We start from the raw sequence: 57,671 nt of genomic DNA on the forward strand, positions 1-57,671 counted from the left end.
TTACCACAATAACATTACCGGTACATTATATTTATGTGAAGTGATGCAGGAGCATGGTGTAAAAAATATTGTGTTCAGCTCTTCTGCGACCGTTTACGGTTTGCCTGAAAGTGTACCAATCTCAGAGTCATTCCCGTTGAGTGCAACAAATCCATATGGGCAAACTAAACTGATGATTGAGCAGATTATGCGCGACCTTCAGGTGGCAGACCCGGATTGGAGCATCTCCTTATTGCGTTACTTCAATCCGATTGGAGCACATGAAAGCGGCCGGATTGGCGAAGACCCAAATGGTATTCCGAACAACTTAATGCCATTTATTACACAAGTAGCAATTGGGAAGCTTCCGCAATTACAGGTATTCGGGAACGATTACGATACCGTAGACGGTACCGGCGTACGAGATTATATCCATGTGGTGGATCTTGCGAAAGGGCACCTAAAAGCACTGGAAAAAGTACTTTCAGACAAGGGTGTAAATGCATATAACCTTGGAACAGGCAATGGATATAGTGTTCTTGAAATGGTAAAAGCGTTTGAAAAAGCTTCTGAAAGAGACGTTCCATATAAAATTGTGGCAAGAAGACCCGGAGATATCGGAGAATGTTTTGCAGATCCTACCAAAGCAAAAGAAGAGTTAGGTTGGCAGGCTGAAAAAGGCCTTGATGAAATGTGCCAAGACTCTTGGAAATGGCAAAAAAATAATCCAAACGGATACAAAGAATAAAACAAGCTCACCTACTAAGTGCCTTCCCTTCTTCGTTCGAAGTGGAGGTACTTTTTTATTTTTCTACAAAATTCCATTTTTTTCGCCAAAACTATAGTAAATATTACCTATTTTATTTTATAATAACTATGAAAGCGTTTTATTTATTGATTTAGGGGTATGGGAGGGAGTTAGATAACGATGGGGAAAGAGTTTCAAGTGATTTACCAATATCAGATTAGCCTTACAACAATGGCGTTGCAAGCACATAGGCATCCTCAGTATCAAACCTACATAAAGGATATTGAAGGAGAATATATGACGGATGACACCGCGAGAGATATTTTGCATAGTGGCTGTTTAGATGACAGCAGTACCTATGACGGTCGTCGAATTGCCACCATTCATTTTACAAATTATATTCAAAAGACGCCGATTCTTATTGACCAGGCTGAAGGGATCATTGCCATTCCTACACATTCACCTGATCAGGACGCTTGTTGCTGGCTATTTCTACACCATTTGTCACATGTTGAAGCCATTTCCTCCACGAGATGTGTGGTAGTGTTTAATAATCATGATCGTTTGATTCTAAATGTATCTGCCATCACTATTTATGAACAGGTAAAAAAAGCTTCTGTCGTGTTAACTCGTTTCTGTTCAAACAAACAGTTCAATTTTTCGTTAAACCCGAAAGTAAAGCGCTCATCAAAAACACGTAAAGTAAAAGACTAAAATTCATCATGAATTAGTAAGATCTTGCTGCAACCTAAACGTGGAGTAAGGTTACACCAATCTGTTACTAATATACAGGAGAGCCGGATTTTCATTTCACTGGATGTGAAATGAAAATCCGGCCTAATATTACCTCCTCTTCAACCACTTTTACCCTCTAAATAAACACCCATATTTTACTATAAAATTACATAAAAAAGTAATTCTCTAAAACGAACTTTGGTAGTATAATCTTTCTGTTGGGTAAATTTCTATATTTTAAACTGGGGGATTGTTTTAGTTGAAAAAGAGTTTTTGGCTAAATGTAATGGTTGTATTTACCTTACTACTTTCATTAGTAAGTCCTGCTGCACATGCCTATTCGGAAGGAACCGAAGAAGGAACGTCAAAGGTATTATTAAAGGAAGCAGTGCCATCTGAGGATGGAAATGTTTTAGTTTGGGAGACTCATAGAGAGGAACCTTCATCAGGCAGCGACGAACAAAGTTTTGTATTAGTGAAAAATGGTAATGCAGTTAAAGTAGCCCCTGTGGAATTATTTGATCAGGCTACAGAATTCACAAAAGTCTATACATATACAGACAAGGTAGATACCCCAACAGCTATCGAGTATGGTGTAGTATGGAGCTTGAATGGACAAGCTTTGGAGAGCAATAAAATGGTAGTGGATTTGGTGGAAAGTACAACCACTACAGAAGAATCTGACTCTACAGATCCTACTGTAGACACAGAAGAGGAAGAAGCAAGCAACAAGGAGAACGGAGAAAACGGGACTGTTTCAAGTGATGAAGAGTCTGTACCTTCCGAAGAACCTACACCTTCCACTGAGGAAGAGGAAAACACCGAATCTACCATAGAAGAGGTAGACGGATCTGAAGTGAATTTTGTTCCTTCAGAAAAAGAGAATCTTTTAATAAACAGCTTAATCGGTGGCGAAGAAGAGGAATCCTATCTGTTCCTTGAAAAAATGTTCGTCAATGAACATTCTTTTGCCGTAATGTGGTTTGGTCACGTAGATAGAAACCTCGGAAGAATTGCCAAGTACGAGCTTTACCTTAATGAGACTTTGATTACTTCAGGTGGTCCTAGATTATCAGATTATGAGTTTACAAATTTAACACCTGATACGCTGTATGAAGTAAAGGTGAAAGCATTAGATAAAAACGATAATTTGTTATTAGAAGAAACATTGGAAATAAATACACTTCCTTCTCCATCAGGTGAAGTGGTGAAATTTGAGGATGCAAACCTCGCGCTTGCCATCCAAACGCAGATGAACCTGGACAGGGAGATCCGCGAAAGTGATATGCATCACTTGACAATGCTTGATGCTAGCTCTCTTGGTCTTACAAGCATTAAAGGGCTTGAAAGAGCAGTTAATTTAGAAATTCTATTCCTTTACGACAACAGCATTGAAGACCTCTCTCCTCTTGCAGGCTTGACAAAGCTTTTCATGCTGGAAGTGGAAGAAAACAATGTGACGAATGTTAATCCACTGAGCAATTTGAGCAATCTATATATTCTTGGTTTAGGGAACAACCCTATTACAAAAATTGATGCATTGGCTGGATTAACCAATCTAGAAGGTCTCTTTTTACACAATACACAGATTTCAGATATCTCTGCATTGACAGATTTATTCAATCTAACATTTATTACGTTAGCAGATACTAACGTCGACTTTTCTCCTGAATCTTCAGCTTGGGATCTATTTAATGCGTGGGCTGACGCCGGTGTATATGTTGACGTTCTAGAAGAGGACTACTTCGAACCATTTGAGTTGGAATTCTACCACACCACGGAACAAAGCATCTCTCTTGGCTGGTGGTACTACACAGAGAACGAAGAAGATTATGAGAAAGAATACCTCTATAAGGTGTATGTAAATGATGTACTTTATGAAGAAACTTATATGAATGAAATGACCATTTTGGGGCTTGAACCGTCAAATGACTACATCATCAAAGTAGAGATGTACGATGAAGATGGAACTACTCTACTTCATGAGAATTTTGATATGGCACAGACCCTTGCACCACCAACGGGTGATATTGTTACTATTCATGACAATGGCTTGAACGAAGCCATCCGTCAACAGCTAGGTCTCCAAGAACTTGATCGTGAAATTTATCAGTCCGATATGGAGAGACTGGAATACTTATACGCTTCCTGGATGGGTATAAAAAAGCTGGATGGCATTGAACATGCAATGAACTTGCTTGACTTGGATGTTAGCGGGAATGAAATAAAAGACCTTTCTCCATTAGCAGGGATGGAATCTTTATATTCCCTAAATTTATCGGATAACCTTATTACAGATATCAGTGCTTTAAAAGACTTATATATTAGTTATCTTGATTTGTCAGTAAACCCTATCTCTGATATTTCAGACTTAAGCGGGTTGCCAGACCTGGAAACCCTGTACTTGCATCACACCAACATCACAGATATCAGCGTCCTGTTGGAACTTGATTATCTGTGGGAAGTAACTCTTTTTGGAATGGAAGGGTTAACGTTTGAAGAGGGCTCTCCGGAACTTGCGATTGTAGAGCAACTCAGAGAACTTGGTGTGACAGTGTATCTGACTGAGGACGAATTCCACGGTCCTTCCCCTTATACCCTTGAAGTAGTAGATGTTACAGACAGTACTATTGAGGTAGAATGGACTTACGAGTGGGCAGACGAAGTCGATCATTATCAAGTCCTTTTAGACGGAGAAATAGTGGATACTACTACTGATATGTCCTACCTTTTCACTGATCTGATGGCTGATACGTTGTACAACATTGCAATTGTCCCGGTTAATGTAGGTGGCTGGGAAATGGATTACTTCGAAATTGACGCTTCTACATTACCAGCTGAAGAACAGCCTGTAGATGAAGAAGAAGATAACGAGGAAAAAGAAGAAGAAAACACCCCACCAGTTGTGGTGAAGCCGGGGGACGGTAAAGATAAAAACCCTACGGTTAAACAGCCCGCTTCCGACACGAAAAAAGGCAATAAGCTTCCTGTAACAGCAACGAACACATTAAACTATATCTTGATTGGATTAGCTATGTTGGTCGTTGGTGCAGCGGGAGTTTGGTTTGCAAGACGTCGAGTGGCAGCATAAGGTACATTTTAATAGTTTGAAAACAGCCGGGCAGAGGATTTGATCCTTTACCCGGCTGTTTTTTATTTATGGAAAACTTTTTTTACCTTTCTATTCCCCGAAATTGGTTTACTGAGCCAGTGCCTCGCCTTTCCAAAGCTCCAGACCCCAGCAACACACCTGCCACAATCAGCACAAGTCCGATAATGTGAAAATAGGTTACTTTTTCACCGAGCAAAAAGACAGATCCGATGAGGGCAAAAAATGGAGTGAAGTTTAGAAAAATGGACGCTTCTGCCGGACCAATCTTACCAATGATAAAGTTATAGGACATATGACCAAGTGCGGTTGCAATAATGGCAGATATGAAGAATGCCAGCCATATCTCTCGTGGTAAAGATGCAAACTCCCTTACCGCTCCCGGTTCTGTAATCGCCCCAATGATTAATAAGATTCCAGCACCAATGACCAGCATGTATCCTGTCAACAGGCGAGGATCCAAAGTTTTTGCAAGTTTACTTATAAGGATGAAGCTGAAGGCTTGGGTTAATATGGATAGGAAAACATAGACATCACCTATGTTGACTTCCGATATTCCATTGCTTCCAACTAAGATGGTAATGGTGACACCAGCTCCGCCTAGGATAAAGCCCGTCCATCTTAGAAGATTTGTTTTCTTTTTAATGAGGACGGTTGCAATCAGGGCAGTTAAGATTGGCCCCGCTCCTAAAATAATTCCTGCATTAGTGCCTGAAGTCCCTTTTAGTCCAAGCGATAAAAAGTAGTGATGACAGACCACATTTAGAAAAGTAGCGAGTAAGATATATTTGGCTTCTCTTTTTGTTGGTAGCCTTACAAGTTTAAAAATTGCCAGAATCATAAATACGGTAAGTCCTGCTGTCATGACACGGAAAGCGGTCATGATAATCGGACTTAAGTTCTCCACAAGAATTTTCACCAGTGGAACGTTCATGCCCCAGAAGATCATGATGAGGAACAGCGCTGAATAGTATTTGGTGTTTTGCATGGTGGGGCTAACTCCTTTTTTGTTTTCACATATCGTAACATAATAGGCGATCCAGTATGAAGACATTTTCTTACTGGGCATTTACTTGAAAGTGTCTTCATATATTTTTCATCCCACCAAAAACATAAAAAGAGTGTGAATCTAGCGTATACTATACACGCCAACCCACACTCTTTTCTAACCACTTACTTACTAAATTTCAGTCTTCTTCTACCCAGATACATCACGCCACCAAACACTACCATCACCGTTCCAAGCATGATGTAATTGAATGAAGATGTTGCTGTTTTGGGTAGCTTGTTACCTTTGCCGGGATTCTCTCCACCTTTTCCTGGTGGTGTTTTCCCATTGCCTTTTCCTTTGCCAGGGTTCTCTCCGCCTTTACCAGGTGGTGTTCCAGGCTTGTTACCATTTCCGTTGCCAGGTGGCGTGTTACCATCGCCGTCCCCGTCACCAGGGTCCGTACCTTCCTGCTCACCTACGCGAACCACAACCGTTGTCAGTGGCTCTAACGTGATGTCTTCTGCAGTCAATTCGAAACCGCTCGGCTCCGAAACCTCAACCACTCCGGCCTCATCCGCATCAACCACTACCACACCGTCCGTCAAATCATCACCCAACGTTAGTGTTCTACTAGAATTATCCGCATTAATAAACGTGTAATACTCGACACCCGCAGTGGACACGCTCTTGAACGCAACAACTAAGTCTTGCTCCTTGATTTCAGGTGCTGTAACCATTGTTACATTGGTATCCACCAACTCACGATCGCCCAGGCGGAATGCATCAGAAGAACGACGCAATTCAATTAAACCTGTCGTGTACTCACGTGTCACATTATTTACTGGATATTTCTCCGCATCTGTTGCCTTCTCCCAATCGATTCGGTTAATGATATCTGAAGAATCATAGGAATCGTGGATGAAATATGGATAAACAAATGGGTTACCTTCAGAGTCTGTCATATAAGTAGACTTGTATGGCGCCTCCGTTGCTTCCGCTCTCCATTGCTTTGTACGACCAAATTCCTGGCCAGCATGCAAGAACGCTGTTCCTTGAGACGTCAGTACCATCGCATTTCCAATACGAATTCGTTTATGAATCTCTAAATTGTTTTCCGGAACATCCGGGTCTTTTTTGATAGATTGCGCAATCACATCATGCAACGTTAAGTTGTCATGAGCGGCAATGTATTGAACCACATCACCCGGATCATCCGCTTCAAAGTTATACGGCTGTCCTTTGATGTTATCAAAAATTTGCTGCACGTTACGCGCGCCGCCTGTAATGAAGCGAGGCTGCCCTTCGCTTCCGAAACCGGATTTCAGCTCGTTACGGAATTCATCAGAGAAACTACCCACTGCTTCCGTGTCTTTCATCCATTGCTGGTCAGCCGCTTGCACCGGCTCCCCTTCGTCACCGGCAAATGTTACCCAGCCTTCGCCGATCATCACGATATTCGGATTCAATTTTTTCGCTTCATCAAAAGCAAGTTGAATACTTTCTGCATCATGGTCACCCATCATATCAAAGCGGAATCCGTCCACTTTGTACTCGTCCACCCAATGTTTGATGGAATCCACCAACACGCGGCGGGACATTTCATGGGTCGTACCAAGACGTCCGCCACCAAAACTTGTTCTAGGCGTTCCGTCCGCATCCATGAAGTGATAGTAATTCGGTACAAGGTCCTCAAAGATGTGAACCTGTGCCGTATGGTTAAACACGACGTCCAATACCACTCCCATGTCGCGTTTATGAATCTCTTTAATTAAATTCTTGAATTCTTTGATTCTCAGTTCTGGGTCCTCCGGGTTCTCCGAATACATACCAGATAAAGAGAAATAACCGTGAGGGTCATAGCCCCAGTTATAGTTCGTATCAGTGGAAGCATACTCTAGCATACGTTCCGCCGACTCAAACTCGTTACTAAAATAGTAGCTCATGACAGGAAGCAATTGAATGTGTGTCACACCAAGTTCCTGAATATAATCCAATTTTTCTACAAAAGAAGCAAATGTACCGAATTGCGCTTTCAAATCTTCCCCAATGTTCGGGTCAGAAGTGAAGTCACGGACATGCACCTCGTAAATGATCGTGTCTTCGCGTTTTTCAAAGCCAGGGATGTCAGCATAATCAAGTTCAGGTCCGATGGAACCAACGTCGACAATCGCCGCTTTGCCTACCTTCTCTCCTGCTTCATTGTTCCAAGCTGCCATGGACTTTGCATAAGGATCCAGGGCAAGATTCGTTACATCACCATGTGTAATTTCATAGTGGTAATAGTAACCTTTCAAACTATCAAGTCCCGTGTTATCTTCTGCTAGTTTCACAGACCAGACGCCACGGTCCCCTTTAACCATTTCAATCGTATCAACGACTTCGTTTTGGTCATCCTTGTCATAAAGAACTACAGATACTTTTTCCGCTTTTGGCGACCATACTTTTAACGTAGCTGTTCCGTCTTCATGTAATTCCGCTCCAAGCTTGCCGTCATAAGCATACATTTCATCAATCAGTTTCCAGCCTGATTTTGCTGAAACCGTCACATCACCATAAGTGACATCGAATGGAAGCTTCTCTAAGTCAAACTCTCCGTGAACATAGACGGTTTTCGGGCCTTCAATCGTTACATCGTTGAAAGCTACATCGTTACCGTCTACATCCACAATTTTCAACTGTTCTTTCAGTTCTGCTAAATCTAAGCCCTCTGTTTTTGTAAAAGTCAGGGTAATCAGCTTATCGGACAAAACCTCTCCAGACACAAGCGCCAATGGAACTGTTCCATAAGGATTCGTGTAAACCTTATCTTCGCCTTCTTTTACAAAAAGTTGGTTGTATTGTTGTAACATTTCAAACGTCATATCTCCCGTTTGCGCTCCTGATTGTTTGTTCACAAAAAGGAAGCCGATTTTGTTTGCATCTTCTTTTAGCTTGATGTCGTAGTAAGCACCGTATTTACCGATACCTGCTGCATCTGCGGCACCGTTCGGCCAGCCGTCAGATGGGGACTCAACATCTTCCCAATTCCACAATCCCCAACCGTCATAGTCGGCGTTCGTTCTTTCATAATGAATGCGGACCGTGTTTTCAGGCAGGTCAGCCGGTTCATATAAAAATACTTCGTCAGAGCCTTGCTTGATCCATACCTCATTCAAGTCTGGACTAAAGAGGTCAACCGCCTTGTCGCCGCCGTCTTTATCTCCATTTGTCGTGTTCAAAACAAGGAAGCCGATATTTTGCGCGCCTTCTGCAAGCTCTACGTCCACATATGCACCATAGTCTGTTACGTTCTCAGCTTCAAACGGTGTACCGCCTGATGGCCAGTTTTCAGAAGGTGCTGCCACGTCGCCCCACAGCCATAGGCCAAGGTTTTCGTAGCTGTTATCTGTGCGCTGATAGTGAATGCGAAGCGTGTTTTCTCCGATTTCACCAGGCTCAGTTGGTTCTTCCTCAACAGGTGGAACTGCTCCATTTTCCACTTCAAGCAAGACCGTTCCCCCGTCTTCCATCGCCGGAATGGAGAAGCTTACTTGGCCTTCTTTATTTGCTTCGTACTCTTGACCAGAATAGTGGTCAGTCACCACTGCTTCTGAGGAACCGAAGTTCAACGTCACATCTTTCGCCGTAGCTTTCGTATTCAATCCTACATATACGGAATTTTCTCCGTACGTACGTGAAAATAATAGATATCCTTCACTGTCAGATCCCGCTACCTTTTTGCGGTCTCCTTTCGCAAATGTGTTCGGATTATCATTACGGAATGCCAGTACTTTTTGGTAATGCTCTAGAATTTCATTGCCTTCCACATCATCCCAAGGCATGTTCTGGCGGTTGTCGTAATAAGGGTAATTATTTTTACCAGGCAAGCCCAGCTCTTCTCCGTAATAGATAACAGGCTGACCTTTTGCCGTCAGCTGAAGGGATGCAGCCACTTGATACTTGCCAAGGTCTCCTCCCACCATTTCATAGAAGCGGTCCTCGTCATGGCTTCCTAAAAATTGACCCAATGTTGCTGTGTTATTTAGTTTGCTGTTACGCGCCTCAAGCTTTTGCTGGACCGCATCCAGCTGTCCGTTTGCAAAATCACGGGCATAATTTTTAAAATCAAAATCCAGTAAAGAGTCCATCATTCCGCTGTTCAGGTAGCCTTGGTCGTCATTGACATTTGCTCCCCATGCTTCCCCAATCAGCTTGTGCTCAGGCATTTCTTTCGTTAACGCATTTTTGAACGCCATCCAAGTAGTGTCTTCCACGTGCTTAACCGTGTCGACACGGAAATAATCAATGGTGTTGCCGTTTGCCGTTCTGGACTTTTCGATCCAGTCTGTCTGCCATTGAACCACCTGCTCACGGACAGCAGCGTTTTCCGTTAGAAAATCCGGAAGGCCAGCCAGCTCACCGCGAACTGTATCTGTTCCGCCATCACGGAGCATTCCGTCAAAGCGTGCGCGGTCCTCATCTGTCGGGAAGTTCGCTACATTGCTGCTGTCACTTGGTTTCAATCCATACCCTGTGTGATTCAGCACCACATCGACCATGATTTTAATGCCGCGTTCATGTGCCGCATCAATCATTTCATGGAAGTCCGCCATGGAACCGAAATGCGGGTTCAATTCCCCGAAATTATCCGCCCAATAGCCGTGGTAAGCATAATATGGAGTATCCGGTCCATCGTTATGTCGAACATCATATTTAATGTTATCAACAACCGGACTGATCCAAATTGTATTGATTCCAAGCTCGTCCAAATAATCAAGTTTCTGCGTGATACCTTTGAAATCCCCGCCCTGGTATGTACCAGACTTGCTTGTGTCGTAGCCAATGTCATGAGGATCATTGTTGGAAGTATCTCCATCAAAGAATCGATCTGTCAGCATAAAATAAACTACAGACTGATCCCAATCAAAATCTGCCTCTTCACCTGTGAAGGTACGTGCCTGAACCTCTAAAGTTACAGATCCCTCGTGGCTATTTCCGAATTCATCAATCGCAGTGACAGGCAAGGTTTTCACACCTGCTGTTACACTTTGCTTGACCGCAACTGTCAATTCATTCAGTGCAGGATCGATGGTCACTTTCTCGCTGCCACCGATTTCTGATAGATTAATAGACATCTCACGGATTTTCGTCTCCGTTTCTGATTCAACGTCCACTGTCACCACAGCGTTCTGGTTATAATCGACCTTAGCCGGAGTAACCGAACCTGTTACTTTTAAATCAGACGCCAAGTACTCGACAACGGATTTCCCATCTACTGTGTTATATGGATCAGATACTTCCTTTGTCTCTCCATCCACTGTCACCAAATAAGTATATTCATGCTCGCCTGTTGGCAGGTCGTTCACTGTATAGGTAAACCGCTCGTTTTCAGTCTCTGCAGTCATTTCATATTTTTCGCCCAGTATGGAAAGCTCGACTTTTTCGACCTTGTCCATTTCACCTGTTGCGTACAGGTCTTTATCACGGAAAAAGAAATCTGCGCTGCCGTCCGCAACAACAGGTGCACTGCCGTCAGGGATTTGAACGAAATTTTCCTGTTGGCTTACTACATCTACCTTGGTGATGTCATCAATTTTGTTAACCGGAATGTAGCGATCCTGATCAAAATCTTTTTGATCCCAGCCATCCCCTTTTCGAATAACAAATCCAACTCTGTCTGCTACATCACCTACCGCGATGTGAGCATACGCCTTTCCATTTTTGAATTCCGTAAAGTCTATCTGGTCATCTTTGACACCAGTCCCCCAGACCCATAAATTCCAGCCCTCATACTCCCCATCAGGCCTTTCATAGCTGAACACAATCCTTTTGTCCCCTGTTTCGGCTACCGCTTTAGTCGGCAGATAGCCCGCAAACATGGAAACAACAAGTAAAACGGAAAGCAGTACAGCCATTCCCCTTTGAAACCTTCTCTTCATATCCCCTGCCCCTTTCATTTTCTTAATCTCGGCATCAAATACCATGATGACTGACTTGCTAATTTGCGGAAGCGTTTGCACATTCAGATAGGATTCACCGAATTGGGAAACCGTTTGCACATAATTGCACAAAAAGCAGCCTCCCAACTATAAACCTACATAATTATGCAAACGCTACCAATATTCTACTTATAAGATACTATGAATTCTGAAAACTTTCAATGGGTTTTTAAGATTTGGGGATAGGCGTGGTAGCCCACCTCTGTCAGCGTGCCTGTCCACTCAACCTAAACACACCTAAAGTCCTATGTCTTTACACCCTCTAAAAGACTACAATTAAAGGGTACTTCTCATAAATCATGGAAAAAGGCAAACCTAGTGAAAGCTAGTGACGCAAAACTATAGGGACTTAAGTATGCTTTTTAAACGGCATAGCAGTTAGCCAGTTACCCGCATCAACCTCCGTTGATTTATGAGTGAAAAGGAGGTCCTGCTATGAAGAGGGTAAAAAACTTACAGTACTTCTGGCACAATATGAGATCGAACTATTACACTGTCATTGCTGAAGATTGTTTGGACAAGAACGTGAAGAAGCAACTGGTGGAAAAAGCTGAATCTCATAAGCTAGTAGCAATTCAATGCAGAACAAAAATCAAGATTTAACTTGTTAGATCTTGATAGACAACTAAGATGAACAGAAAGACGAAAAAGAAGAGGCCTCATGTTACTGGGCCTCTTTGTTTTGAAGGGACAGGCACCGTGACCCATGTGGGTCGAGGTGCCTGTCCCTTCTGCTCATTAAATATGTTGTTCTGTTACTTTCGGCTTTCTTGCAAATGCCATGATTCCTGCAATCAAGTAGAGAATTGCTGGGATGATTCCGAAACCAATCGTTCCGATTCCGATGACAAGTGCTGCTAGAATCAGCATGATTCCTGCAAGTACAGGCTTTTTGTTTCCTTTAATGGCAATAATTCCGATCACTCCAAGAATTAGAGAAATAAGACCGACTGCTATCATTGTTGGACCTGCCGCTGCCAATATATCCATGAATGCCGTCATATCCATTTCTCCCATTGCTGGGTCGGCAGCCATTTCTTCTTCCATTACCTCTGTGAATTCAGGATCCGACATTCCTAAGTTCATTAATACTCCAAAAAGTGCCGTCAATCCGCTGATAATCACTGCGATGACAGTCATTACTATCTCTGCTGTACGTTTCATTCTCATTTCCTCCTCTTATTATGTATCTAACTGTTCTTGCGTTTCCCTTATAGGAGTAATACGAGGATTAACCTATAAAGGTTTCAATTTTTTCAAAAAGATATTCCCATTTTACCACGATAGAAAAGAGGATAAAATAGTAAAATATTATATTATTTTTCCATAATGGTTATTTTCATTCCTCTCCTTAGCCCTAAGATTCGCTAAAAAAACCTTCAAACCGCGTATTTCCATGCGGAAAATGTAGGAATTTTTGTTGTTTATATCAAGTTAATAAAAGGTATTTTTATAGTATAGAAACATAGCAGAAAAAAACGAAAGCGGGGGAAAGTTTATGAAGATTAAAGTGAAGAGCTGGAGAATGTTAACTGCCCAAGATAAATTGTTCATCCTTAAAGCGGTAAGCCGCCAATCCCAATCCAAAGTAAGTGCGTAAATTACTTAGAGAACAGGTCTCTCTTCCAAATACCTCATTATAATTAACTCGATTTTTCAACTATTTACTTCTACAAACCAAGCCTACAAAAGTAGAAACATGACCTGTTCTTTAATTTAAATGCCAGCAATAGACTGCTGGCATTACTAATTTAATTCTCGTACAACTCAATTGGCAAGCCGTCTGGGTCAGAAAAGAAAGTGAATCTCCCTTTGGTAAATTCATCTACTCTTATGGGTTCGACCTCCACACCCTTTCGTTTTAGTTCCTCTACTGCCGCTTCAATATCAGTAGTTTGAAATGCCAGATGGCGAAGTCCTTGTGCTTCCGGGTAGCCTGGTCTGACTGGTGCATTCGGAAATGAGAATAATTCCAACTGTGTGCCGTCTGGAAGAGCCAGATCCAATTTATATGAATCTCTCTCTTTACGGTAAGCCTCACGGATAATGGGAAATCCCATCAGATTAACATAGAACTCTTTTGAAATTTTATAATTGGAGCAGATAATGGCAATATGATGGATACCTGTCAAATTCATTTATGTAATCCTCCCTTTCCTTTTTCCTATCTTACAAAAAATTTATCGCATACACAAAAATAGGACAGTTCTCACTGCCCCTTAAAGTCTTGGAGTCATGTTAGCTCACTTAGCAATGACCCTTCCCGCCGATATTGATGCTGATTCCGAAAATGTTAATGTTGAAGTGGTTCTCACATTTTTTGCAGTGATGCTTTTCTTTGTGTTTTGGTTTGCAATGGGAGTGGTGTTCATTTTTCGAGCTAAGGTAGTAATAGCATTTCATATGTTTTGCACCTCCTTTAAAAAGAAGGGGACGGGTTGTCAGGTGGTTTCGGGCACCCGTCCCTCTATCTTCTCTATTATTCTATGTATTTTCTAATAGGATGCATGGGCTTATGTCTTCTAGGGAGAGTGGAAATTAATAGAGGCCGATAGATTGGAAAAGGCAGAGAGGATTCCTCCCTGCCTTTCGAAATTGTTACCTGAATAGTGCCGCTTCGAAACGAGTACTGAAATCTGGTGTGTTTTCATTAATAAATCCCGGTGTCGTACTTGTTAAAAATACCTCTACTAAATCTCCTGCTTCTAATTGAAGAATAGTATTGACGTTTATTGCGTTCACGTACAAGAATCGGTCATCAATCTCTGCCCAATAATCATTATCTGCTGCAACACTTTCGCCGTTGACACGAATTTCAACACGGACACGGTAAGGAATGGTGCCATCGTCTGCTAGAAACGTTACCGTTCCTGCCACATAATAGACACCGGATCTGCGAGGGACAAATGTGGAGTTATTGGAGTTGTAGATATCGCCATTATCAAACTGTTCTTCCTGGAATAAAACCTTGTAGAAAGTGTCGATTTCCTCAATCGTCTGATTTGATGTATTTACTGCACGGAAGGCGTCTGTTTCACGGTTGCCATCGCCGTTCTCGTCATTGCATTTCACATTAATGTTGACGTTTGTTTTACATTTTGACACTTGAGTGGTTTGTTGGTTGGGGCTGTATTTGTAAAAGCATGCCATACAATTTCACCTCCTTTCAAACTAGGAGGAAGACGATCCCATGTTTCCATATCAGGGCATCTTGTCCTCTATTTACTCTATTATTCTATGATAGAGATGTGAGAATGATTGGGTAGAAGAAGGAGAAAAACGTACATTTTCTCACATATTTCTCTTGAGAATCTCATATATGTAGTCGTGAAACTTATTCACTAGGCGGAGGCTCATATGTGGTTAATTCTATTGGGGATTGTATATTTATATTTTGTAATTCAGGGGAATTTGTGGGTCATTATTCTTCTCATCTTGTGCACTGCAGTTATACTTCCTGGATTTAGGATAACTCCTACTCCCTTACTTGATGAGGATTGTGAAATACACCCAGAAGAATATAAACAAGGGGATATCTATGGACATTACTCTGATCCCCTTGCACTGCTTGAACAAAAAAAAGAACGTGAAAAGTTGGAAAAGGAGGGGAGAAAGGGTATTTAGCATAACTAGACCCCTACCATCACTACAATCTTCCCTTCTTCCAACTTATAACTCTTAAGTTTTCCAACTGGAATTATTCTAACAAGATCCCAACTATTAAAGTCGATTGTAATATGACCGCTTTTGTAGGACAGGTGCGGGGGCTTGTCAAAGATACGTTTATTGAGAATACCAAGGTTCAAAGGTTTCAACTTGACAATTTTAAAGATTAGCTCCCTTCCTTCCATCCTAACCGGTTGAAGGGTAATGGAAAATGAGACATCCTTTTTGGCCACCTTAAGATTCGCTTCCGCTTTACCGGTGACAATAATTACACCATCTGTAATTTCCACCGCAATTTCCTGCAGTTTATCATTCTGTCTAAGCACTTCTTGCAGCATAAAAGCAGTGATGGGTACCGGAATGCCATTGCCTTCTTTGACGCGATTAATTCCGCTCTTTACTTTTTCGTAAAAATCCACAGGAAATCGCCTGCTTTCTTGGAATTTTATATTATCTAACAAGGGGCTTTACCCGTCACCAGCTCGTATTAAAACATTCCATGCTCATTCGGCGTTTCTTCCGGAATTGCCTGGCCGACATCCCACAGCTCTACAATCCTCTCGCCTTCAAAACGGAAAATATGAATCACTGCCGCTCCGAGGTCCTCAGGATTCTGTTTAATATGAGAGTGAACAGCAACGGCATTTCCATCTGCAATTGCATGCTTCACTTCAAGCGTTTTGTTGGGGCTTTGAGTCGCGTTTTCTTCCATTGCTTGCATGAGCGATTCAGCATCCCCACGAAAATAAGGATTGTGGTGACGGAACCCAGGGGCAATGTGGCGTTCGAATGCTTCACGGATTTTTCCAGTAGCCACTAGTTCAAGAAATGAGATGGCTGCCTCTTTGAAAATATTACTAATCATTTTCTCAACCTTTCATGTATGTAGTATTTTGCTTACTTAATATCTACCTCTATTGAACCATGATAATAGATACTCTTCATAAACTTCGTCTTTTGCTAGCGTAAGTCCTTCACCTTCCGAAAATAAAAACAGACCCCTCTGAAAAAATGCAAAGGAGCCTGAGTATAAAAATTATCTCTTTATAGTCATCTTTCTTGGTGCAGATGTTAATGATAGTCCAGTTTCGTCTGTACCAGTTACGGTTACGTAATAGTCCCCTTCTGGATAATCTGCGTCAGGAGTCCAACGTAGGCCGTATATAGAGTGTTCATTGTCAATGTTTGCTTCTTCTAAGGAGTTCCCTTCAGCATCTGTAATGACAAAGTGCCAGTCAAGTCGTTTATAGCCGAAAACTGTGATGGATGCTGGCTTGTTTTCATTAATATTCGTGCCTGATACATGAAGGTAGTTGATAAATGGATCCGCGTGTTTCAATTCTTCTTTGCCGGCATAACCAACCCCTACATTTCGGGCTGCATCAATGGAGGATACCATGACAATCTCAGGCTTAACAGAAGAAATATATTCATATTTGTTGCCTCTAAGGTTTTTATAAGACTCATTCACCCAAAGCATGCTTCCAATATACCCTGTCCCCTCTTCTTCCACATCCCAAGTAATCTTATAGGTCCCATCCTGCTGTTCCGTAACTTTCAAGTTTTTCACTACAGGTGCTACTGTGTCCACCTTTATTGGTATTTTCGTTTCTTGTGGCTCTGCACCTTCGTAATCCAGAGTACTAGTAAAAACATAGTAGTATTGTCCATCTGGAAGTATATTTCCTTCGTTATCGAGAGAGTTCCAGAAAGGATATTCAAAAGAGTAATAGTAATTTCGGTAGCTCATGATATTTTTGCGGAAAGGATATGGATTTCCATCTTCTGTGAACTCTTCAAAACTTCCAATAGTAGATACCGTGTTTCCATTTTCGTCCTGAATGCTAAGGGACATTTCCTTCAAATTTCGCAGAGCTGTAAAAGATGGGTATGCACCTGAACTGATAGATCTTGGGGAGACTCCTATAGCATCAGCATCAAAGGTTCCAGTAGCGCCATCGAATCCTAATGGCAAGTCCAGTAATTCATTCCACAGAACTGTGTAGCCAAGAAAAGCATCACCGGTTACTGGGCTTTCATCCACATTGGAGATGGCACCCCAATCACCATAATAGCCCATGAAAGGAATAGACAAATTGGTTAACTCCTTAACAGAGCTTCCTTTCGGAACAAAACGTACATATCCTTCAACAAAGCGGCCCTCACTAAGTTCTTGTGGCAAGGTAATGGAAATGGTCACCTCGTCATCACGGTTTGGCTTGTATTGGAACTTACTGTCTTCTTTTTCTTGTTTTCCATTAATCTTAATAGAAGCATTTTCTACAGGAATAGAATTTAACGTTAGATACTCTCTTTCTACTCCCTCATAGGTTCTCTTTTCCGTTTCATCTGTCAACACATCGACATAGATTTCATATTGATGTCTTGGGTGAACAAGATCTTTGTTCAACGCTTCGACATTCAACGTGAAGTCAAAGGTACGGTCAATCTCTTTAAGTGCGACAGAAGCAGCTTGTTCAAGTGGCACTCCAACATGCTGAAGCAAGTATGGAGTCGTTAGTGCTTGCTCGATTTTCATCATACCGGATCCTTGTCTGCGTGGTGAATAGAGTGTGTTTTCATGCGTCGGATTGGTTAACAGCATGGATGTATTCATTAGCGCATTCTTAGCTTTTAATACTGTTTCCATCGTTTTAGGTAGTTCCATTTCCTGATAATACTTTTGAAGCAAGAGGGCACCACCGGCAGCAACATGTGGACTCGACATGGAGGTTCCACTCATTGTTTCGTATTGGTTATTAATGACCGTGGAATTGATTTTTCCACCTGGAGCTGTAATCTCCGGTTTGAAACTTAAATCGGTAGGTGAGCCAAAGGAAGAAAAAGAAGACATAGGCTCTGTTGCTGTATTCTGTACCCATAGGCCTTCATCAGATAATTGAACAGTTACCTTTTCCCCACTTAGTAAAAGTTCAACTAGCTTATTCCCTTTTCCCTGCTCAGTGGTGACAGCAGGAATGGAATATGGACTAAAATAAAGGGAAGAATAATCCGACACACCTGGTGGTGGAATGACGATTGCCGCTGCCGCTCCTTTCTTGTTTGCTTCTATTTGTACTGTAGAATAGAAGGCATAGGCCTTTGCTGGTTTGGAAAGGACAATCTTTCCTTCCAAGGATCCCAGTTCTTTAAAATCTGCCGCTAACCCCTCTCCCACATAAACGACCTCATATTCCTTTGTTGGGTCTAGATGATCAATCGGCTTCTTGATGTTGGGTTGAATCTGGTAACCTAGCACACTACCATCATTTAAACCAAAACCATCTACCTTCATTAAGTCATTTTCAGAAGAGGCAACCTGGAGGGCATAAGGCGTTATACCAGGATCTCCAACAAGCCCAATATCAGGGTTCTTTGCCAGTGGTAGCTGAGAACGTTCCAAGAGATTTTGTTTAGTGCTGTACGCTGCATTTCCAGCTGAAGCAACAACCAATACCCCTTGTTCTGTTGCATACTGGATCGCACGTTGAACCGGATCATTCGCATCTACACTGCCTGCATCCGATCCTAAACTTAAGTTGATGACATCTGCACCAAGCTCCACAGCATGGTAGATTCCTGCTGCAATATCATCATCATACGCATAGCCTCTCGTATCCGAGAAAACTTTTTCGGCTAACAACTGCACATCCGGTGCTACCCCTACCGCTTTTTTCTGGGACTCTTCAAATGCTCCAACAATTCCTGCGACATGTGTACCATGAGAGTTCTTTGCTGGGATAACATCATCATCTTTATCTGCCCAGTCATAGCCTGAAGGTACCTTGTCTGTGTACCATTTATCAGCGATTTCCGTGGCATTCAATTTTTCCTGAATAGTATCCTGTGTAAGCTTTGCATGTTCTTTTCCATTCTCAGAAAGCGTCAGCGCCTCATGACGATAATCTATTCCGGAGTCAACGATTGCGACAACCATCCCCTCTCCACGATAGTTATATTTTGTCCATACATTCATCGCTTCGACTAGCTCCTTACTGTTTACAACAGTATGCTCGTAGGTTTTCGCGATACGGACATCCTTTACACCGTTCATGTTCTGGATTTTCTGTGCTTCACCTAGAGTGGCATCCATACTGAACCCGTAAAAACCTTCTGTGTAGGTATGCCTTACTTCTCCCGAAACATTTCTAGCTTTTACAAGGCTAGTTTTCACCTTTTCTACTTGCTGCTCAGTTTGAGAGGCATCTCCCTTATCCTCTACTTCGACTATCAATCTCACTTTTTCATTTGGATTAGATGACTCAACCTTTTCTCCATATAAAAGATCGTTGCTCTCCTGTTCAAACATATTAAAGATGTTTTGCTCTGCTGGCCCTTTCTTCAGCATGTCCAATTTAGCGTCCGTTTCCTTAGAGTACTCAAATCCAGCACTAGCTTGCGATGCAAATCCACTGAACAGTAGTACAAAAATAAATAAAATAGATAGTGCTTGTCGCTTGGTTCGTTTCATCTTTTCACCCTCTTATAGTTAATAGATTTTCATGATTCTAAACTTAATCTTAGAGGGACAAGTTTTGTCTGTAAATTGGGTTAATATTTGGGTTTTTACTGGGTTTTTCGAAATCTATAAATATAGCTCCCGAGAGTAATAGACTATTTTTTATAGCCAAAAAGACTCAGAACGAAAACCAATCAGCTCTATTGGTTTCAAGGAGGAGTATTTAATTTTCCCAAACCTCGTTTTCCGGTTGTGAAAAATAGACATCCAACCACTTCCTACTGCCTATTACCTGCCAAAAAAAAATGCTAAGATAGGGGAAAGTATCGGTGGTGAAAAGGATGAAAGAAGGGTTGATCATTAAGTTATATCGCGAGCGTTCTGGGATGACTCAGACGCAGCTTGGGAAAGGGATATGCTCTGTCACCCACATCAGTAAGATAGAGAGTGGGAACACTAAATATTCTGCTGAAATCACTGACCTTATTTGCGAAAGGCTGAATATTGACCTTGAAAAAGAGTTGGCCGATTATGAACAGTTGGAGAAATTGTTAGATGATTGGCTTCAAATGATGATTCATCAAGAGACCTATGAGCTTGATTATATAAAAGAAGATATAGAGGAGAACACTTTTATACATATCCCTCAATTGCAACAAACCTATCGAATCCTGCTGGCAAGATACTGGCTAACAAAGAGAAATTTAGAACGTGGAAGGAGTCTATTGGAACAGATTCAAACCCGCTCTGAATACCTTGAAAGAAAGAATAAAAATCTGCTTTTTCACACAATGGGCATCTATTGCTTATCAGTAGGGAAAACCAAGAAAGCTGCCCAACATTTAATAGATGTAAATCCATTGGAATACGGTAATCATGAATTTTACTATCATCTTGCCTCCGCCTTGCATGCTATGGGTGCGAAGGTAAAAGCCTATCATTACTGTAATCTTGCACTGTCTTATTTTCAAAAAACAAACAACTTCAAGCGAGTATTAGACACACAGCTATTAATGCTTTCTCAGATGGATTCTGATCCTATTTACTTGAAGGACGATGCCTTAAACAACTACCAAGAACTTATTAAAAGTTGTCGTAGATATAATGAAGGAGCCAAAGAGGTATACATATGGCATAACCTTGGGGTCCACTATACATCCAGAGGACTTTACTTGGAAGCAATAAAAGCCTATCGAATGGTCTTAAAACAGTGCGAAAACCCTTTTCTCCCTCACCTCAAGCTAGGAGCCTTAAGGGGTTATATTCACAGTTCACTTATGACCGAAAATTACATAAAAGAAGTACTGGAGGACCACTTACAAACAGGTATTTACTTGGCCGAGAAAATGTCCAACCATACCTACCTTCATGCCTTTCACGCTCTCCAATTGCAGCTCAATAAGAAAGGGGATGAAGAGTACTTCCGCTTCCTCGAAGAAATTTTTCTCCCACAGCTTCAAGCTGAAGGAAATCAGACCATTCTCACTTTATATGAGAGAGAACTCTTTCACTACTATTGCGAGAAAGGTGAATATGAAAAGGCATGTAAAGTGGCTGAGAAGTATGTGGAGACGGGAGATTTTTTAAGAAGGCAGCCTTTTTAACTAAAAATAGCTCCCCACTCTTTTCTGTAAAGAAAATGGGGAGCTTTGCATTATTTATATACTTCTAGATGGGACAACTGCACGCCTTACCCGCCAACTTTTCATTAACGTAAAGGTATACAGCCCAAGCGCCACCCATATACAAACAAACGCAACAAGATGAGCATTGGTAAAAGGCTCATGAAACAAATACACGCCCATTATCAGCTTAATAGTTGGCGCAAAATACTGCAGCAAACCGACCATGGAAAGTGGGATCCTTTTTGCACCACTCGCGAAAAGGAGCAACGGGACAGCCGTAACCACACCGGCAAGTAATAGGAGCAATGTCACAATAAGGTTTCCTCCAAACGCCCCACTCCCAGTTTTAGCATGCACGTAAGTTAAAAAAAGCAGCGCAAATGGCGTAATCAGTAGTGTCTCAATCGCAAGGCCGATTAATGCACCGACCTGGACCATCTTCTTAATCAGCCCATAAAATGCAAAGCTTAAGGCAAGCATGATGGCCACCCACGGAAAGGTACCAAAACTGAAAGTCAGCACGAGCACACCGGCTCCTGCTAGAATGATAGACAATGTCTGAAGAACAGACAATTTTTCTTTTAACACAATAACTGCTAGTAAGATACTGACGAGCGGGTTGATGTAGTAGCCAAGACTCGCTTCGATGACACGGTCCGAATTCACCGCCCATATGTAGAGCCCCCAATTAATGCTGATGAAAATTGAAGCAAGGCTAATTCCAATCAGCCTTTTCCTGTTCCTTACAAGAGCCTTAAGCTCCAATGTAAAGGAAGGAATTTTCCGCAACACAGCCAAAATAATCAGCATAAAGACGAGCGACCAAACAATCCGGTGCGCCAGGATTTCCCCAGCCGGTACATCATCCACCAGCTTCCAAAATAAAGGGAGGATCCCCCATAAGATATATGATAAGCCTGCACAGGCAACTCCTACTCCAAACTCTTTATTTCCTGTTGTTTGATTCATGTGGCTGTACCCTCTTCACTAAGAATATTTGTATTTAGTGTAGGGCCGTTTAAACAGAAAAGCAACGAAAAAGTTTCGAGATGCGAAAAAAATAGAGGCGGCCGGTTACCACCTCCTTTATCATCATTTTCGTCATCTACCCACCGTTCAACACCGACATAAAGGAAAGCAACAAGAACACGGTTAACACTCCAAATAACAATGGCCGCTCCCCTCTTAAAGTAAATGAGACTGCTACTAAAACAAGAGCGACACTTGTTGTAATGTCTAATATAGGATTATCTATCAAGAGACCAAGTATAAAACAAAAGCCTGCGAGAAATACGGACAACCTTTTCAACAAGAAGGTTACTCTCCTAAAGCCGGTCTCCTTCACCTTCCACTCACCAAGGTAACTTCTATTATTTATTTTTGAATCTCCCTCCAGGTTTTTTTCATCAAACCTTATGTAGGCTGGTTGCATATAAGGGGCGGCACCATTAATAGCTTCGTAGCCCCAATGGAATGGCTTTCCTTCTATGTTGAAAAATGAGTTCCTATTAGATGCATTATTTATCTCTACATCTATATATATTGGTTCAAGAGGAATTTCCCCATCCGTTGAAAAGACTATCCGCTGACCCTCTGTAGTACCAAAATACTTTTTCCATGGGAGTGTGCGAACATCACTAAAGAGGAACTGCAATTTCTTCTTTTTTTGGATATAGGCCATGCTGCAATCAACTGGAATCCATCCAGTTTCCTCTATATATACTTCATTCCACACATGTGCCTGCATCTTACCGACTGCCCAGCTTCCGACAATCGTTCGGCAGGGAATGTTCAGCGCCCTGCATAACGCGGTATAAAGAAAGGAGTATTCACCACAATCCCCTTTTTTCTCTTTCAAAAAAGCAGTCGCACCTCGTACTCTTGGAGGATAAACATATTGATAGTTATCTACTAAATAGTGAAAAAGAAGTTCCGCTTTATCTCGTGCTCCTTTTGCTCCGGTAGTTATCTCTAGTGCTAATCCTCTGATTTCTTCTGAGATTGGTGATAGTACAGTCGATCTTAAATAAAAGACTCTCGTTTCATTTGTAATAGTATTTGAAGAGTCTTCTGGATTATATGCTCCACTTTTAAAAGAAAGCCGAATTTTCTCTCCCTCTTTCAATTCGTAATAAGCAATTTCTTGATCCAAACTGGGGGAAAGAAGATTAGGAGGACGAGTGACCTGAGCTTCCTTCACCTTTTTATCATCAGGCCACGCTAACCATAGTTTTGTTAGCCCCTGTTCACGGTTTTTATATTCATATTCATATATGTTTTTTGATTTTCCGCCTTGGAAATTTGTATCTGTTAGAGACATTTTCAAACCTTCTCTCCTTTTCTATAGAAGTGACAATTGGAAACATAGGTCAGAGTTATATCTCTAACATTCGTGGTTATTTTCTATAATCCTCTTATTTTTTCAAGAACATCAATATAGTTACTAACTTCATTTTTCCAAAAATAATGCATTCGCCTTAAATTTATACGCGATATACCCCTTGCCAAAAGGCCACAAAACCTTCATATTAAAGTAAGGAGGTGCGATATGCGAAACGATATACAACCTAATGAACGGGCATATTCGACCAAGGAAGTTGCGGAAGAAGTGGGGATTGCCACTCCAACAGTAAGGAAGTATGGACAGATATTAGAGCGGAATGGATACGAGTTTTTAAAGGATGGGGACAGACGAATTTTTGTGGAATCGGATGTTAAAGCGCTTGTAGCGCTGCGCGATACGGACAAGCCTCTCGACAGCACGGCACGCGATATAGTAGAGCAACAAAAAGATCGCTTGGAAAACACATCGCAAACAGACATAGCGCTACCCGATACGAGCGAAACTTTACCAACCGATCCAAACCAGATTAAAGAAGCCTTTAAATACTTAGTGAATGAACTTGCAGCTGCCCGGGAGATGAATATACAACTTAAAAACGATATGACACATATCAAAACAACTGTCTCCCAGCTTCAACAGGACCATCATTTCATTAGTTCCAGCATCGGAAATACGGCACAAAAAACGAATAACAAGATTGAGAAATTAACAGAGCAACAAAGAGAACACTATGAAACTCTTTTAGAACAAGAAAGAGAGAGAACAGAACTATTACAAGAAGAAATACAAAAGATGCGCGACGAACAGAAAAAAGAATGGGTATCTCAGAATGATTTTAATAAGCGATTAGAAGAAGAGATGCAAAAGCGAGATGGAGGCAATTGGGGTTGGTTGTTTTCGTTGTTTAAGAAATAAACACTCAAAGGAAACGTTTGGTACACTTTATAGCAACGTATCGGTGGGCGATATACCGGTAGTAGAACTTTATAATATCCTTTGGCGCTCATACATATTGAATAAAACTACTATATCGGCGCACGATACAATGGGAGAATTCGATAGAAAAACCGCCTATGATACAATAAATGTTATCATAGGCGGTTTTTTCGATATTTAAGGGTATTTATGTCAAACCTTGATCTTTCCCACTATTATAATTCTACAATTTCCCGAGAAATATCTTTAATTTTCGTATTTTCAACACAGTTTATCGACATTATTTCCCTTAGCATCCTCTTAAATTCAGAGCAAACATGTCACCACAGAATAATCTCCCACTCATCCTCAAACCATTTAGTAACACTTGTGATATCTAGCTGATAGTTAGTTACGCTATTAGGCATGTTTGTCTGGATAATGAAGGTACCTTCATTGGTGACCGTTGTATTTATAACCTCTTTCGTAACCCATTCTTTGTCGCTATCAACTTCCACTAAAAAACTTTCAATATTACTGATGGTTGTTTTACCTGTTATCGAAACCAACTTGGAATTAGCTGTATCCTCCTCGACTGCAACAGATTCAATGGTCCATCCATTCTTATCTGTTTTCTCCATACCGTCAGTCAAATCAAACTGAGTATTTACTGGTTCTTCTAATCGGAAGCCTTTTAATCTTAAAGTCAACACTTCACTGCGAGGCAAATATTCCATAACGTCCAAACCTTTTACTCGATTTGTAAACTCATAATTAAAAGTAAAAGACTCTCCCATATGGGATTCTAGATTTACACCATCAATCAATAACTCCTCACCGACACTATTCACAATACTAAGCTCAGGCATAATTATTGGTGTTATCTCTTCATTATCTCGAGCTTTCATTATTTCTTTAAGCTGATCCTTTTTATCTTCCCTATACTCCGCATGAATTTGCAGGTTGTGTGCATTGGTGGAAAGTTCCCACTCTATTTTACCTGCATAAAATTCATCGAACATAAACTCAGTATTATATGAGTTACTTTTAGTAAGGAGCTTTGCATCCGTAACATTAATCGGAATCTCTAGGCTCCAATCCCCGTCTTGCATAAATAAATCATTAAATTCTATTTGAGCTCGAAACGTATCTGGAAGAGGAAGTTCATCCATTTTAGCAGGTTTAATAACGACTGAGTTTTGTAGCCAACCATTGCTACCTAAAGAAACTTCCCTTTGAGGCAACTCCTGTCCATTTAAGTCCACTATCTTCCCGTTCGGCGGAAAGCTCTCATAGTCATCCCCTACCTGACTCAAATGATTGACATTATGTTTCTTTAAAAAATCTTCTAACACCGATTCTTCAGGTTTTAATCTATAAAAAATTTCAATCTTCAAAGGGCTCGCACTTATATCCGTCACTTCCAGCAGAACCCCTTCATCCTCCACTGAATACAGCGCTTCCTTTTCTTTTTGTACTACAGAAGTCTCCGAATTTCCTGTATCACTTTGCTGGATTTCACTTAGAAAAGAAGCACCTAAACCAAATGCGAGGACAATACTTGCTGCAGTCAACAACTGATAGGGCCAGTTCCATCTTTTCTTTTTTGCCTGATACGGTTCAAGGTTGCTTAACACTTCATCGTCAAATCCAGTGGGCAGCACAGGTGATTGAATGGCTTCTTGTAAAAAAGCGTCCTCTTTTTGCAGTGCTGTCACCACTTGGCGACAGGATGGGCAGAACTCCAAGTGTTTTTCCACATGGCTGTTTTCCTCCTCGGTCAATATTCCATCGACATAAGCAGCCAGCTGATCAAATTTAAAACATTTCATGAAAATAGCCCCCCTTCTCCTGTTGCACCTTTTTCCTCATTTGATTTTTTGCCCTGTGAATTTTGTTGGCAACGGTATGTATGGGAATGTCCAAGATAGCTCCTATTTCCTCATAACTCAGATCGTTTGTGTATTTTAGAAGTACAATGAGGCGATCCTCTTTTTTCAGAGTAGCTAGAAGACTTTCCAGTTGCTTATATTTTTCCTTTTGAAGATAGATTACTTCCGGCGTTAAGGACCCGCCTCCCGTTTCGTCTGAGTATTCCACTGTGTGAAGTTGCTTTTTCCGGAAGGTGTCCATGCAATGATTGACAGAAACTCTGTACAGCCAGCTGGCAAAGCTACCTTTCCGTTCATATTTATCAAGTTGTCCGTACACCTTGATGAAGCACTCCTGCACAAGGTCCTTCGCCTCTTCTGAATTCTTCACCATCCGCAGCACCATGGCATAAAGCCTGTTCTTATACCGATTTATAATAAACGCAAAAGCCTGCTTATTCCCTGCAAGCACTTGCTCCACAAAATAAAAATCATCCTGCTGTTCCAAAAGCTCATCCCCCTTACCTACCCAGTATAACGTAATGAAAGACGAGAAAATTTCAGGATATGCAAAAGAATTTGGTTTTGAGGCAAAAAAAAGTAGCCCACGGTTACCTTGCTTAACCTCGGGCTACCCTAAATCTTCTATTTCTTTTCCAAGATGTTCATTAATGTATTTTTAAAGCTATCATACACATATGTCCATAGAATTTCTTCGCTTACATATCTCTCTCTTAGAGTAGCAATGACTTCTTTTTGCTTTTCTGCAAACGCAGGATCTTCCTTAGGCGGCAGCGCCCCACGGAGTTCATCAACAATCTCTTGTACTTCAGGTGCACGAGGTCCCCATTTGCCTAGAAGTTCACCTTTTTCGTCCAAGATTAAAATCATTGGAATTGCTCGTCCCCCATTTGTCAGATGGCGGTCAATCAGGCTCGTATCTGCATCCCTTAAAGCAACACGGAAATCAATACCTGCAGCTTCAGCCAACTTACGAATCACCGGATTGATCATCATTGCGTCACCGCACCAGTCTTCTGTAATGGTTAGGAAGTGCAGAGACTGCTGTTGTAGCTTTTCTGCCAATCCATCTGCAGGCAATCGGAAGTTTTCGTAGACCGTGAAGCTTTCTTCTTTTAATGTACTCATTTCATCCATGTATGTTTGTATGGATTTTCCCTCTTGGAAAAATTGTTGTTCGGTTTTCATGATTGAATCCTCCTACACTGTTTTTTATATTTCCTCGCATTTTTGTGCTTCTTTAGTAAAATGATTCACAATCCATTCACTTTCCTTTTCCAATATCGTTATTGCTTTGATGCGATCAGCAGGTGCTTTTTCCATCCATTCTTGGAGATTTGTTACCACTTTTTTCTTTTCTGGAAAGTGTGTAAGAAAAATAGCAGCTTGTTCATCTAGCTTTGTAGACCAGATTTGAGAACGAGCCATAACCATGGAATAATATGTTCGAGTCAATTTACGTATTAAACTTTGTATGATTGTATGAAACTCATCCCAAGATGCAACTTGTAGTTTTTTCAAATATCGCTCTGAAACTTCAGCTATATCCCCATTGAAGCATATCGCTATTTCCGGTGTCAGCTTATAAGGTCCGAACCGTCCGCGAAGATCCTCGCCATCTACACAAACACAAAGTTCACGTAAGAACGCCTGTTCGTAATAGTTATTCGGATCCATACAATAATCCAGAGTGGTTTTAGCTATGCCTACATCGCGGACAAGCGAGTGATATTTTTGGGATAAACTCTCTGCTAGCTTCTTCACTCTTTGTTGTTCGTTATAATGCAAGTCTTGGTTGAATATAGCCAGTATGTCCAGATCTGAATTACCCTTTTTCGCATCACCCCTCGCTACACTTCCGTACACATAAACACTATGTAGCAGGTTAGGAAGCTGTAGGTGAAGGGTTACTATTGTTTCTTGGACACATTTCAGATAGACAGGTATTATTTTTTCAAAATCAACGTCCCGGACAATAAATCCATTCTCATCCAATCCATACCCTCTCTGCAAGTAGTTCATTAGAATTCCCCTCTCTAATGTTTCTATCCAATTTTTAAGGTTCATCATTTACTTATTTCAGTTTTTTTCGGTAGTAATGCCAGATCAAAGAAAGATAACCCGAGGGACATCCCAATTGCAATAGAGATAGATTTATAGAGATTTGGTTCATTGAAGTTTATAAGCAAGCTCAAGCCCAAGAAGATAAAAAAATAAAGGACAAATCGGCCCGACCTTCTTTTTAGCTCTTGGCGTGGCAATCTTCTGACTTTCCATAAGGTCACAAGGAGGAAATAAAATAATGAGACGATTAAGAATACTGCGTAACCTATTACCATCGCCGTTGCGAATGGGTGATCTACATCCTTGTAAACTAGGAAAAGTGTAAGGGTAGTGCTGAAAGTAAAAAATATTAGGTACGCGATGGACAGTTTCCGCATAGTTCGGACCCCTTCCCTAGTAATTTCCTACTAAAATTGATTATTTCAGAGAATGAATGGGAGCTCAAGAGAAATTTTGGCGGAATCCTTCCTCTGATAAAATGGGTCACCGTGTCTGTCGCCTCACCCCACCTTCTATCATAGAATATAATGCTAGATTATTTTTTGATAGGAGGAGATAAATTTGATTAGAAAATATAGTTTGAAGAATGATTTAACAGATTTACGAGAACATGCGGCAACGGTTAACAGCATTAGTAGTGGGCGTAGGAAGTGCCCTATAAAGAACTATGTGGAGACGCATAAGTTTCAAGGGTTTGGTGAGAACGAGACAGGTAATATTCCGCTTAGCTTTATTATTAATGCGGGTGATGAGTATGTTTTATTTGAGGATTTCACAGATAGTCATAATAAAACTTACTTTCAGGTCGGGAGTCCTACGTTAGGACCAGAATTCCTTGATAATAATATGCTTGTGAGGGTAACGACCGATTCTTTGGAGACACCTTTTGAATACAACGTCCCACTCTCACAAACGCGGGCATTTCAATTGGAAAATGTACGTCGGATTTCGGTGCAACTTAATAATCTACCAATCTTTTTTCAACGAGAAATCAGTTTTTATCTAGAAAAGACATTTTGTATTTCATGTTCAGAAAGAGGTAATGGCGATGTCTTGTAGGGATAGTCGATTGAAGTATTGCAGGGAAACACTTGGTTCCATAAGTCCGCAAAGAGTCCGTCCTAATGGCCATAAAAAACTAAAATGCAAAGAAATTAGCTGTGAATTGGAAACCCATAAGGTCCGAGGAAACGGCGAAAGCTTAACTGGAAACATTCCTAACAGTATTTTTGTTCCCGCTTTTAGAGAAGAGTTAGTTGTGTTTGAGGATTATACGGAAAACCACAATAAAACCTTCCTTCAGCTTTCGGTAGAACCAGCCCCACCTAATATTACTTTCAGGGTTTTGGATGTAAGAATTTATACTAGGGATTCCGAGGAACCTATCGATATCCGCCTTACTACAAATCCATTTGGACCTGAATTCACCGGTATTCCAAGAGGGATTCAAGTGGAAAATTTTGTCCGACTCACAGTTACCAATACGCTTGAAAGTCCAAGCATTTTACAATTTTATATTGAAAAAACATTCTGCATTTGTTGCAGAGAAAGCGGGGATAAAAAGTGAAAAAGGATAGCCATATTGATAATCATTTTGTCCAAGGCAGCGGGTTTAACCAAGCCGGGAACATCCCCCTCCTCTTCCCCATCCGGCCAAATCAAGCTGAGATCATTTTCTCGGATGAAACCCCAAACCACAATAAAACTCTGATTCAAATTAGATCCGTTGCAGTAGAACCTTTTCCTCCATTTCCACTTCAAGTTCTCATATTTACAAAAGATAGCTTCGTCCCAATTGTTGCAGAAATAGAAGGCTCCTCTCTATTCAGTGAAGGCAACACACGAGCATTTGAAGTAGAGGACTTCTTTTTCCTAGCCATCGTTTTTCAAGACGAAGTTGGCCAACGTCAAGCCGCAGCCGAAGTGTTTATCCAGAAAACGTTTTGTATGGATTGTTAGAGCTGTTTATCCAACAGTCAGTGTTCACTGAAAAGGCAATATTGATAACTAAGCGTAATAGGTTATATAAATCTTTGCGCTTTTTTAGTTTGACTGTTGCAAGGCGCTAGAAATGTGAAACAGAGCTATTTTCCTTATGACTATTTTGTTAGAAAGGATATCCAATACAAGGAAATTCCTTTATAGTTAAAGGGAATAGACTTTACATATTTTCAACCAAAGAAAGAAGGATAGATATGATAAAAGGAAATTCCTATGTTTTAATACTGACTTTAATTATATATATCACTCTAGTTTTCATTTCTAGCACTCCTGTCTATATAAAAAGCGTATTTATCTTCTTCTCAGCTTTACTATTTTTCCCTATTTTCAGAGAAAAGCTTACAGGCTCGTATTTTTATTTCTGGGTTCCTACACATTGGGTTAGGCTTTGCTTCTTATTTTATTGTACCTGAGTACCTGTTTTTAACTGTCGGTGCCTCTGCTATTTTCTTTATGGTAGACGAAATTGCTAAAGGGACATCCCATAACACATGGTTAAAGGGAGAGGTTTCTTAATGGTTCGAAAGAGGAAACCTCCCTAGTTGATCTTTTATGAAACTAACTTTAAACCAATAACACCCACTATAATTAACATCAAACTAAAAACACGTGAGCCGTTTCTTGATTCACCAAAGAAAACCATGTTTATCACTACGGCTCCTGCTGTACCTATACCTATCCAAACAGCATAGGCAATACTCAATTGAAGATAGGAAAATGCCTGATATAGCAAGAAAAACGACATTCCAAAACCACCGAGGAACAACGCTCCCGTTTTTAGGTTTTTCTTTGTACTAAATAACTTCAATCCGATTACACCAACTATTTCACTTATTGCCGCGAACGTAACAAATAACCAACCCATTTTACTGCATCCCTTCCTCTGTCTTATTATCAGACAGCTTCAAACCAATAACCCCTGCCACCAGTACGCCAATAAAAAATAGTTTCAACAAATCTATGCTTCCTTCAAACAGGAAATAATCCATCAATACAGTTCCAATAGAGCCCACTCCGGCAAATACTGCATACACCGTTCCAGTAGGCAGTCCTTCACATGCTTTAGCCAAAAAATAAAAATCGATGATGATTACTAAAATGACAAGCGCCCAATGCCATGCCGATTGCGCTGTACTAAATCCAAAAACCCACACCATTTCCAATGCGCAGGTGATCAGTACATATATCCAATATCTGTTCATAAAGATTCTCCTCTTTATAATTTTATGAATGACATTCATTCATTCTTATTCCAAAATAAAAACACACTTCACGGGCGTAAAGCATGCTCCAAGAATTCAAGTAATTCTGCCTTATGCTTTTGCTCATTTACTGCCTCATACTCATTGAATAAAAATACCTGCTCAGCAGCAGATTCAATTAACCCAAGCAATAATTGTGAGGTTCTGGCAGGATCTACAGAATCCCTAATTAAATGACGCTTTTGATTCTCTTTTAAAATAGAAGCAACCAAATCGTATAGAGGGTAATATATGGTTTCCCACTTGCTAATATGCTCTGTGGTAGAAATCCCTGCATAAACAAGAGCGGAAACATCACGAAACTCCGCGGTTACTTGAAAAATAGCATCCACCAATTGATCAAGTTGTTTCTTTAAAGATGCATCTGTTGAAACATCTTTTTTGATTTGCTCCATGAACTTTAATACTATTTGCTCTGCTATTGCAGGCATCACAGAAAGTTTGGAAGGAAAATACAAGTAAAACGTCCCTTGCGCAATTTCTGCTCTTTTCACAATATCTGAAATCTTGGTTCTTTCAATGCCTTTTTCCTTAAATACTTCAATCGAAGCCTGGACAATCTTTTCTTTTTTATCCAATACAATGCCCTCCAATCGTTAATGACTGAATATCATTCATTTTATCTGGAGGGCAATTGTTTGTCAAGGAAGGCGTTCGTTAGGTAGCCGCATTTATGTATTAGGCTAACCCATCAAGCAAGTATATAATTACCTTCCCTAAAATACTAGAAGGGATACCTAGGTAACCCTTCATTCTCAGTGTTTCTCCCAAGATATATCCTCTTAACGAGACAAGACATGTTCTTCCAAACGATCCCAAGTTTCTTTAATGCCATGCTCCATTCCCATTTCCAACACCGTCTTCAAAGCCTCTGGAGATTCATACTCCGCGCGATTTACTAGCTTTGTCTTGCCTTCATGCTCCTCAAACGACAATGTGGATAATGTTGCAGGCATTTCCGAAGACTCATTGCCTTCTGCATCTGAAAAATAATCGATGTATTCAATTTTTTCATTCGGAACAATTTTTTTGTAAAGTGCTTTTCCCCAAGATTCAAATCCAAAAAAGTCGCCTTGGCTCTCATCCACACATTTCATGCAATAATGCCAAACGCCACCTTCTCTAAAGTCCAGATCGCAAACTGTCAGCTCCCAGCCACGTGGTCCCCACCATTTCCTTAGAAGCTCTGCTTCTGAAAAAGCTTTAAATAAAACGTCTTTAGTGGCATTGAATTCACGCTCTAAAACAAGTACGTTTCCGTCTACTTTTGAGATCATTTTGGTTGTCATATAACGGTCCTCCATCAATTTTGGCATTACGCTACATGAAGAACGGCATATAAGAGGCGGTTTGTCCAAACCTTTCCCCCTCAAATCGTCATTTCTTCTCCCTTACTATTCGGCATCGCAATTTAATATCCTTCTTTTTTTAAACGTTCATATCTCCCTAACACATCAAATATAAACTTCCGATTATAGCCTGCTTTTTGATATATCCGTTCCATCCAATCCTCTACCCTTACCAAAGCTGGATCCTCTATGATTCCTTCTGTTGTACTCAAAAAGCTATTCCAATTGTAAAATTCCCAATGAGCTATTTCCTTGTTGTAAGGAAGTCGACACTCAAGTAGGGGCTTTGGATGAATCGAGTTCTGGCATATTTCGGCTGCCTTTAGAAAATAATCCATTTCCACCGGTTTGGTGTCATAATGTTGGCGAGAGACTTTTCCGTTAGGACGATGATATAGAATCTCGACCTGATCTTTTTTTGGAAAGATCTGAATATCTGCGGCAGGAAAAAAACCACTAAGCTTTTCTGCGGTGTAATTCTCTCCTTCATTAATAAGAATTGGAGAAAGCCATTGGTCACCTAAGTCACATAAGTATCGATTCCCCTCTTCATCCAAAGCCATTACACCAATATGGGCATCATCTGTTCCAAGGTCATGGCCGATTGGATAAGCTGTTATTCCTTCTTTTCTAAATGCATCCAAAAGCCAAATGGCAAGATCATAACAATTCCCAGTGACACCCAGCGCCTCTCTATCCTCCTTCATTTGTGAAACAGAACGTTGTTTCGGCTTGTTTACTTGAGCATGATACACCCACATTTTTGTCAAAGTTTCCATCGGAAAGGTCGAAAATTTGTCCCAGATGGAACGGATATAGATTGGTGGCTGCATGGCTGTACACCTGTCCTTTCTTAAATCAGCTAAGTTCCATTAAAACTAATTTAACAAAAAACAGGCATTATGTGCTTTAATTGGAGGAATTTTGATGAGGAAAAGTAGTGATATTACTTATCCACATTAGGATAGCTATGCTTACTATTATTTAATTTTTCTAATCTGCCTCTAAAAAACGTATCATTAAACTCTTCTATACGGAAGGGGATGATTGGGGTTAAGTATGGTACGCCAACAGAGCGACGGGAAACCATGTATATAATCAAAATGGTTGTTCCAATAATTACGCCAGAGATTCCATAGAAATTTCCAATCCATAAAAATGCAAAACGCAGTGCATTGGTAGGGGCTGCCATCTGCTTGGAGGCGAATAAAAGACTTGTTAAATAAGTTACGGCCACTAATATAAGGCTGAACGGGTGTATTATTTTTGCTGACACTGCAGTTTCTCCAATTGCTATAGTAGCCAACAAAGAAACAAAAATTATCGCACTCTGAGGAATTCGAAAAATCGCATCAGCTAGAACTGTAAGTAAAAAAAATAAAACAATCATACTCCAAAACGGGGAAAGTAGCTCATCCCCTTTAAATAATGTTTCAGCAACATTTTTGGGTATTTGATCAGAGTAGAATTTTGATGCAACAACATAAACGCTTGGGATATAAATTGTCATAATGAAGCTAATCAGCCTTATAAATCGAATACTAAAACGCCCCAGTTTCTGATTATATTCATCTGGAGCCTGGAGGGCAGATACAAATAAACCTGGTAAAATGATTCCATATGGATTCCCATCAACCATCACTACTACTTTTCCATCATATAAAGAGGAAGTAATAACATCAGGACGTTCGGTGTTTTCAGACATAGTAAATAAAAAATCCTTGGTTGGATTCTCCATCGCTTCTTCAATTAGTTTTGCCTCTAATACATAGTTTACTTTCAGGTTATCTATACGACGCCTAATTTCAGCTAACACATCTTGATCTACTACACCTTGGATGTATAGTATAGATATGGCAGTTTGGGAAAGCCTTCCGATATTCATGGAGTCTATGCAAAGATTAGAAGTTTTTATCATGCCGCGCAATAAACCTATATTTGTATCAAGCTTTTCTGTTAAGCCTACCATACCACCCCGCGGAGAACGCTCGCTTACCACCTGCTCCAAACTTCTCTCTTTCATCTGAGCATTCTTGGCAATGATCCCCTTAGAATATCCTTCTATTAGCATGATCGTATTTCCGTTCAGAAGAGCGTCTGTCAGTTCATTCAATGTGCTTGCTATTTTGAGGCCGGCAGTTTTAACGATTTTTTGAGACACATTTTCCACCAAGGAATCGTCCCACTCTAATTCACCATCAAACGCTAAAAGAGGTTCAATAATATTGGTCTCAATTTTATCTGTATCAGCAATTTCCTCCATATACATGAGCGCAACATATAGAGTATTTTCGGTTCCCATTTGCAATTTTCTAATGGAAAGTGATGATGTATGGTGAAAACTTTTTTGAAGATCTTTGATATTCTCTTCAAGATTTGTATGAATGGAATTATTCATGTCAATCAATCACCTTGCATAAATTAGTATGTTTTCCTTTAAAAGGTAAATGTTAGGTCGTTAACTAATATGCACGAAAGAGGTGAAACTATACTAATTGATTGGTCTAACTCTATTCCAGCTTATTTTAATTTCAAAATTTGTATCACATTCAATATAACGTCCAGTTCCTGACTTATGTTGATGGTTGTATCACTATCAAGACCATTTTCTTTGTATGATTGATATAACTTTTCCCTCAAGGTTTCTACTAGATTTTCCAGCTTCTCTTTTGGCATCGTAACTAATTTATTTTGCATAATTACTCGTCTCGTTTCTTTAAATAATATAAGGCTAAAGGTGGGTTTCGGGGCTTATGAATCTTGATCAAATAAAATATATCTTAGAGGTAGCAAAAGAGAAATCTTTAACAAGGGCAGCTAGTAATTTGCACGTGTCCACACCAGCTATAAGTAAATCCATCTCCCAGCTTGAAAAGGAACTCGGAATAACCATTTTCCACCGCTCGCGCCAGGGGACCGTTCCCACGACAGAGGGAAAAAAGATTATTAATAGCGGACTTGAAATATTATCGATTTTGGATGAACTACAAAAGGATCTTGCAACAGGCACTATAACGAAGACATTCAAAATAGGTTGCGGACCATCTTTGACCTACGTGATTTATGATGCCTATCTGCTTTTCAAAGAAGAAAATAGCCATGTTCAAATAGAAATTATAGAGATGGACCAAGATGAAATCTTGAAAGCATTAAAGTACAAAGAAATAGACATAGCATTCTCCCCCTTTGATATAGAAGAGCTAAAAAATGCAAATATGCAGGATTCAATGGTTTTTGACTTAATTTATACAGGGCATGCATGTGTATATGTTAGCAAGCATTCAAGTCTCTATCACAAGGATATAATCTATACAGAAGACATCAAGGATGAAAAAGTGGTCCTCTATAACTCTAAACGAGCACAACTTCTGAACGAAAAATTCTTAAAAAATGTGCAACCTTTCCTTACTTCTAATAACGTCGAGGTTTTAAGGACATCTGTTTTATATGGACACGCTATTTGTATTATTTATGATTTTTCATTCAAAAATAATTCAGATGTAAAGAATGGGAATTTAGCTGCCATTCCATTGGGAAATCCTAACCTAATAAATTTTGATTTCTGGTCAATTCGCCCCAATAATACAGGAATTTCTGTTGAAGTCAGCAATTTTCAGCACAAGGTAATCAAGTTGCTCCGTGCTTGATTGTTTAACTCATATCTGTAAGTACGATTTACATTAATTATCAAACGACTACAATTATAAGCTCTCAACTAATTGATGTAAATTCAACAAAAATAAACATAAGTTAACTTTTAGTTAATCTATAATTGTGCTAAAAACGACTTACTAGGTTTAACCTCCCTCTTCTCAAAAAAAATTCTCCTCATATATATAGAAGTAAATTGATTTTTGAGGAGCGAAGTACATGGCTATTAAACCACTTGCGCTTCAAAGAGGAGATACAATTGGTTTGGTTACTTTGGGGAGTCCTCTTGCTGCGACGACAATAAATACGCGGGTGCAATATCTGAGGAACATGGGGTTTAACGTTGTGTTTGGAAAATACGTGTATTCCATTGATGGCATTGTCTCCGCTCCTGCTGACAAACGGGCCGAGGATCTCATGGATATGTTCAAAAACCCTAACGTGAGAATGATCCTTGCAACACGCGGAGGGACCGGGGTACAAGGGATTCTTCCTTACCTTGATTTTGATGTCATCAGGGAAAACCCAAAGTTGATTTCAGGATACAGTGATATCACCGTCCTTTTGAATAGCCTTTATCAGTTTAGTGATCTCATTACCTTTCACAGTCTGATGCTTATTGATTTTCGAGCGGAAACTCCTTCTTATAGTTTCAATCAATTTTTTGCAGCGACCTCTACGTTTACCTCTCCGCGTGCCATTATCAATCCACCGGAAGTTGTGCGAATGGGGATAAACCCTGGAAATGTGACCGGGCCAATTGTTGGGGGAAATATCACTTCCATCGTTAATGCGATTGGAACGCCGTATGAAATCAATACAAAAGGTAAAATTCTGTTCCTTGAGGACACCCATACACCAGCCAACATGATGCTTCGTTACTTTACCCAACTGTCGATGGCGGGTAAATTTAACGATTGCCTCGGCATTATTATGGGGGAATGTACGAATTGCCCTGTGGCGTATAACACTTCCTATGCAGACCTAATTAATACGGTTCTCGTTCCTACTAGGAAACCATTAATCACCAACTTTGCCACCGGCCACGGGAGATTTAAAGCCGCCATTCCGGTTGGGGCTAGGGTGAATATGAACGCCACGAACAATACCATTACGGTGATGGAGCCTGCGGTGTCGTGGGAACAGGCACGCTGACCCAGTTGTTTGGGGGAAGAGCGTGTTGCGGGGACAGGCACCGTGACCCAGTTAGGATGGAGCAATTTATGGTACTCGAAGAGTTCTTCTGAGAATATATGGATTATCGTTAATTTGAATGGTTTTATTGAATAATTGGGCGGTTTTATTGATTAGTTTATGTCATTTATTGAATAATTCGACTCGTTTATTGTATAATTCAGCTCGGCTTATCTAGCTACGAGATCCCAACCAACCATTCACCACAACTACTCTATAAACACAACATTATCTCAATATACCATGCCAAAATAGTCGATATTTGGCATACTCTCCTCAATCCTAATCTCAAGCCACGAAAAATATATTTATCCAAACGTTTGATTAAATTTTACTATACAAAAATAACGGCAGAACAAGGACAGGCACCGTGACCTTCCATTCCATTCTCCTTACATAAACTAAAATCTCTCTAGTTTGGACACCATAAATCCTAAATGGAGGGATTATCGATGAAAAAGATTACTGTACTTTTATGTATTGCTTGCTTCTTATTGTCGGGCTATCAATCTGCTTCATCAGCAGCTGCCACACAACCATCCACCCAACAAGTTCCAAGTTACGCAAAGTGGGGGCAGCTCGCGATGAAACGGACAAAAGAAGCCTATCCAAAAGCAGATATTGTGGACTACCTACACATAGGCAGACAGGAAGGTCCAGTATTAACAACAGAAAAATTTAGATTGTGGCTAAAAGAAGGGGACAAAGAGTTCGGGGTCAACGTCACGATTAGTTTTTATAAGGAAACGGAAGCGGTTAAAGAGGTTAAGATGGAAGAAATAAAGCGGAAAGCCAAACGTAAAAAGCGTAGCTAATGGTAATCAAGCGCAAGGTTAAAGCAACTAACCTTGCGCTATCGTTCTGTCAAGCAACCCCATTAAAACTTCCTCAACTGCCAATTTACCTCATCTTTATCAAACTCCACGTACCCTTGCATCTCTCCCCACTCTTTTGTCTGGCGGTAATCGGGATGCTTGGAGTCTTTAATGATAGAGAGAAATACCTCATACCCCATCTCTCCTCCTACATCTTCAGGAGGTGGGTTTCCTTCACCGTCCGTACAGATCGGGAAGTTGACGGTGTAATCGTTTATGACGTCTTCTACTTCAATTATGTGCTTCCAATCATCGCCGAAATCATAATTGTACACAATTTTGCTCCCTGTAAAATCCTTCAGTTTATACCCGTCCTCCATTTTCATGGGAACCTCTCCTTGATAGGAAAAGGCTTCCTCATGACAGACCAAGTTTAAGCTGGGTTTTTCCTGCCATCCAGAGCTACCTTTTCTCTTTTCAAAAATTTCAAAGTCATGAATATGGCTGTTCTGCCAAGAGAAAGCAGTCTGTAGTACGTCATGTAGCTTAGAAAATGTAATACCGGCAGGAACAGTAATTCTCCTCCAAACCGAATGCTGAGAAAGGTCCAGCGTCACCTTCAGAACAAGTGCTTCCGTATTGAAAACAGGTTGACTTGAAAACTCCTCTAAATCCTTATACATCTGTTCATTGGGATTAAAATAGTCCTTTTTTCCATCTCCAACCAACATCGAACTAATACACTTGCTCATCTCCACTTGAACGATGGAACTCGGATCCCATAAGTCTTCAGCAAAGTGAACCGCTTCACAAGCCTTATTTAATCTTGCCACTAGCTTCCGGTCCCTGGTTTTGTCATACACCATTGCGGATGTAGCCTGCAGATAGTTTTCGATGACCTCATCCTTGATTGATTCCGCCTGAAATACCTCACGAATCGCTTCCTTTACTAACGTGTCAAAATTCTTTTTATCCTTCGCCTTCAATCCATAAAGCACAATGGCGTATCGGTTTTTATCATTCACTAAGACAATAAATTTGTGTCTACCGATTTTAAGAAAATTCGCGTGCCATGCTAAAAGTAGGTTGGTTTCTTCACCCTCTTGAAGCGCAGGAACAATTTTCAACTCATCAAAAAGCTTTTTCGTGCATTGAATAATCATAAGGTTCTCCTTTTTAATCGTGTTGCCTTGATTTTAACATAGGAGAAGGAGGAAGTAGAATGGGGTGAAAAGTGGGTCGGCGTGCCTGTCCTCTCACCCCCCCAACCCACAAAAAAGAGGCGCCCACCCAAGGACGCCTCTTCACTATTTAATTCTCCTGCACTTCTCTACGATTCTTCTTAAACATTTTCGACAACACCTCATACACTATCGGCACAATGATCAGCGTCAACAGTGTAGAACTTGTCAGTCCACCAATAACAGTAACACCGAGTCCTTTGGAAATCAGGCCTCCCCCACCGTCAATTGCCAGTGGAATTAGTGCTCCGATAGTTGCGATAGCTGTCATCAAGATTGGGCGTAAACGGGTTGCGCCTGCTTCTAGGATGGCTTCACGCATTGTCAAACCGTCGCGTTCCATGTGGATGATCCGGTCGACAAGTACGATCGCGTTCGTTACGACGATACCAATGAGCATGAGTAGTCCCATCATAACTGGTACAGAGATTGTCTCTCCTGCTAGCAGTAGGCCGACAAAGGCACCGATTACGGCAAATGGTAAGGAGAATAGGATTGCAAATGGTGCAACTCCTTCACCAAATGTCACAACTAGGATGAAGTAAACAATCGCAATCGCTGCAAGCATCGCAAGACCGAGCTGTGTGAACGTTTCTTGCATGTCTGCTGTCACGCCGGCAACTTCCATAGTTACGCCGTTTGGCAGTTCCACCTCACTGATGGCTTCATCCACTTCTGCAGTTGCTTTGGAAACGTCATCGCCAATGACCGTACCGCTCACAGAAGCGTAGTATTCGCCTTTTGAGCGAGCCAACGTGTTAAGTGTCGTGCCTTCTTCCACTTCCACTAGCTCTGAAAGTGGCATAGCGGTTCCCATAGCAGTCGGAACTTCTGTTTCTAATAATTCATCAATCGATTTTGGCTGCTCTTGTTGTTCTTGTTTGACAATCACATCAAGGGTTTTGCCGTCTTTTTCTACATTCGTCAGTACTTCTTCAAATTGCGGACTTAGCATCATAACTATTTGACCTGCTGTCAGTCCGTATTGAAGCAGCTCATCCTGGCTTACTTTCAACGTATGCTCAACATACGCTTCCTCGGCAGTGGACGAAACATTTTCTAGTGAATCTGTTCCGCTCATCGCGTCTTCTACCTTTTTCACCGCTTCATTCAAGCTTTCAAGGTTTTCACTGGAAAAAGTATAGCTGATTTCATTGGATGCCATCGCTCCTCCAGTTGCGAAGTTTTGGCTCTTCCATTCACCGGATTGAGCGATATTGAACACATAGTCTTCCACTTCCGTTCTTGCTTCAGGGAAGTTTTCCATGTCTTTATCAAAAATAAGGTACATCAACACACCGTCAGAGCCGCCGCCCATCATGGCCATTTGTTCATTGGCTCCGTCTGTGACAGACAGCTGAACGATATTGATATCGTCCCGTTCCATCATCGCTTTCTCGACTTCTTCTACATTTTCCAGGGTCTCTTCTTGTAGTTCCCCTGCTTCTGGTGTGTACGTTAAGTACATCACTTTTTCTTCTTCGCTTCCTAAAAAGCTGAATCCGATAAGTGGTGTCAGTCCAAGACTTCCTACCAATAATACAACCGCCAGGATAGAAGTAATGATTTTATGGTTTAAGGACCAGTTCAAGGCACCTTTGTACCAGTTTGCGAGTTTGCCAACTTCCTTATGGCCGCTTTCTTTCTTTTCGCTATAAAGCTTTTTCTTGAAAAGGAAATGCGACATCGCAGGTACGATGGTTACCGCCACAATCAGTGACGCTCCAAGAGCGAAGGTCATCGTCAAGGCGAACGGCATGAACAACTCGCCTACCATTCCTCCAACAAAGATCAGCGGTGCGAATACGGCAACCGTTACGAGCGTCGAGGAAAGAATAGGCTTGAACATTTCAAGCGTTGCTTCCCGGACAAGCGCGCGTCCTGTCAGTTTTTCTTCCTTCAGATGCAATCTGCGATATATATTTTCCACAACAACGATGGAGTCATCAATAACACGACCGATTGCGACGGTTACCGCGCCAAGCGTCATGATATTTAACGTAATATCCATCCAGTTTAAAAGTAAAAATGCCATGAAAATCGACACTGGGATGGACACGATGGAAATCAGGGTGGATTTGATATCCCTTAAGAATAAAAGGATAATCAAAATCGCAATCGCGCCACCAAACAATGCTTTTTCCACCATGGTTGTGACGGATTTTTCGATAGGTTCCCCTTGATCGAGTGTGACATCGACCACTAAACCGTCGATACGTTTTGCTTCTTCTTCCATTAATTCTTTAACTTCGTTCACAACATCCACCGTGTTTGCTTGTGGGTGCTTTAATACTTGGATCGCAATGGCGTCTGCTCCGTTCGTTCTGGAGACAGATTCCACTTTCCCGATTACTTCTATTTCAGCTATATCACTTAATTTTACAAAAGGAACTTGAACCGTTTCGGACGGAGTGACAGGAATCAGCATTTCCTCTAGTTCCGCTGCGGTCATGAATTTCCCGTCGACGGAAACCGCTTCCTCTCCCTCTTCAAACTCATAAAGTCCTAAAGAAACATCCATGTTACTCGCTTGGATCATCTGTTTGACGTCGTCTTCGGTTAACCCAAGTTCCGTCATTTTTTCAGTGTCATAGCGAAGCTCGACTTCTTCTATATGCTGTCCGGCAATGGTCGCAGACGCAACGCCTTCAAGCTTTTGGATTTTCGGAAGCAAGGACTCTTCTACAGTTGCCGAAAGTTCCACGATATCCTCTGTTTCACTGCTCGCACTTAACGCAACAACAGGCATCATATTCATGCTGATCGAGGTAACCATTGGCTCCTGGGCACCCTCAGGGAGTTCCACATCATCCAATGCTGAAGCTAATGCTCGCTTCGCTTCATCCATATCTGTTCCATATTCATATTCAATCTGTAAGTTTGCCATGTTGGAATACGAGTTGGAATAAACAGCTTTTACATTGTCTAATCCTTCCGCCACCTGTTCAAGCGGGATCGAGACATCCTCCATCACAGTTTCTGGCGTTGCTCCAGGATAAACATCCATCACCATTAAGAATGGGATCGAGATATCTGGAATCGTTTCCGTTTTCATCTTTGTACCAGAATAGATTCCTGCTACGGTAATAATAATAGTCAGTAACCATACTGCCAGCTTATTTCTAATTACAAAATTGACTAACCCTCTCACGGTTGCACCTACCCTTTTATTGACTTTATAAACTCTATTTCATATACTAATGACTATCCGGTCATATGTCAACGTATTAGATAGGAGAAAATACATGTCTAAAAAACAACTAATCATGGAAAAAGCCACAGAGCTCTTCGCCAATCAAGGCTTTGAAGCAACTTCTATCCAGCAAATAACCGAGCAATGCGGCATTTCAAAGGGGTCTTTCTACCTGTCTTTTAAATCAAAAGACGAGCTAATCATGGAGATGCTCGATCACTTTTTCATGGAGGTCACAACGGAAACTGACCAGTTAGTCAATTCGGGTAAAAATGATCCCAATCTACTTTTTAAATTCTACCAATTGACATTTCACTTCTTTGCAAAGCACGCCGATTTTGCAAAAGTCCTTATAAAAGAAATGCCCCATTCACTCAATCAAGAATTACTCATAAAAACCCGGACCTATGATGTTCAGACTTCTAAAAACATTTTAGAAATGGTGGAGAGTGTATATGGGCAAAGGGTTCAGGCAACCAAGTATGACCTTGTGTACTGCATAAAAGGATTTCTGCGGATTTATTCGGAGTTGTTTCTTTTTTACGAAGTGGACTTGGACATGGATTTGCTATGTCATTCACTTGTGGAAAAAACGGATAGCTTGGCAAAGCATTCTAACATTCCATTTATTACGGAAGAGCTTGAGTTTTATTTGAAGAATGCAGATAAAATTGGGGACTCAGAGGAAGAAGTGCTTGCTTTGGTTGATAAGCAGGCTGGGGAAATGGAAGATCCAGTGGTTAGGGAGTCGTTGGAGATGCTACGAGAGGACATTTTGGATCCTTCGCTGCCGCTTGCGGTTCGGAGAGGGTTGATTGAAAATGTGCGGGTGCATGCTGATGGTAAGTGGCTGGCATTGGTGTTGGATAGGTGGTTTGGGTTTTAGGGTGTAGGTTTTAGGCTGTAGGTTTTAGAGACAGGGCCAGGCACTGCGCCCCAGCTTGGGGTAAGCGTGCCTGGCCCTGCAACTCGAGTGCTTACATCCATCATTCCTGTTACACCATCTCGAATACTGTAACTATATAACTTCTTCCAGTGTTGGAATGGCTGTAATAGCCCCTACTTTTGTACAAACCAAGGCGCCTACTTTATTGCTGAATAAGATAATCTCTTCAAGAAGTTGAAAATCTTCCAGTATCTTTTCAGCGTTATTCCCTTTGGAAAATTGAAAAAGTGCGGCTCCCACAAATGCATCACCTGCTCCAGTCGAATCAATGGATTCTACGGGAATACTAGGTATAGTTTCTTGTTGCTTTCCGTTTGAGATCAATGTGCCTCTTTTCCCCAATGTTATGGCTACTATTTTTGCTCCCAGTGCATGAAGAATTTGCACACCGCTTTCAAGCTCCTCGGTACCTGTAATGATTTTTAATTCTTCTTCACTGACTTTCACAAAATCAGCCAATGAGATTCCTTGTTTCACTAAATCGACAAAAATACTTTCTCTTCCTTTCCAAAGATCCAACCGATAGTTAGGATCAAAGGATATAAACTGTCCCCTTTCTTTTGCCGATCGCAAGGAGTTATAGTAGGTGGTTCTGAAAGGTTCTTCCAATAGAGCGGTTGCCGAACCGAAATGCAGGATGGCAGCTTGCTCCATTTTGTCTTGATCAATTTCCTCCTCCAATAAAAAAGCATCTGCCCCCCGATTAAAGACAAAGTCTCTTTCGCCATTTTTCTTTAATGACACAAAGGCCAATGTTGTCGGGTTGATTTTATCCAATACAAGCATCGACGTATCTACCTTTACCTCGTCCAATGTATTTTTCAGAAAGTGTCCAAATGGATCATTCCCCACCTTTCCACTGAACAGCGCATATCCTCCCAATTTCACAATGGTTGCACATACATTGGCAGGAGCTCCCCCTGCTTGCTTTTCAAAGTTTTTTCCTCTTACTAAATCAATGTCCACGTCTGTACAGAAAAAATCTATCAACAGCTCTCCCATACAAATGACCGAAGTATTTTCATCCATTAAGATTTCCACCTTTCCATCCATAATTGAAAAGCTCTAATCAAAATTTCGATTAGAGCCCTTCTTTACTTTACTCTTCACTCACTCCAGATTGATTTAAGAGGTGTAAGTGCTAATTGACGTATGTTTGCCGTTCCTTCTTTTGAAAATAAGTTCATCTTATCTGCTTTTTCATGAGGAAAAAGCAGGCTGGTAACTGCGATCCTTCCATTGTTTGCAAAGACCTCAATGGATGACGCGTCCAGGAATACTTGAAGATTTATTGTTTTGCCTTCCATGTTCAATGGGGCTTCCTGGATAGTAGCGAATGATTCTGAGAAGCTATTATCACCTGCAGCCGTACGATCTACGATTAACACTTCCTTCACTGCATCATAACTGATCGTTGTCTTTTCCTTCTTGGAATGAAGGATAGATAAACCGAAAGTTTCTGCGGTCTCCTTTTCAAATTCAATTTCTATCTCTGTTAATTCACTGATTTTGTAAGAAATCGGTTCCTTTCCATCAAGAGCTATATTTCTAAATGTCTCCGCTCCCCCGCGAATGCCATTGATTTCCGCCACAGGTAACTGCACGATTCGCAGACCTGTGGACGTGGTGGTTAAAGATAATTCTCTTGGTAATGTCATTGCACTGCGCCATTCTTTTGTGGGCACTTGATTAGCATAGCGCCAGTTGCTCATCCAGCCAATATAGATTCGTCTGCCATCCTCTTGTGGAATATCAGACCAACTGACACCTGCATAGTTATCTCTGCCATAGTCCAGCCAAAGAACAGTTTCTTCAGAATGTTGATTCAGAAAGGTTGTGCCGTCAAAGTCTCCGATAAAATACTGCGTTCTGGATCCTTCTTTGAATTTCGGGTTATCTCCAATACTTACAAGCATGACCCATTTCTTGTTTCCCTGATTTCCATCAATGGGCAATTGGAATAAATCCGGACATTCCCAAACTCCGTCATGTGACCCTTCATTCATTCCAAACAGACTGGCAAATTCCCACTCTTTCAAATTGTGGGATGTGTAAATTGTAACGGTTTGACCTGTTGCAAGCACCATCACCCATTTGTTTGATTCTTCATGCCAGAACACTTTTGGATCTCGGTAGTCTGTAATATCCACATCAGAAAGGACTGGATTCCCTTCGTAAGTTACCCATGTTCTTCCATCATCTTTGCTATATGCCAAGCTCTGACGTTGTCTTGGCCGCTCTGTTCCTGGATAGTTATCTGCATGTGTAAAAATTGCAACCAACCCCGGGGAGTTCTCAAAAAATCCCGTAGTATTGTTCCAATCCACAACCGCGCTTCCGGAGAAGACGGCACCATGCTCATCCGGGTATAATGCAATAGGAAGTTCTTCCCAATGGACCATATCTTTACTTACGGCATGGCCCCAATGCATCGGCCCCCATGTCGTACCATGCGGGTGATATTGATAAAATAAATGATACTCTCCATTGAAAAACACCAATCCGTTCGGATCGTTCATCCATTTTTCCTTGGGGGAAAAATGAAATTGCGGCCGATGTTTCTCTTTATATTGTACTGTCATGAACACTCTCTCCTTTTCGGGGCTTTCTCCAGTTTTCAAGGAAAATGCCGGACACCTCCCAATCTACTGACAAAGACCGTCCGTATTCCGGGAGGTGACAGGCACTTGTATAATGATTACTGTCTATCGAATCCTGCTTGTTTAATTTCAAGCCATTCAGATAAACCTAAGCGCTCTAATTCTTCTAGATATTCCGGCCATTCCGCTTCTATTTGTCCATTGGTAATCCATTCTGCACGCTTTCGGTTTACATATGGAAGCAAGTCCGCTTCGATCTTGGAAAGGCGATCAAGTTCCTCTTTATCGAAAAATACTCTCGGGTAGATATTTTCTGCTTTCATGTGTGGTACCATGACTTCTTTCATCAAGTTCAATCTCCACGCAGCATCGTCAGGCTTGGTTGTAACCGTACCATAGTAGCTGTCTAAAATCGCAAGAGGTCCACCGACAGAGGTTTTTTCACGCAATTCAACAGGTGCAGTACCGTCGAGAGGCAAGTGTCTTAGCATTTCTTCCTCTTCATCCCACTCAAAGATGTTTTGTTGTTCATCATCACCAAATGTGCCCCAGTTGTTTTGTACAGATTGTGCTGGATCATAAAGTTCGTCAATCCATTTTGCTGTCAATTCAAGATTTTTATTGGCACTTGTAATAACCATTCTGGAGCGGTCAAAGCCCATTCCATTGGTTCTTGTGACGTTCTTGTGGCCATCTGGTCCGAATAGAGGAGGCATTAAATCGTATTTGTCGTTCATTCCCGTAATATTTCCTTTATCCCATGTGAAGTACATTCCATAGCGTCCTTCTTGTCCTTTGGCCACATATGCAGGCCATTCATGCTCAAATCCCTCAATATCAAGAAGTCCCTCATCATACAAATCGTTCATGAATTTGATTGCTTCGATATAACCTTCGTCCGCTGCAGTCAATTTTACTTCTCCATCATTCGTCACTACTGTGCGATCCCAGTTATCGCCGAGGCCAAATGCTCCAAATAAGAAGCCTGGATCTTGTCCACCGTCATTGATGATAAATGACATGGGAATTGTTTGACCATCTCCTGCAGGATCGTTATCTCTAAAAGCAATCAATACTTCTTTCAATTCATCAGTCGTAGTCGGCATTTCCAGCCCTAATTGGTCAAGCCACTCTACATTGATCCAAGGAAAATTATCGACAGAATGAATGCTTTCTTTCCCTTCTCCTAATTCTTCAATCCAAGGAAAGGCATAAATATTCCCGTCAGGGGCTGTCATCATCGCTTCATATTGGGGAGCTTTCTCCAATACAGCTTTCAGGTTTGGCATATAATTTTCAATCAAATCGTTAAGTGGAATAATGGCCTCGTCTTCTGCAAGCTTTAACAGTTCATAATCGCTGAATGCAGCATTTTTGATTGCATCCGGCATTTCGCCAGTAGCCATCGCAAGGTTTCTTCTTTCTCCAAACACTTCACCTGTGAAGTTTCTCCACTCAATGTGAACGCCTGTTTTCTCTTCTAATCTTTCATAAATCAATTTTTCGTTCGGATCATTAGGAGCCAGCGGAGAGCTGGAAGTCATAATTTTTAATGAAATATCCTCTTGCTCTAATGGGAATGTAATATCTTCTAACTCATAATTATCTGACCATGTCTGTTCTGCATTTTTAGAGCAGCCAGCGATCAATAATACACTTGCCAGCAAAGAAGCCATCAGTACTTTGTACATTTTTTTCATAACCTAACCCCACTTTTCATTTTATAAGTATTTATTTTAATGACCCAACCATAACTCCTTTTTCAAAATACTTCTGGAAGAACGGATACATAATCAATAAAGGTAAACTTGCCACAACAATGGACGAGTACTTAATCATTTCTGCGATTTTCTGCATCTCCGCACGAGCCAGTTGATCGGCAATCATGCCGGGCTGTACCTCGTTCTGGATGAGTATTTCACGCAATACAAGTTGAAGCGGATAGAGTGAACGGTCATCCAGATAAATCATCGCTTGGAAATAAGCATTCCATTGACCGATAAAAGCGAATAGTGCCAGTACAAAGATAATCGGTTTGGCTAAAGGCAAGACGATTTTCCAGAAAATCATCAAGTCTGATGCACCATCTATCCTTGCGGCCTCTTTCAGCTCAATTGGTATCGCTTTAAAGTAGGTCCTTGCCAATATAAGATTCCAAACTCCCACTGCGCCCGGGAGAATAATGGCCCAAGGTGTATTCAGCAATCCCAATGAACGGACTACTAAATAGGTCGGAATCATTCCACCATTGAAAAACATGGCAACTAGGAAGAAGATAACGAAGAACTTTTTCCCGACCAGATCGTCCACTGATAATGCATAACCGGCAAGAACGGTAAAGCTGATGGCTACAAATGTAAATCCTGATGCATAGAGGACAGAGTTGAAGAAGCCTCTCATAATCGTTCCATCTTGGAAGATTCGAATATATCCGTCAACCGTCCAATGATCAGGGTTGAAGGACAGTCCTTTTGTAGCCAGGATTTGCGGCTGTAAAAACGAGCCAAGTAGGACATATAAGAGAGGGACTGTAACAACCACTACAACCAGACCCAACAAGACTTTATTGACCAGAAGAATTATCCGGTCTGTTTTTGAGCTGTTTAGTAAATGGGTACTTTTAGAACTACTCATCGTTTTCCTCCTTTCCTAATAAAGCGTTTCGCCTTTAAGTTTTTTCACTACTTGATTCGCTGTTGCTAGTAATACAAGACCAATCACGGTATTGAATAATCCTACCGCAGCACCGAAGGACCAATCTCCTGCCAGGAGCCCCCGCTTATACACATACGTATCGATAATTTCAGAAGCTGGCAAGTTCCGATCTGTTTGTAACAAGTAGGCTTTTTCAAACCCGACGCCCATAATTCCTCCAATTGCAAGAATGAAAAGAACCGCCATCACCGGTTTCAGTACTTGCAGATCAATATGCCAAATTCTCTGTAAGAGGGAGGCACCATCGATTGTTGCTGCATCATGCAGCTGTGGATCAGAATTGGATAGTGCCGCAACATAGACAATAGATGCAAAGCCTGCCCCCTGCCATATACCCGATGTAATAAAGATGGTTCTGAAGTAATCAGGTTCCGACATAAATGAAACAGGTCGATTCATAAATAATCCAAGCAATCCATTAATCGGTCCTGCCGGAGATAAGAAGAGAAACAGCATCCCGGCTATAACTACCGTTGAAATGAAATAAGGTGCATAGATAACCAACTGGATGTTCTTTTTGATTCCCGACCTTCTGATCTGATGAAGCATAAGAGCCAATATGACCGGGACAGGAAACCCGATCAGCAATTCATAAGAACTCAGCTTTATCGTATTCAGGAAAATCTGTAGAAAGTTTGGTGAGGTCAGGAAACTGGTGAAATGGGCTAAACCAACCCAGTCGCTTCCCCAAATCCCTTTTGTCACACTAAAGTTCTGAAAAGCAATCAGCACCCCATACATTGGTATATAGTTGAAAATAAAAACAGATAATAAAGCTGGTGCCAAGAACAAATAAAGAACCCAATTTTTCTTTATGTAGGCCATACGGTTCCTCTTCATTTTTTTTGTTTTAGGAATTTTCGTGACCTGACTTGTAATGTCGACCGGCTTGTCCAGAGGTTCTAAGCCCTGACTCATCAATATCACCCCTTTATATATTTTGTAATTTGTTCTCCAACCTGCTTCATACATAAAGCAGATTTAGATAGCGCTTTCTTAGTTCAAATATAGCGTAATTAAAGAAAAGAATAGTTTAATATTTTTGGGTTAAGTGTTTTAATATTTTCGGTAGTTGAAACCGGTTACACCCCTGGCAAGCATAAAAATAAAAACCCTCGCTAAACACGAAAGGTTTTCTCAAAATCTTGAATTATATTAAAGAACTTCAGAGGGAAATCTCTCAGCATGTGAAGCTTTCTCTTTTCTCGGAAAGGAATAGGAAGCCACTTTTGTCATGAAATAGGCTGCAAGACTTATTCCGAAAACCAACATTAAAGCTGGAATTATTATATAGGCGTAAGCAACCACTGCTAGCAGTGCAAGCAGGTAGATGGTATGAAACGGTTTTGCAATAGCAAGAATCACCGCATGTAATGGGTACTGCAAGAGCTTCAATTTAAAATGAACGAAGATCGGGACTATGTACAATAGAGTCAAGAGATAGAGAATACCTATGACAACCGTTGCACTTGCCAAAGCCAATGGAAGAATGCCATTTTCCATCTCCTGCAGCACTCGGATATCCAGATATAAGATAAATCCCATCACCATCAGCAGATACCCAATTATGTTTGACTTGATGAAATCTGATTTAAAATGACCCCAAAAGGATTTAATAATAGCTGGATTCTCATCCTCCATTATCATTTGCTTTAAAACTGCAAACATTGCCGCAGTTGCGGGAAAAATCCCAGCTATCAAAAGACCTGATATAGAAAATAAGATCCATAAAAAGTTGAGTAATACTAGATTAAACGCCCAATTTCCTAATCGAATATACCATTGAGACATATCAAGCATAGGATGTACACCTCCATCACAATGACGGAAAACACTCCGTCTTCACTCTCACTTTATCAAAAATGACCAGGATGATAGTTTAATATTTTTGGTTGCAGACTTTTAATATTTTCGGATATTGTAAACGCATTCAAAAACCCCCAATAGTTTTATTGGAGGTTTATATCTCATTCATTCGTCTGTAAGACATTGTTTATCTTCTCAACCGCTTCATCTGCCGCTGCTTTTACATTCCTACCTTTAATACCCACATCTTCAAATAATACCTTGACTGTATCGCTAATTACAGAATAGTAGGGGGTAACCGGCCGGTTTTTGGAATGATTCTGACCTTGTTGAATAAAGATATTTTTGGGATACTCGTTAAACTGAGGAAGTGCTTCTGCAACTGAATATCTAGCAGGAATTTCCCCCGTGATCTCGGCAAACTTTTTGGAGCCCTCATAACTTGTCAGGAATTTTACGAATTCCCAGGCCTCTTCCGGATACTTCGTTTGGGACGATATCCCTACAGCCCAGCCTCCGCCAGGAGCCACCTGATACTCCCCCCTCGGCAACGGAGCGACTCCAAAATCCTCTTCTAGTGAAAAGTCTTGAATGTTTTCTAACTGTTGCAAATCCCAGGATCCCAAAATGGTCATCGCAAGCTTCCCCGTTTCAAAAGATGCTGGGGGCAATTGCATCGTAGCCACATTATGTTTGAGATAGAGGTCTTGATAGAATTGCAGTGCTTTTAAAGATTCTTCGGAGTTCAAGTAACCTTCTGCTGTGGTTCCGTCGGGACTCAGTACACTCCCGCCGAACTGCCATAGAATAGGCATTTTGAAATAGGCGGGACCCTCGCCATCCGAGAATCCCTGGGCTGGATCTATTCCATATACTTCTTGATCAGGATTATTTATTTTTAGTGCAATCTCCAAAACCTCTTCCCATGTCAAAGGATTATCAGGGTCTTGTGACGGAAAAGGTATACCCGCTTTTCTAAATAAATGCTTATTGTAATACAAGGCAATGCTGGATTCTACAATGGGTGCAAGATAAATTTCCTCTTCAAAGGTTAATCCGGCAATGGTCGGCTTTGAGATGTCATCAATATTGCCTTCCTCTTTCATGTACCGATCCAAGGATAAAAGTGATCCTGCATTGGCATAGAGCCCTAAGTTGGGACTGTCGATTGTCATTATATCCGGGTGGTTTTCGGCAGCCAATTCCGTACGAAGACGTAATTCATATTCCTGTCCCCAATACTGTGCCTGCATATTGATTTTTATATCGGGATGTAGCGCTTCAAAGTCCGCTACTAATTGTTCATACGCAGAATTAAATGACGCATTTCCTAGATTGCGCCAAAAGGTGAGCTCTATTTGTTCTACACTTTCCGCTTCTTCCCCGTTTTCCACCCTTTTATCAGAGAAGCTATTTTCAATCAGGACATACCCTGCTGCTATGACCAAAGCTAACATTACAAGGATAAGGGCTATCTTTTTCATAAGATCACCTTTCTTTCTATTTACCTCAACTGTCACGGTTTATGGATTTACGATAATCTGCAGGTGAATAACCAAATTGCTTTTTGAAAACTGTACTGAAATACCCTGAATTGGAGAAGCCGACAAGGTGCGCAACGTCTATGATCTTAAGCTGTGGATCTTTTAAGAGCTTTTTGGCATTCTCCATTCGCAGGCAATTTAGGAAATCACTAAAATTTTGGCCTACATGATTTTTAAAAATCTCGGATAAATAAGCACTATTAATATGGAATTGTTTTGATAAGCTGGAGAGTGTAATCTCGCTAGCATAATGAGACTCGATGAATCGTCTTACATTTTCCACCAATTCAGAACCACTTGAAGAAGATCGGACTTCCTTTACCTTCTGTACAATGGCTTGGGCCAATTGTTGAAGTTGCTCTTTCACCCTGATTTGAGAATTAAGTTCCCATATGCTTTGCTGGCAATTCCAGATTCTATCTTTCACCTCCACCGTATCCACGTCATATTTTCTGGAAAGTGAGCCTAATAGAAATAGAACCCGGTTGGCCAGAAAGGAAAATGCCATCATGGAGAGATTTCCTCCTAAAACATCTTGAAGAGAATCTTGGAATGCCCTTTGGTCAGCATTTTCAATGGCATTCGTCAGTTTCTTCTCCACATCCAAGGTGAAGTTGAATACCTCGTTTTGAGCCGTCCCTTCCATCACCTGTGAATGACCCCCAACCTGACTTTGACTCCAAGAGAGCAGTGCGGAAATATACCCATTCTTAAATTGCTGAAAACCTTTGACACCCTTCCCGATGCCGATAACCGTTTCTACTTTCAAATATTCTTTTACTTTGGCCTGCAAGTTTCTGATAAAATTCGATGAATGCGTTAAGGGTGCAACAGGCTTTTGATGTATGAAGTGAATCATATTAGAATAACCTGCATCATAGAAGAAGTGTGTACCTTCATTCCTTTCAGCATATTCCTTGCAGAGCATCTTAAATGGTAGCAGCAGCTCCTTCAATTCATCGGGGTTTCCTTTTGCACTTCTCATTTCAACCGTTACGAATTGAACCTCGGTGTTTTCCTGTGCCAAAGTCTCCAGTTGCAACTGCTTTAACCTATCCTTGGCTACATTATATTCCGTAAATTCCTCTTTCACTAAATACAGCAAATACTGTTCGCGCATCTCCTCCAGTTGGTTAAGGACAAAACGGCTTATGCGCTCCGATTCCAGTCGTTTTTTCTTTTCCATATCTGCTTCGCTGCGGATTCGTTGCAGTGCATCCGCCAGTTCATCAGGAGCAACAGGCTTTAGAAGGTAGTCTTTTACTCCAGCCTTCATCGAGGATTTGGCATATTCAAAATCAGAATAGCCCGATAGCACAATCACTTTTATATCCGGGTACTCCACATGGCATCGCTTGACAAATTGCATCCCATCCATGATGGGCATGCGAATATCTGTAATAACGATGTCCACCTCTTTTTCTTTCAGGATCTCAAGGGCTTCCTGGCCATTTGCTGCCTCAGCTACAATTTCAAATCCTGCCTGTGCCCAATCCATTTTCATTCGCAGCCCTTTGCGTATTTGAATTTCATCATCACTAATCAGCACTTTCATCATGTATATCCCCCTTAATTTTTATACATAATGTAATCTTCGTTCCTTTATTTACCTGAGAATCAATATGAAAGCTAAAATCGTCCCCATAATAAAGCTTCAATCTACCCAGGACATTCTTCAACCCGATACTTGTCCCCTTACTTGCCAAAACATTCGTGGAATCATTCATATCTGCATTCATCAAATCTAATTTGACTCCATCTGACATCCCGATGCCATTATCTTCAACCGAGATGAATACCTGGTCCTTTTCTTTAACTGTCTTTATCATTATTTCTGCATGGGTGTTCTCCATAAAGCTGTATTTGGCTGCATTTTCCACAAGCGGCTGTATGATAAATTTGATTATCGGCAACGATTTTGTTTCAGGTTCCTCCACAATACTAATCGAAATAGCATCTTCGTACCTGACTTTGAGAATGTCTGTGAAATTGCGTATATAATTAATCTCCTGACCCAAAGGTACAACATCGGTATGGGTATTCAACGAATAGCTCATCATCCTCCCTAAATAGACACTGACATTGATGACGTCTTTGTTTTTCCCCTGCGCTGCCAATCCTCCAATAATCTCAAGCGTATTATTCATAAAATGGGGATTGATCTGGAGAAGCAATGCTTTATACTCTGCATCTTTTCGTCGAAGATTTGCCTCATACTCAATTTTTATCAGTTTATTCAACCGGTCAACGGTCTGGTTAAATACTTTAATGTGATAGCCAACTTCGTCGTTTGGGGTCTTTATTGTAGGCATATAGTGTGTTGCACCTGTGAAATCTCCCCGCTCGATATATTCCATCGCTTTGGTCATCTTTCCAAGAGGTCGAACGATGTTGGTGGAAAACAAATAGGAAGCGAGAATCGTCAGAATAAAAATGAGTCCAGAAGTATAAAGCAATCGATTTTGTAATTGATCTACTTTGGAAAACAACTCTGATTTGGTGATTTCACTGAAGAGAATCCAATCCCCTACAGAGAGTTTTTGATAGAAAACGAGATATTCCTCCCCATTGTGAGAACTTTCTATCAGGCCCTTACTACTTGCACTATTCACTATTTCTCTTAAACTATCGTCTAGGACAACCTCCGGAGTGCTTACGCTTCCTGTCAGAACATTTTCACCGGTGCTGCTCAATAAATGTACTCGGCCATTTTCCCCTAGTGTAACTTTTTCTAGGGCTGTTTCTAGCAAGGTCGATGGCAGATTCACTTTTATTACTCCGGATTGATGAAGCGTGTAGATATCATATAAAGGGATTACAAAACTATTTACATAGCTTTGTACATAAGTTTGCTGATAGGCGTCTGTATGGGCTTTGATCCATCGCCGGTTTTTCCCTGAGTACTCTTGAAACCACTGGACCTCAGAGAGAAAGGGATGATTTGTCCATATTCCTGTGCCATCATTCAAAAAAACTGAAATGGACATGGTATTGGAATTATTTAAGGCCATGGTGGACAGCCAGTTTTTAAATTCATTTCGAATAAAATGGAGCTCGGCCAAAGAAGCACTGTCGTTCTCTTCCAACTGTAGCCATTGTTGGGTGGTCTGGTTCACTAACACCTGCTTACCAAGATCCTCTGCTTGTACAGTTACAGAATCCAAATATAATGAATATTGATCCATCATATCAAGGGTGTTGTTTTTAGTCTGATCTTCAATAACCGAAGTAAACCAGCTTGGTATAATAATGGATAAAACAATAAATGGAACCGTTAACAAAAGTGTAAAAATAAAAAATAGTCGATTTCGTAAGGAAAAAAACATATTGGCCCCCAGGGAAGATATCATATTAAGTAATAATTCTATTCTAATGGAATAAAGGTCTCATTTATAAGGTAATATTTTGCTATCATACTATTCTTATAAATTAACAGATGAATCGGTGGCTGTCACTGTGGCATTTAAGGTGCAACATTTAGAGGAGTTTGTTTCAGCAGATTTAATCCTAAATCACATATTAAGAATGTCCAAATACCGACAAAAAAAGAACAATATTCTATTAAAAGTACGCGTTTTTCTATAAGACACCACTATTGCTAGTGACAAAGAAGCATTAACAAATAATTGCTCACCTAGATTTTCGGAGAGACGGGTCGGCGTACCTGCCCCCTCAGCCCGCCCCCCTCAAGACACCTTAGCAGTATACTTACAACCAGGATACCCACTACACCCATAAAAAGATCCATATTTGCCTTTTTTGATTGAAAGCTGCCCCCCACATTTCGGGCACAACTCGGTGTTCGCTTCGATAAAAGGTGCTTTTTTTACTACCGGTTTTATAGTCGCCTTCTCCCTCTGCTTATCCCTTATCGCTTCCACATGCTGCTTATGTACAATTCTCTTTTGTTTCCCATCATGGATGACTAATTTCTCCAAGGCTTTATTAATCCCTCGCAGCTCCACCTCACTTATTTGACGGTTTAACGATTCCTTTATGACCTTGTTTAGCTGAGGAATATGAATAACTCTTGCCGAACTGAAATCGACTTCAAATTTCAACGTGGACTTACTGGAGAAGGCAACGATAGATTGAAAGTTATAATGTTCTCCAAGGTACCCCTTCAATGCTTTGATATGCCCATGATTTTGCCATATCGGATTTAAAAACTTCTCTTTTCGCTTATAAATCACCTGCGTCCAATTGCGCTGGTTTTCCTTCCCGAAAATCCACCCATCATAATGCTTGGTTTCAATAACAAAGATTCCAGTGGGAGAAGTCACGACATGATCAACTTGCGACGTACCACCATTCTCAGTTGGAACATATAAATCATGATACACGTTATACAACGGGCCCAGCTTCTCTAACTCCTTGTTCACTGCCCGCTCCCAACAGCCCCTTTAATTCTTGGTAAGTTTGCTTTCAAATAGAGCATTCCAGCTAAAAAAAGAAATGGCAGAGCTAGAGGAATTATAAAATACAACACTGGTAATAAAATAGAAATAGCTAATAAAAATACTGCAGTCTTCTGAAGATTGGACAAAGAGACACCTCATTTTCATTTGGAATAATTAGTATAATTCCAATGATAGGTTAGTGAGTGGAATAAATCTAGTATAAAATGGGAATAAATAGTTATTATGAACTATTTTTATAGATTTAACCCTCCGAAAAACTATTTCACTAAACTATGCGAAAATAGTCGATATTACTCGGTTCCTTATCAACCCAATCATACCAACACCAAAAACAAATTTAATCATACGTTTGTTTAAAAATAATTATGTGGGGAAATTATGATGCAAAAAAGTCTGAGGAAATTCTCCTCAGACCTTACTTTAGTGCC

The 57,671-nt window shown here is 40.9% G+C and carries 48 protein-coding genes and 1 riboswitch (1 of these 49 running past the window's edge); of the genes, 14 read left to right on the forward strand and 34 right to left on the reverse strand.

Annotated elements, in window-relative coordinates:
• The 3 genes from galE to K7887_RS20020 all read left to right on the forward strand — a co-directional run.
• Window positions 1-727, forward strand: partial view of a UDP-glucose 4-epimerase GalE gene (gene galE, locus K7887_RS20010; protein WP_223491362.1) — the 3' portion only. Its footprint begins 287 nt before the window's first position; the window shows 727 of its 1,014 coding nt (coding positions 288-1,014); its start codon lies off the left edge, out of view; it ends in the stop codon at window positions 725-727.
• A gap of 180 nt (window positions 728-907) precedes the next feature.
• A complete protein-coding gene (locus K7887_RS20015; RefSeq protein WP_223491363.1) occupies window positions 908-1,441 on the forward strand; it encodes a competence protein ComK in 534 nt (177 codons plus the stop codon).
• Between the two features lie 280 nt (window positions 1,442-1,721).
• A complete protein-coding gene (locus K7887_RS20020) occupies window positions 1,722-4,553 on the forward strand; it encodes a leucine-rich repeat domain-containing protein (RefSeq protein WP_223491364.1) in 2,832 nt (943 codons plus the stop codon).
• Between the two features lie 82 nt (window positions 4,554-4,635).
• Here the strand turns inward: K7887_RS20020 and K7887_RS20025 are convergent, their stop codons facing one another.
• Window positions 4,636-5,559 (reverse strand): DMT family transporter, encoded by a 924-nt coding sequence (locus tag K7887_RS20025; protein WP_223491365.1) that lies wholly within the window; start codon window positions 5,557-5,559, stop codon window positions 4,636-4,638.
• Between the two features lie 185 nt (window positions 5,560-5,744).
• Window positions 5,745-11,498: a pullulanase gene (locus K7887_RS20030; protein WP_399209735.1), complete on the reverse strand. Its 5,754-nt coding sequence runs from the start codon at window positions 11,496-11,498 to the stop codon at window positions 5,745-5,747.
• A 340-nt stretch (window positions 11,499-11,838) separates the two neighbouring features.
• Window positions 11,839-11,934, forward strand: a riboswitch (cyclic di-GMP riboswitch).
• Between the two features lie 41 nt (window positions 11,935-11,975).
• On the opposite strand from K7887_RS20030, the gene K7887_RS20035 reads away from it, so the two are divergent.
• Entirely contained in the window at window positions 11,976-12,143 is a 168-nt protein-coding gene (locus K7887_RS20035) for a hypothetical protein (RefSeq protein ID WP_223491367.1), read from the forward strand.
• A 135-nt stretch (window positions 12,144-12,278) separates the two neighbouring features.
• Here the strand turns inward: K7887_RS20035 and K7887_RS20040 are convergent, their stop codons facing one another.
• From K7887_RS20040 to K7887_RS20050, 3 genes are all read right to left on the reverse strand, one after another.
• Window positions 12,279-12,704, reverse strand: a complete 426-nt coding sequence (locus K7887_RS20040; protein WP_223491368.1) for a DUF4064 domain-containing protein — start codon at window positions 12,702-12,704, stop codon at window positions 12,279-12,281.
• Between the two features lie 587 nt (window positions 12,705-13,291).
• Entirely contained in the window at window positions 13,292-13,678 is a 387-nt protein-coding gene (gloA2, locus tag K7887_RS20045) for an SMU1112c/YaeR family gloxylase I-like metalloprotein (protein WP_223491369.1), read from the reverse strand.
• A 460-nt stretch (window positions 13,679-14,138) separates the two neighbouring features.
• A complete protein-coding gene (locus tag K7887_RS20050) occupies window positions 14,139-14,690 on the reverse strand; it encodes a hypothetical protein (protein WP_223491370.1) in 552 nt (183 codons plus the stop codon).
• A 222-nt stretch (window positions 14,691-14,912) separates the two neighbouring features.
• On the opposite strand from K7887_RS20050, the gene K7887_RS20055 reads away from it, so the two are divergent.
• Window positions 14,913-15,164 carry a hypothetical protein gene (locus K7887_RS20055; RefSeq protein ID WP_223491371.1) on the forward strand — a complete coding sequence of 84 codons (252 nt, stop codon included), beginning with the start codon at window positions 14,913-14,915 and terminating at the stop codon, window positions 15,162-15,164.
• Between the two features lie 5 nt (window positions 15,165-15,169).
• Here the strand turns inward: K7887_RS20055 and K7887_RS20060 are convergent, their stop codons facing one another.
• The 3 genes from K7887_RS20060 to K7887_RS20070 all read right to left on the reverse strand — a co-directional run bounded on the left by K7887_RS20060 (window position 15,170) and on the right by K7887_RS20070 (window position 19,677).
• Window positions 15,170-15,625, reverse strand: a complete 456-nt coding sequence (locus tag K7887_RS20060; RefSeq protein WP_223491372.1) for a hypothetical protein — start codon at window positions 15,623-15,625, stop codon at window positions 15,170-15,172.
• A 68-nt stretch (window positions 15,626-15,693) separates the two neighbouring features.
• The gene (locus K7887_RS20065) at window positions 15,694-16,071 is read right to left on the reverse strand and encodes a nuclear transport factor 2 family protein (protein WP_223491373.1); all 378 of its coding nucleotides are present in this window, start codon (window positions 16,069-16,071) and stop codon (window positions 15,694-15,696) included.
• A gap of 171 nt (window positions 16,072-16,242) precedes the next feature.
• Window positions 16,243-19,677: a S8 family serine peptidase gene (locus K7887_RS20070; protein ID WP_223491374.1), complete on the reverse strand. Its 3,435-nt coding sequence runs from the start codon at window positions 19,675-19,677 to the stop codon at window positions 16,243-16,245.
• Window positions 19,678-19,994: 317 nt separating this feature from the next.
• Here K7887_RS20070 and K7887_RS20075 point away from each other — a divergent pair, with 317 nt between their 5' ends.
• On the forward strand, window positions 19,995-21,269 hold the full coding sequence (locus K7887_RS20075; protein WP_223491376.1) for a helix-turn-helix domain-containing protein: 1,275 nt from the start codon (window positions 19,995-19,997) through the stop codon (window positions 21,267-21,269).
• 54 nt (window positions 21,270-21,323) lie between these two features.
• On the opposite strand, the gene rarD is transcribed toward K7887_RS20075, so the two are convergent.
• The gene (rarD, locus tag K7887_RS20080) at window positions 21,324-22,259 is read right to left on the reverse strand and encodes an EamA family transporter RarD (RefSeq protein ID WP_223491377.1); all 936 of its coding nucleotides are present in this window, start codon (window positions 22,257-22,259) and stop codon (window positions 21,324-21,326) included.
• A gap of 136 nt (window positions 22,260-22,395) precedes the next feature.
• Entirely contained in the window at window positions 22,396-23,610 is a 1,215-nt protein-coding gene (locus tag K7887_RS20085) for a transglutaminase-like domain-containing protein (protein ID WP_223491378.1), read from the reverse strand.
• A 228-nt stretch (window positions 23,611-23,838) separates the two neighbouring features.
• Between K7887_RS20085 and K7887_RS20090 the strand changes: the two genes are divergently transcribed.
• Window positions 23,839-24,549 (forward strand): MerR family transcriptional regulator, encoded by a 711-nt coding sequence (locus K7887_RS20090; RefSeq protein WP_223491379.1) that lies wholly within the window; start codon window positions 23,839-23,841, stop codon window positions 24,547-24,549.
• Between the two features lie 341 nt (window positions 24,550-24,890).
• Here K7887_RS20090 and K7887_RS20095 read toward each other — a convergent pair whose 3' ends face one another.
• From K7887_RS20095 to K7887_RS20115, 5 genes are all read right to left on the reverse strand, one after another.
• A complete protein-coding gene (locus K7887_RS20095) occupies window positions 24,891-26,381 on the reverse strand; it encodes an anti-sigma factor family protein (RefSeq protein ID WP_223491381.1) in 1,491 nt (496 codons plus the stop codon).
• Window positions 26,368-26,928, reverse strand: coding sequence for an RNA polymerase sigma factor (locus tag K7887_RS20100; RefSeq protein WP_223491383.1), 561 nt, complete (start codon window positions 26,926-26,928; stop codon window positions 26,368-26,370). Before K7887_RS20100 ends, K7887_RS20095 begins: the two co-directional genes overlap by 14 nt.
• Before the next feature lie 137 nt (window positions 26,929-27,065).
• A complete protein-coding gene (locus tag K7887_RS20105; protein WP_223491384.1) occupies window positions 27,066-27,629 on the reverse strand; it encodes a thioredoxin family protein in 564 nt (187 codons plus the stop codon).
• A gap of 24 nt (window positions 27,630-27,653) precedes the next feature.
• Window positions 27,654-28,463 carry a nucleotidyltransferase domain-containing protein gene (locus K7887_RS20110; protein ID WP_223491385.1) on the reverse strand — a complete coding sequence of 270 codons (810 nt, stop codon included), beginning with the start codon at window positions 28,461-28,463 and terminating at the stop codon, window positions 27,654-27,656.
• 44 nt (window positions 28,464-28,507) lie between these two features.
• Entirely contained in the window at window positions 28,508-28,882 is a 375-nt protein-coding gene (locus K7887_RS20115; protein WP_223491386.1) for a hypothetical protein, read from the reverse strand.
• A gap of 184 nt (window positions 28,883-29,066) precedes the next feature.
• Between K7887_RS20115 and K7887_RS20120 the strand changes: the two genes are divergently transcribed.
• From K7887_RS20120 to K7887_RS20130, 3 genes are read left to right on the forward strand one after another with little or no spacing between them, the layout of a single operon-like run.
• Window positions 29,067-29,564 carry a hypothetical protein gene (locus tag K7887_RS20120; protein WP_223491387.1) on the forward strand — a complete coding sequence of 166 codons (498 nt, stop codon included), beginning with the start codon at window positions 29,067-29,069 and terminating at the stop codon, window positions 29,562-29,564.
• Window positions 29,554-30,072 carry an exosporium protein D gene (locus K7887_RS20125; protein ID WP_223491388.1) on the forward strand — a complete coding sequence of 173 codons (519 nt, stop codon included), beginning with the start codon at window positions 29,554-29,556 and terminating at the stop codon, window positions 30,070-30,072. The genes K7887_RS20120 and K7887_RS20125 overlap by 11 nt, the downstream gene beginning before the upstream one ends.
• On the forward strand, window positions 30,069-30,464 hold the full coding sequence (locus K7887_RS20130; RefSeq protein ID WP_223491389.1) for a hypothetical protein: 396 nt from the start codon (window positions 30,069-30,071) through the stop codon (window positions 30,462-30,464). The genes K7887_RS20125 and K7887_RS20130 overlap by 4 nt, the downstream gene beginning before the upstream one ends.
• 592 nt (window positions 30,465-31,056) lie before the next feature.
• Here K7887_RS20130 and K7887_RS20135 read toward each other — a convergent pair.
• From K7887_RS20135 to K7887_RS20165, 7 genes are all read right to left on the reverse strand, one after another.
• Complete coding sequence (locus K7887_RS20135; protein WP_223491390.1) at window positions 31,057-31,371, reverse strand: DMT family transporter; 315 nt, start codon at window positions 31,369-31,371, stop codon at window positions 31,057-31,059.
• 1 nt (window position 31,372) lies between these two features.
• Window positions 31,373-31,708, reverse strand: coding sequence for a DMT family transporter (locus tag K7887_RS20140; RefSeq protein WP_223491391.1), 336 nt, complete (start codon window positions 31,706-31,708; stop codon window positions 31,373-31,375).
• A gap of 68 nt (window positions 31,709-31,776) precedes the next feature.
• Window positions 31,777-32,346 carry a TetR/AcrR family transcriptional regulator gene (locus tag K7887_RS20145; RefSeq protein ID WP_223491392.1) on the reverse strand — a complete coding sequence of 190 codons (570 nt, stop codon included), beginning with the start codon at window positions 32,344-32,346 and terminating at the stop codon, window positions 31,777-31,779.
• Window positions 32,347-32,550: 204 nt separating this feature from the next.
• The gene (locus K7887_RS20150; RefSeq protein ID WP_223491393.1) at window positions 32,551-33,057 is read right to left on the reverse strand and encodes an SRPBCC domain-containing protein; all 507 of its coding nucleotides are present in this window, start codon (window positions 33,055-33,057) and stop codon (window positions 32,551-32,553) included.
• A gap of 122 nt (window positions 33,058-33,179) precedes the next feature.
• Window positions 33,180-33,950, reverse strand: a complete 771-nt coding sequence (locus K7887_RS20155; RefSeq protein ID WP_223491394.1) for a hypothetical protein — start codon at window positions 33,948-33,950, stop codon at window positions 33,180-33,182.
• Window positions 33,951-34,063: 113 nt separating this feature from the next.
• A complete protein-coding gene (locus K7887_RS20160; protein ID WP_223491395.1) occupies window positions 34,064-35,515 on the reverse strand; it encodes a spore germination protein in 1,452 nt (483 codons plus the stop codon).
• 122 nt (window positions 35,516-35,637) lie between these two features.
• Window positions 35,638-35,814: an aspartyl-phosphate phosphatase Spo0E family protein gene (locus tag K7887_RS20165; protein ID WP_223491396.1), complete on the reverse strand. Its 177-nt coding sequence runs from the start codon at window positions 35,812-35,814 to the stop codon at window positions 35,638-35,640.
• Window positions 35,815-35,870: 56 nt separating this feature from the next.
• Between K7887_RS20165 and K7887_RS20170 the strand changes: the two genes are divergently transcribed.
• The 3 genes from K7887_RS20170 to K7887_RS20180 all read left to right on the forward strand — a co-directional run bounded on the left by K7887_RS20170 (window position 35,871) and on the right by K7887_RS20180 (window position 38,777).
• On the forward strand, window positions 35,871-36,764 hold the full coding sequence (locus K7887_RS20170) for a LysR family transcriptional regulator (protein ID WP_223491397.1): 894 nt from the start codon (window positions 35,871-35,873) through the stop codon (window positions 36,762-36,764).
• 223 nt (window positions 36,765-36,987) lie between these two features.
• Complete coding sequence (locus K7887_RS20175) at window positions 36,988-37,923, forward strand: S66 peptidase family protein (protein WP_223491399.1); 936 nt, start codon at window positions 36,988-36,990, stop codon at window positions 37,921-37,923.
• A gap of 491 nt (window positions 37,924-38,414) precedes the next feature.
• Window positions 38,415-38,777, forward strand: a complete 363-nt coding sequence (locus tag K7887_RS20180) for a DUF3889 domain-containing protein (protein ID WP_223491401.1) — start codon at window positions 38,415-38,417, stop codon at window positions 38,775-38,777.
• Between the two features lie 62 nt (window positions 38,778-38,839).
• On the opposite strand, the gene K7887_RS20185 is transcribed toward K7887_RS20180, so the two are convergent.
• Both K7887_RS20185 and K7887_RS20190 read right to left on the reverse strand, forming a co-directional pair.
• A complete protein-coding gene (locus K7887_RS20185) occupies window positions 38,840-39,940 on the reverse strand; it encodes a plasmid pRiA4b ORF-3 family protein (RefSeq protein ID WP_223491403.1) in 1,101 nt (366 codons plus the stop codon).
• 148 nt (window positions 39,941-40,088) lie between these two features.
• Window positions 40,089-43,169, reverse strand: a complete 3,081-nt coding sequence (locus tag K7887_RS20190) for an efflux RND transporter permease subunit (RefSeq protein ID WP_223491405.1) — start codon at window positions 43,167-43,169, stop codon at window positions 40,089-40,091.
• Between the two features lie 94 nt (window positions 43,170-43,263).
• On the opposite strand from K7887_RS20190, the gene K7887_RS20195 reads away from it, so the two are divergent.
• The gene (locus K7887_RS20195; RefSeq protein WP_223491407.1) at window positions 43,264-44,097 is read left to right on the forward strand and encodes a TetR/AcrR family transcriptional regulator; all 834 of its coding nucleotides are present in this window, start codon (window positions 43,264-43,266) and stop codon (window positions 44,095-44,097) included.
• A 132-nt stretch (window positions 44,098-44,229) separates the two neighbouring features.
• Here K7887_RS20195 and K7887_RS20200 read toward each other — a convergent pair whose 3' ends face one another.
• From K7887_RS20200 to K7887_RS20245, 10 genes are all read right to left on the reverse strand, one after another.
• A complete protein-coding gene (locus K7887_RS20200; protein WP_223491409.1) occupies window positions 44,230-45,186 on the reverse strand; it encodes a carbohydrate kinase family protein in 957 nt (318 codons plus the stop codon).
• Between the two features lie 77 nt (window positions 45,187-45,263).
• Window positions 45,264-46,739, reverse strand: coding sequence for a glycoside hydrolase family 32 protein (locus tag K7887_RS20205; RefSeq protein WP_223491411.1), 1,476 nt, complete (start codon window positions 46,737-46,739; stop codon window positions 45,264-45,266).
• 116 nt (window positions 46,740-46,855) lie between these two features.
• On the reverse strand, window positions 46,856-48,457 hold the full coding sequence (locus K7887_RS20210) for an extracellular solute-binding protein (RefSeq protein ID WP_223491412.1): 1,602 nt from the start codon (window positions 48,455-48,457) through the stop codon (window positions 46,856-46,858).
• A gap of 31 nt (window positions 48,458-48,488) precedes the next feature.
• On the reverse strand, window positions 48,489-49,391 hold the full coding sequence (locus K7887_RS20215) for a carbohydrate ABC transporter permease (RefSeq protein WP_223491415.1): 903 nt from the start codon (window positions 49,389-49,391) through the stop codon (window positions 48,489-48,491).
• Between the two features lie 15 nt (window positions 49,392-49,406).
• Window positions 49,407-50,312, reverse strand: a complete 906-nt coding sequence (locus K7887_RS20220) for an ABC transporter permease (RefSeq protein WP_223493714.1) — start codon at window positions 50,310-50,312, stop codon at window positions 49,407-49,409.
• A gap of 315 nt (window positions 50,313-50,627) precedes the next feature.
• A complete protein-coding gene (locus tag K7887_RS20225) occupies window positions 50,628-51,272 on the reverse strand; it encodes a YesL family protein (RefSeq protein ID WP_223491417.1) in 645 nt (214 codons plus the stop codon).
• Window positions 51,273-51,439: 167 nt separating this feature from the next.
• Window positions 51,440-52,762, reverse strand: a complete 1,323-nt coding sequence (locus K7887_RS20230; protein WP_223491419.1) for an ABC transporter substrate-binding protein — start codon at window positions 52,760-52,762, stop codon at window positions 51,440-51,442.
• Between the two features lie 25 nt (window positions 52,763-52,787).
• On the reverse strand, window positions 52,788-54,380 hold the full coding sequence (locus K7887_RS20235) for a response regulator transcription factor (protein WP_223491421.1): 1,593 nt from the start codon (window positions 54,378-54,380) through the stop codon (window positions 52,788-52,790).
• Window positions 54,361-56,148 (reverse strand): cache domain-containing sensor histidine kinase, encoded by a 1,788-nt coding sequence (locus tag K7887_RS20240; protein ID WP_223491423.1) that lies wholly within the window; start codon window positions 56,146-56,148, stop codon window positions 54,361-54,363. Before K7887_RS20240 ends, K7887_RS20235 begins: the two co-directional genes overlap by 20 nt.
• Window positions 56,149-56,508: 360 nt before the next feature.
• Window positions 56,509-57,204, reverse strand: coding sequence for an NERD domain-containing protein (locus K7887_RS20245; protein ID WP_223491424.1), 696 nt, complete (start codon window positions 57,202-57,204; stop codon window positions 56,509-56,511).
• Window positions 57,205-57,671: the final 467 nt, after the last annotated feature.

Origin of the sequence: Sutcliffiella horikoshii (assembly GCF_019931755.1) — a bacterium.
GTDB lineage: Bacteria > Bacillota > Bacilli > Bacillales > Bacillaceae_I > Sutcliffiella_A > Sutcliffiella_A horikoshii_E.

Bases quoted from the DNA above. Each gene is read 5' to 3' on its own strand.
- K7887_RS20015 (WP_223491363.1), top strand. From the start codon at position 908: ATGGGGAAAGAGTTTCAAGTGATTTACCAATATCAGATTAGCCTTACA.
- K7887_RS20025 (WP_223491365.1), bottom strand. From the start codon at position 5,559: ATGCAAAACACCAAATACTATTCAGCGCTGTTCCTCATCATGATCTTC.
- K7887_RS20030 (WP_399209735.1), bottom strand. From the start codon at position 11,498: ATGAAAGGGGCAGGGGATATGAAGAGAAGGTTTCAAAGGGGAATGGCT.
- K7887_RS20035 (WP_223491367.1), top strand. From the start codon at position 11,976: ATGAAGAGGGTAAAAAACTTACAGTACTTCTGGCACAATATGAGATCG.
- K7887_RS20040 (WP_223491368.1), bottom strand. From the start codon at position 12,704: ATGAAACGTACAGCAGAGATAGTAATGACTGTCATCGCAGTGATTATC.
- gloA2 (WP_223491369.1), bottom strand. From the start codon at position 13,678: ATGAATTTGACAGGTATCCATCATATTGCCATTATCTGCTCCAATTAT.
- K7887_RS20050 (WP_223491370.1), bottom strand. From the start codon at position 14,690: ATGGCATGCTTTTACAAATACAGCCCCAACCAACAAACCACTCAAGTG.
- K7887_RS20065 (WP_223491373.1), bottom strand. From the start codon at position 16,071: ATGATTAGTAATATTTTCAAAGAGGCAGCCATCTCATTTCTTGAACTA.
- K7887_RS20070 (WP_223491374.1), bottom strand. From the start codon at position 19,677: ATGAAACGAACCAAGCGACAAGCACTATCTATTTTATTTATTTTTGTA.
- rarD (WP_223491377.1), bottom strand. From the start codon at position 22,259: ATGAATCAAACAACAGGAAATAAAGAGTTTGGAGTAGGAGTTGCCTGT.
- K7887_RS20085 (WP_223491378.1), bottom strand. From the start codon at position 23,610: ATGTCTCTAACAGATACAAATTTCCAAGGCGGAAAATCAAAAAACATA.
- K7887_RS20090 (WP_223491379.1), top strand. From the start codon at position 23,839: ATGCGAAACGATATACAACCTAATGAACGGGCATATTCGACCAAGGAA.
- K7887_RS20095 (WP_223491381.1), bottom strand. From the start codon at position 26,381: ATGAAATGTTTTAAATTTGATCAGCTGGCTGCTTATGTCGATGGAATA.
- K7887_RS20105 (WP_223491384.1), bottom strand. From the start codon at position 27,629: ATGAAAACCGAACAACAATTTTTCCAAGAGGGAAAATCCATACAAACA.
- K7887_RS20110 (WP_223491385.1), bottom strand. From the start codon at position 28,463: ATGAACTACTTGCAGAGAGGGTATGGATTGGATGAGAATGGATTTATT.
- K7887_RS20115 (WP_223491386.1), bottom strand. From the start codon at position 28,882: ATGCGGAAACTGTCCATCGCGTACCTAATATTTTTTACTTTCAGCACT.
- K7887_RS20125 (WP_223491388.1), top strand. From the start codon at position 29,554: ATGTCTTGTAGGGATAGTCGATTGAAGTATTGCAGGGAAACACTTGGT.
- K7887_RS20135 (WP_223491390.1), bottom strand. From the start codon at position 31,371: ATGGGTTGGTTATTTGTTACGTTCGCGGCAATAAGTGAAATAGTTGGT.
- K7887_RS20140 (WP_223491391.1), bottom strand. From the start codon at position 31,708: ATGAACAGATATTGGATATATGTACTGATCACCTGCGCATTGGAAATG.
- K7887_RS20150 (WP_223491393.1), bottom strand. From the start codon at position 33,057: ATGACAACCAAAATGATCTCAAAAGTAGACGGAAACGTACTTGTTTTA.
- K7887_RS20155 (WP_223491394.1), bottom strand. From the start codon at position 33,950: ATGCAGCCACCAATCTATATCCGTTCCATCTGGGACAAATTTTCGACC.
- K7887_RS20160 (WP_223491395.1), bottom strand. From the start codon at position 35,515: ATGAATAATTCCATTCATACAAATCTTGAAGAGAATATCAAAGATCTT.
- K7887_RS20165 (WP_223491396.1), bottom strand. From the start codon at position 35,814: ATGCAAAATAAATTAGTTACGATGCCAAAAGAGAAGCTGGAAAATCTA.
- K7887_RS20170 (WP_223491397.1), top strand. From the start codon at position 35,871: ATGAATCTTGATCAAATAAAATATATCTTAGAGGTAGCAAAAGAGAAA.
- K7887_RS20175 (WP_223491399.1), top strand. From the start codon at position 36,988: ATGGCTATTAAACCACTTGCGCTTCAAAGAGGAGATACAATTGGTTTG.
- K7887_RS20180 (WP_223491401.1), top strand. From the start codon at position 38,415: ATGAAAAAGATTACTGTACTTTTATGTATTGCTTGCTTCTTATTGTCG.
- K7887_RS20185 (WP_223491403.1), bottom strand. From the start codon at position 39,940: ATGATTATTCAATGCACGAAAAAGCTTTTTGATGAGTTGAAAATTGTT.
- K7887_RS20195 (WP_223491407.1), top strand. From the start codon at position 43,264: ATGTCTAAAAAACAACTAATCATGGAAAAAGCCACAGAGCTCTTCGCC.
- K7887_RS20200 (WP_223491409.1), bottom strand. From the start codon at position 45,186: ATGGATGAAAATACTTCGGTCATTTGTATGGGAGAGCTGTTGATAGAT.
- K7887_RS20205 (WP_223491411.1), bottom strand. From the start codon at position 46,739: ATGACAGTACAATATAAAGAGAAACATCGGCCGCAATTTCATTTTTCC.
- K7887_RS20210 (WP_223491412.1), bottom strand. From the start codon at position 48,457: ATGAAAAAAATGTACAAAGTACTGATGGCTTCTTTGCTGGCAAGTGTA.
- K7887_RS20215 (WP_223491415.1), bottom strand. From the start codon at position 49,391: ATGAGTAGTTCTAAAAGTACCCATTTACTAAACAGCTCAAAAACAGAC.
- K7887_RS20220 (WP_223493714.1), bottom strand. From the start codon at position 50,312: ATGAAGAGGAACCGTATGGCCTACATAAAGAAAAATTGGGTTCTTTAT.
- K7887_RS20225 (WP_223491417.1), bottom strand. From the start codon at position 51,272: ATGCTTGATATGTCTCAATGGTATATTCGATTAGGAAATTGGGCGTTT.
- K7887_RS20230 (WP_223491419.1), bottom strand. From the start codon at position 52,762: ATGAAAAAGATAGCCCTTATCCTTGTAATGTTAGCTTTGGTCATAGCA.
- K7887_RS20235 (WP_223491421.1), bottom strand. From the start codon at position 54,380: ATGATGAAAGTGCTGATTAGTGATGATGAAATTCAAATACGCAAAGGG.
- K7887_RS20240 (WP_223491423.1), bottom strand. From the start codon at position 56,148: ATGTTTTTTTCCTTACGAAATCGACTATTTTTTATTTTTACACTTTTG.